General features: G+C 63.8%; 48 protein-coding genes and 1 tRNA gene (1 of these 49 running past the window's edge). 35 read left to right on the forward strand and 14 right to left on the reverse strand.

Going from position 1 to position 57671, the window contains the following annotated elements; all coding sequences use genetic code 11:
* Both KDG50_14845 and KDG50_14850 read left to right on the forward strand, forming a co-directional pair.
* A partial coding sequence (locus KDG50_14845) for an ATP-binding protein (protein MCB1866694.1) occupies positions 1–599 on the forward strand: 599 nt, incomplete at its 5' end.
* Positions 600–945: 346 nt separating this feature from the next.
* The gene (locus KDG50_14850) at positions 946–4854 is read left to right on the forward strand and encodes a M4 family metallopeptidase (GenBank protein ID MCB1866695.1); all 3909 of its coding nucleotides are present in this window, start codon (positions 946–948) and stop codon (positions 4852–4854) included.
* Between the two features lie 79 nt (positions 4855–4933).
* Here KDG50_14850 and KDG50_14855 read toward each other — a convergent pair whose 3' ends face one another.
* Complete coding sequence (locus tag KDG50_14855; GenBank protein MCB1866696.1) at positions 4934–5482, reverse strand: hypothetical protein; 549 nt, start codon at positions 5480–5482, stop codon at positions 4934–4936.
* Positions 5483–5697: 215 nt separating this feature from the next.
* On the opposite strand from KDG50_14855, the gene tadA reads away from it, so the two are divergent.
* The 6 genes from tadA to KDG50_14885 all read left to right on the forward strand — a co-directional run bounded on the left by tadA (position 5698) and on the right by KDG50_14885 (position 9969).
* Entirely contained in the window at positions 5698–6126 is a 429-nt protein-coding gene (gene tadA, locus KDG50_14860) for a tRNA adenosine(34) deaminase TadA (GenBank protein MCB1866697.1), read from the forward strand.
* A 13-nt stretch (positions 6127–6139) separates the two neighbouring features.
* Positions 6140–7096, forward strand: a complete 957-nt coding sequence (locus KDG50_14865; GenBank protein MCB1866698.1) for an MBL fold metallo-hydrolase — start codon at positions 6140–6142, stop codon at positions 7094–7096.
* Between the two features lie 304 nt (positions 7097–7400).
* Positions 7401–7493, forward strand: a tRNA-Ser gene (locus KDG50_14870).
* Between the two features lie 423 nt (positions 7494–7916).
* Positions 7917–8504 carry a C-type lectin domain-containing protein gene (locus KDG50_14875; protein MCB1866699.1) on the forward strand — a complete coding sequence of 196 codons (588 nt, stop codon included), beginning with the start codon at positions 7917–7919 and terminating at the stop codon, positions 8502–8504.
* Between the two features lie 185 nt (positions 8505–8689).
* On the forward strand, positions 8690–9340 hold the full coding sequence (gene uvrY / locus KDG50_14880; GenBank protein MCB1866700.1) for a UvrY/SirA/GacA family response regulator transcription factor: 651 nt from the start codon (positions 8690–8692) through the stop codon (positions 9338–9340).
* A complete protein-coding gene (locus tag KDG50_14885; protein ID MCB1866701.1) occupies positions 9337–9969 on the forward strand; it encodes a uracil-DNA glycosylase in 633 nt (210 codons plus the stop codon). The genes uvrY and KDG50_14885 overlap by 4 nt, the downstream gene beginning before the upstream one ends.
* Here the strand turns inward: KDG50_14885 and KDG50_14890 are convergent.
* From KDG50_14890 to dksA, 4 genes are read right to left on the reverse strand one after another with little or no spacing between them, the layout of a single operon-like run.
* Entirely contained in the window at positions 9943–10974 is a 1032-nt protein-coding gene (locus tag KDG50_14890) for a hydrolase (protein ID MCB1866702.1), read from the reverse strand. The two genes, KDG50_14885 and KDG50_14890, sit on opposite strands and share 27 nt — an antisense overlap.
* A complete protein-coding gene (locus tag KDG50_14895; GenBank protein ID MCB1866703.1) occupies positions 10971–12779 on the reverse strand; it encodes an ABC transporter ATP-binding protein in 1809 nt (602 codons plus the stop codon). The genes KDG50_14890 and KDG50_14895 overlap by 4 nt, the downstream gene beginning before the upstream one ends.
* 8 nt (positions 12780–12787) lie before the next feature.
* Positions 12788–13774 carry a tRNA glutamyl-Q(34) synthetase GluQRS gene (gene gluQRS, locus KDG50_14900; GenBank protein ID MCB1866704.1) on the reverse strand — a complete coding sequence of 329 codons (987 nt, stop codon included), beginning with the start codon at positions 13772–13774 and terminating at the stop codon, positions 12788–12790.
* Complete coding sequence (gene dksA, locus KDG50_14905) at positions 13746–14192, reverse strand: RNA polymerase-binding protein DksA (GenBank protein MCB1866705.1); 447 nt, start codon at positions 14190–14192, stop codon at positions 13746–13748. The genes gluQRS and dksA overlap by 29 nt, the downstream gene beginning before the upstream one ends.
* A gap of 207 nt (positions 14193–14399) precedes the next feature.
* Here dksA and KDG50_14910 point away from each other — a divergent pair, with 207 nt between their 5' ends.
* Positions 14400–15155, forward strand: coding sequence for an HAD family hydrolase (locus KDG50_14910; protein MCB1866706.1), 756 nt, complete (start codon positions 14400–14402; stop codon positions 15153–15155).
* An 8-nt stretch (positions 15156–15163) separates the two neighbouring features.
* Here the strand turns inward: KDG50_14910 and cysZ are convergent, their stop codons facing one another.
* Positions 15164–15922: a sulfate transporter CysZ gene (gene cysZ / locus KDG50_14915; protein MCB1866707.1), complete on the reverse strand. Its 759-nt coding sequence runs from the start codon at positions 15920–15922 to the stop codon at positions 15164–15166.
* An 83-nt stretch (positions 15923–16005) separates the two neighbouring features.
* Between cysZ and KDG50_14920 the strand changes: the two genes are divergently transcribed.
* From KDG50_14920 to KDG50_15010, 19 genes are all read left to right on the forward strand, one after another.
* Entirely contained in the window at positions 16006–17157 is a 1152-nt protein-coding gene (locus KDG50_14920) for a glycosyltransferase family 4 protein (GenBank protein ID MCB1866708.1), read from the forward strand.
* A gap of 247 nt (positions 17158–17404) precedes the next feature.
* On the forward strand, positions 17405–18559 hold the full coding sequence (locus KDG50_14925) for a hypothetical protein (GenBank protein MCB1866709.1): 1155 nt from the start codon (positions 17405–17407) through the stop codon (positions 18557–18559).
* Between the two features lie 90 nt (positions 18560–18649).
* Positions 18650–19255, forward strand: coding sequence for a polysaccharide export protein (locus KDG50_14930; GenBank protein ID MCB1866710.1), 606 nt, complete (start codon positions 18650–18652; stop codon positions 19253–19255).
* 18 nt (positions 19256–19273) lie between these two features.
* Entirely contained in the window at positions 19274–20851 is a 1578-nt protein-coding gene (locus KDG50_14935) for a chain-length determining protein (GenBank protein MCB1866711.1), read from the forward strand.
* Between the two features lie 4 nt (positions 20852–20855).
* Positions 20856–21860 (forward strand): XrtA-associated tyrosine autokinase, encoded by a 1005-nt coding sequence (locus KDG50_14940; protein ID MCB1866712.1) that lies wholly within the window; start codon positions 20856–20858, stop codon positions 21858–21860.
* Between the two features lie 54 nt (positions 21861–21914).
* Complete coding sequence (locus KDG50_14945) at positions 21915–23354, forward strand: TIGR03016 family PEP-CTERM system-associated outer membrane protein (GenBank protein ID MCB1866713.1); 1440 nt, start codon at positions 21915–21917, stop codon at positions 23352–23354.
* Between the two features lie 8 nt (positions 23355–23362).
* A complete protein-coding gene (locus tag KDG50_14950; protein MCB1866714.1) occupies positions 23363–24376 on the forward strand; it encodes an XrtA-associated ATPase in 1014 nt (337 codons plus the stop codon).
* A gap of 33 nt (positions 24377–24409) precedes the next feature.
* Positions 24410–25540: a UDP-N-acetylglucosamine 2-epimerase (non-hydrolyzing) gene (wecB, locus tag KDG50_14955; GenBank protein ID MCB1866715.1), complete on the forward strand. Its 1131-nt coding sequence runs from the start codon at positions 24410–24412 to the stop codon at positions 25538–25540.
* Positions 25541–25557: 17 nt separating this feature from the next.
* On the forward strand, positions 25558–26385 hold the full coding sequence (locus tag KDG50_14960) for a DUF3473 domain-containing protein (GenBank protein ID MCB1866716.1): 828 nt from the start codon (positions 25558–25560) through the stop codon (positions 26383–26385).
* Positions 26385–27425 (forward strand): FemAB family PEP-CTERM system-associated protein, encoded by a 1041-nt coding sequence (locus tag KDG50_14965; GenBank protein MCB1866717.1) that lies wholly within the window; start codon positions 26385–26387, stop codon positions 27423–27425. The genes KDG50_14960 and KDG50_14965 overlap by 1 nt, the downstream gene beginning before the upstream one ends.
* A 2-nt stretch (positions 27426–27427) precedes the next feature.
* Positions 27428–28636: a TIGR03087 family PEP-CTERM/XrtA system glycosyltransferase gene (locus tag KDG50_14970; protein ID MCB1866718.1), complete on the forward strand. Its 1209-nt coding sequence runs from the start codon at positions 27428–27430 to the stop codon at positions 28634–28636.
* The gene (gene xrtA / locus KDG50_14975; GenBank protein ID MCB1866719.1) at positions 28633–30174 is read left to right on the forward strand and encodes an exosortase A; all 1542 of its coding nucleotides are present in this window, start codon (positions 28633–28635) and stop codon (positions 30172–30174) included. The genes KDG50_14970 and xrtA overlap by 4 nt, the downstream gene beginning before the upstream one ends.
* Positions 30175–30212: 38 nt before the next feature.
* Entirely contained in the window at positions 30213–31304 is a 1092-nt protein-coding gene (locus tag KDG50_14980; GenBank protein ID MCB1866720.1) for a TIGR03088 family PEP-CTERM/XrtA system glycosyltransferase, read from the forward strand.
* A 4-nt stretch (positions 31305–31308) separates the two neighbouring features.
* On the forward strand, positions 31309–33204 hold the full coding sequence (locus tag KDG50_14985; protein MCB1866721.1) for an amidotransferase 1, exosortase A system-associated: 1896 nt from the start codon (positions 31309–31311) through the stop codon (positions 33202–33204).
* A gap of 2 nt (positions 33205–33206) precedes the next feature.
* Complete coding sequence (locus KDG50_14990) at positions 33207–34412, forward strand: glycosyltransferase family 4 protein (protein MCB1866722.1); 1206 nt, start codon at positions 33207–33209, stop codon at positions 34410–34412.
* A complete protein-coding gene (locus KDG50_14995) occupies positions 34409–35404 on the forward strand; it encodes a sulfotransferase (protein ID MCB1866723.1) in 996 nt (331 codons plus the stop codon). Before KDG50_14990 ends, KDG50_14995 begins: the two co-directional genes overlap by 4 nt.
* Positions 35401–36105 (forward strand): class I SAM-dependent methyltransferase, encoded by a 705-nt coding sequence (locus tag KDG50_15000; protein MCB1866724.1) that lies wholly within the window; start codon positions 35401–35403, stop codon positions 36103–36105. Before KDG50_14995 ends, KDG50_15000 begins: the two co-directional genes overlap by 4 nt.
* Positions 36105–37445, forward strand: a complete 1341-nt coding sequence (locus tag KDG50_15005) for a putative O-glycosylation ligase, exosortase A system-associated (protein ID MCB1866725.1) — start codon at positions 36105–36107, stop codon at positions 37443–37445. The genes KDG50_15000 and KDG50_15005 overlap by 1 nt, the downstream gene beginning before the upstream one ends.
* The gene (locus tag KDG50_15010; protein ID MCB1866726.1) at positions 37442–38380 is read left to right on the forward strand and encodes a polysaccharide deacetylase family protein; all 939 of its coding nucleotides are present in this window, start codon (positions 37442–37444) and stop codon (positions 38378–38380) included. Before KDG50_15005 ends, KDG50_15010 begins: the two co-directional genes overlap by 4 nt.
* 75 nt (positions 38381–38455) lie before the next feature.
* Here the strand turns inward: KDG50_15010 and KDG50_15015 are convergent, their stop codons facing one another.
* The gene (locus KDG50_15015) at positions 38456–39682 is read right to left on the reverse strand and encodes a magnesium transporter (GenBank protein MCB1866727.1); all 1227 of its coding nucleotides are present in this window, start codon (positions 39680–39682) and stop codon (positions 38456–38458) included.
* Between the two features lie 271 nt (positions 39683–39953).
* On the opposite strand from KDG50_15015, the gene KDG50_15020 reads away from it, so the two are divergent.
* The 5 genes from KDG50_15020 to KDG50_15040 all read left to right on the forward strand — a co-directional run bounded on the left by KDG50_15020 (position 39954) and on the right by KDG50_15040 (position 47308).
* A complete protein-coding gene (locus tag KDG50_15020) occupies positions 39954–41486 on the forward strand; it encodes a fumarate hydratase (GenBank protein MCB1866728.1) in 1533 nt (510 codons plus the stop codon).
* A gap of 422 nt (positions 41487–41908) precedes the next feature.
* A complete protein-coding gene (locus tag KDG50_15025; protein ID MCB1866729.1) occupies positions 41909–44254 on the forward strand; it encodes a hypothetical protein in 2346 nt (781 codons plus the stop codon).
* 15 nt (positions 44255–44269) lie between these two features.
* Positions 44270–45076 (forward strand): hypothetical protein, encoded by an 807-nt coding sequence (locus KDG50_15030; protein MCB1866730.1) that lies wholly within the window; start codon positions 44270–44272, stop codon positions 45074–45076.
* A gap of 18 nt (positions 45077–45094) precedes the next feature.
* Complete coding sequence (locus tag KDG50_15035; protein MCB1866731.1) at positions 45095–45295, forward strand: hypothetical protein; 201 nt, start codon at positions 45095–45097, stop codon at positions 45293–45295.
* Between the two features lie 18 nt (positions 45296–45313).
* On the forward strand, positions 45314–47308 hold the full coding sequence (locus KDG50_15040; protein ID MCB1866732.1) for a hypothetical protein: 1995 nt from the start codon (positions 45314–45316) through the stop codon (positions 47306–47308).
* Between the two features lie 181 nt (positions 47309–47489).
* On the opposite strand, the gene KDG50_15045 is transcribed toward KDG50_15040, so the two are convergent.
* The 5 genes from KDG50_15045 to KDG50_15065 all read right to left on the reverse strand — a co-directional run bounded on the left by KDG50_15045 (position 47490) and on the right by KDG50_15065 (position 53747).
* Positions 47490–48437 (reverse strand): class I SAM-dependent methyltransferase, encoded by a 948-nt coding sequence (locus tag KDG50_15045; GenBank protein MCB1866733.1) that lies wholly within the window; start codon positions 48435–48437, stop codon positions 47490–47492.
* Positions 48438–48537: 100 nt separating this feature from the next.
* A complete protein-coding gene (locus tag KDG50_15050) occupies positions 48538–50025 on the reverse strand; it encodes a RimK family protein (GenBank protein MCB1866734.1) in 1488 nt (495 codons plus the stop codon).
* Positions 50026–50029: 4 nt separating this feature from the next.
* Positions 50030–51178: a peptidase C39 family protein gene (locus tag KDG50_15055; GenBank protein MCB1866735.1), complete on the reverse strand. Its 1149-nt coding sequence runs from the start codon at positions 51176–51178 to the stop codon at positions 50030–50032.
* An 83-nt stretch (positions 51179–51261) separates the two neighbouring features.
* Positions 51262–51957 carry a response regulator gene (locus KDG50_15060; protein ID MCB1866736.1) on the reverse strand — a complete coding sequence of 232 codons (696 nt, stop codon included), beginning with the start codon at positions 51955–51957 and terminating at the stop codon, positions 51262–51264.
* Positions 51954–53747, reverse strand: coding sequence for a HAMP domain-containing protein (locus KDG50_15065; protein MCB1866737.1), 1794 nt, complete (start codon positions 53745–53747; stop codon positions 51954–51956). Before KDG50_15065 ends, KDG50_15060 begins: the two co-directional genes overlap by 4 nt.
* A 187-nt stretch (positions 53748–53934) precedes the next feature.
* On the opposite strand from KDG50_15065, the gene KDG50_15070 reads away from it, so the two are divergent.
* Positions 53935–54270: a hypothetical protein gene (locus tag KDG50_15070; GenBank protein MCB1866738.1), complete on the forward strand. Its 336-nt coding sequence runs from the start codon at positions 53935–53937 to the stop codon at positions 54268–54270.
* Between the two features lie 31 nt (positions 54271–54301).
* Positions 54302–56053, forward strand: a complete 1752-nt coding sequence (locus KDG50_15075; protein ID MCB1866739.1) for a peroxidase family protein — start codon at positions 54302–54304, stop codon at positions 56051–56053.
* Positions 56054–56116: 63 nt separating this feature from the next.
* Here KDG50_15075 and sucD read toward each other — a convergent pair whose 3' ends face one another.
* Both sucD and sucC read right to left on the reverse strand, forming a co-directional pair.
* Entirely contained in the window at positions 56117–57004 is an 888-nt protein-coding gene (sucD, locus tag KDG50_15080) for a succinate--CoA ligase subunit alpha (GenBank protein ID MCB1866740.1), read from the reverse strand.
* A protein-coding gene (gene sucC / locus KDG50_15085) for an ADP-forming succinate--CoA ligase subunit beta (protein ID MCB1866741.1) crosses the window boundary here: on the reverse strand, positions 57001–57671 show its 3' portion. 502 nt of this gene lie beyond the right edge of the window; the window shows 671 of its 1173 coding nt (coding positions 503–1173); the start codon falls outside the window, past its right edge; the stop codon is at positions 57001–57003. The genes sucD and sucC overlap by 4 nt, the downstream gene beginning before the upstream one ends.

Below are 57671 nucleotides of genomic sequence, written 5' to 3' on the forward strand. Positions count from 1 at the left end.
CGATCCTGGCCAACGCCGCGGCGCGTCCCGGCCCTGGTCTACCTCAACTGGTTAGTGAGCAGGTGGTGATTGCACGGCGTCAGGTCGACTACCATCTGGCGCGGGCGCGCGCCGCAGCTGCGGCAACTGTTCCCGGCGTGCGCAGTGATGTTCGCCCACTGGTCGATTCTATAGTGCGTGTCATGGACCGTCTGTATCAGGACAGGAAAATCTCTGTCACCATCGCCGACAATGAAATTGCGCCGGTGTTTCGCGGCGAACAACAGGATCTGCAGGAGATGCTCGGTAATGTGCTGGACAATGCCTGGAAGTGGGCGAACAGCCGTGTTGAAGTCTCTTTCCTTGTCGAGGGTGAGCGACTCGTTATACAGGTCGATGACGATGGGCCGGGGCTGGCCTCGGAACAGAGGCAGGCAGTACTGGCCCGAGGCGTTCGGGCTGATGAGCAGGTACCTGGAAGCGGGCTGGGGCTGGCTATCGTCGATGACCTTGCCCAGCTTTATGATGGTTCGATCGAACTGGGCGAATCACCGCTGGGTGGTTTGCGGGTACGGTTGACTCTGCCGGCGGCTCCTGTTGGACATGTATCGCATGGTTAGTCTCTGCAAGGTGAGTCAAACCGGTTTTCCGCTGCGGATACCTGCCGAATACCTGGAAGAATAGTTACGTGGTTATATTGGATTTGACTTCTGCTTCTTTGGGCAAGTCGGTAAAATATAGCCGTATTATTAAAGAAATTTCTGAGGATGGTATTTTTCATGGTATTCCCGTTTAGCAGGAAAATAAGCCATTGAATATAAAAGATAAAAACGGCTTATTTACAATCGAGTGGGAATAGACCCGCGCGTCGCCTAATGTGACACGCGGCAGGGATTTCGGACGGCTGCGTGTGAAAGATTCCGGTTACATTGTTTCGCTCGCCCGGCTGAACACGGAGTCGTGACGTTGAACGCATGGTGCTCCCGGATCCCGGTCCTCATTGCGGTGCTGCTCGGCGCTGCATCCGTACAGGCCGACGGCGTTTCGGTGACGCCCGCGCGACAGGTCTCGCCCGCGCCCGGCGTGAACTCCGGGCAGGTCGATGTTCCGGTCACGCCGCCGCCGTTTGCGGCCACACGTCGCGAGGACGGCGCCGTTCGCAGTTTCCGGATTGCGCGCGGTGTGAATCTGACTCCCGTGGAACTGCTGCAGCATTACCTGGCTGCACTTGGGCTGGGCGAGCACGACCGACTCGAGCCACTGCAATCGCGACCTGCATCCGGCCCGGTCGGACGTTGTGAAGTCCAGCATTTTCGGCAGACGCATCGCTCGATTGCGCTGCTGAACGGGCACTTTCATCTGCTTGTCTGCGGTGGCTCGGTCGCCGCTGGCATCGGCCGACTGGAAACCGGGCTGAACGTCGCGACGCGACCCAAGCTCGATGGCGCCGCAGCAATCATCAGTGCCCGTCGTGCACTGGCGCGCCAATGGCCACGAGCGGAGGTCTCGGCCCGGGGTGAGCCGGAGTTGGTCATTGACGTGTACCCGGGGCTGCGTGGCAGGCACGCGCGGCTGGTCTACCGCCTGCGCATGTCGGCTAAGACACCGCTGTTGTCATTGGAGGTGCTGATCGATGCCGGCACGGGCGCGATGGTCCGGCAGACGCGCCTTGACCGCCGCGCATGGCTGCCGATCGTGACGAGTGGCGCGACGGAATACGACGGCGTGCAGGGGTTTGCCGCCGAGCAGAACGAAAATCCGGCGAATCCGCAGATTCGCCTGCGTACCGCGGCCTCAGTACAGCTGCACACGCGCGATGCCAAGAGCCAGTCCACTCCGCTGAACTTCGACGAGATCATCATCAACAGCCCGACGACGGCGGACACCCTGAAGCTGCTTGGCAGCAGCGCGCACTGGGCGGCGCAGCAGGCGTGGCAGTTCTTCGCGAATCGCTATGGCTGGGTCGGGCCAGACGGGGTCGGCAACAAGGGGCTGAACGTCTATCTGAACCTGCAGTATCCGGCGCAGAACGGCGCTGGTGCCTTTGGGCCGACCGATGCGGGATGGTTCGGACCGGATCCGCTGGACCCCAACGACCCGCCGGACCAGTGGGAAATCATCGCAGTGGGCGCGGGCGGGACAAGCCCGGCGGGCAACGACTATGAGCCGTTGGTGCATCCGGAGATTCTCGCCCACGAGATGACCCACGCGATCCAGTACCACAGCGTCGGCGCATTGCAGGGTTTCGACTACGATCTGAGCGCGCCGGATGCCGGCGGCTTGTCGGAGTCGTTTGCGGACATCTTCGGTGTGCTGGCTGAGGCCGCGATTCGAAATGCACCGGTCGACTACTGGATCGGCAACCAGTGGAATCTGGATCAGCGTCGGCTGCTGCACGACCCGGCACAGTCCATCCCGGCACAGCCCACGCATTATCAGGATGCGGCCTGGAATGCACTGATGGCGAACCCGGATGCCACGATGCATCTGTTTGGCGGACCGCACAGCTACGCGTTCTATCGGTTTGCCGAAGGCGATCCGCCGTCGTTCGAAGGCGTTGGTCCCGACAAGGCCGGCGAAATCCACTTTCTGGCCATGACAAACCTGCTGTATCCGACGGCGAGTTATCTCGACGCCCTGGACGCCGAGCAGATCGTCGCCGAAATCCTGTTCGGGGAGCACACCGTCACGGTTGCTGCATTGCTCGACGCAGCGTTCGCTGCGGGTTATGGCCCCGGTTATCAGAACACCCTGGTTTATGCGCCGGCGAATCTCGCGACCCAGGTCGAACCATGGCCCGTGGAACTGTCCTGGGAAGCGCTCGGTGTCGAGGTGCAGTGGCAGGTGGAGATCAGTACGAACGCAAGCTTTGTCGGCGAGGTGGTGAGTCGCACTACCGTACCGTTGGCGTCCGGATCGTACCCGCAGACGGTGTCACTGGCGCCGGAACAGCGCCCGAATCTGCGTGCCGATACCGAATACTTCTGGCGCGTGCGGGGGCGGGCGATCGACAGCGAGGACTGGCAGGACTGGCGCGTGCCGGTGTCGTTCCGGACCGCGCCCAAGGCCGTCGAACCGATCGAGCCGTGGATCGAGCACAAGGACGAATACCATCCCTGGAACCTGAACTTCAGCTGGAAGCCGGTGAACGCTGCCGAAACCTACGAGCTGCAGGTTCAGGAGGGCCCGCACAGTCAGCCGCCCGACTGGCACAAGCCTCTGCTCGAGCCGCAACCGACCTCCGCGACCAGCATGGAACTCGACGTTCGGGTCGAGCGCGAACACACCTGGCGGATTCGGGCCATCGGTCCGGACGGGGAGCATGGCCAGAACGCGGGTGCCTGGACGGAAGTGCCGTTTGCCACCAGTCTGCCGCGCGTGATGCTTCTGGAGCCCTTGAATGCGGAACCGCGCTACCCGTGGCCGACCTTGTTGAAGTGGGACGAGGTCATCGGCGCCGACCATTATCTGCTCGATCTGACCGACTGCGACGGTGTGTTCAAGTCGGCGAACCCGAAAAGCCCGGTGCCCTGCGAAACCCTGAACCCGAACCTGAACTACGACCCGCTGAAGCTCGATGCGAACACCCTGCAATTTCCGCTCAATGTCCAGCCCGAATGGCTGCATGACAATGTGAGTTACTGGTGGCAGGTGCGCGTGGTCGGGCCACCGCCGTGGTTCGACGCGGGCGGACTGCCCGTTGAGGACGGCCATTGGCGCGTCGATGGCGCCGGCACGCTGCCGAAGAAGCTGCATCCCAAATTTTCGGCGGGTGATGCGGTGTGCGTTGATCTGGGTGCGTCAATTCCGTTCGAGTGGGCTGGCGTGCTGAATGCAGAGGGTTACGTGTTGCGTCTCACCGAGGCATGGGCAGAAGCCGGCGCGACATCCAACTCGAGTTTCACGATCGAGCACGGTCCCGAGGTGTTTGCACAAAGCTACACCGCGACACCGGCCAGCAAACAGACTGAACTCGTCAGTACCGCCGGGGCCGGCCCGATGCAGGGCCCGCTGCATCTGGGCTACTGGTGGCATGTCGAGTCGCTCGGCCCGGATGGCTATCGCGGACTGCCGGACAAGCTCGGCGCGTTCTATTTCATCGAGGCGGATACGCCGACGCCGAATCTGCTCGACGGGCATGCGTTCGCCGAAAACGACCCGGTCGTGCTGCCGTGGAAGAGCGACCATGCCCCGTTCGGGGAATTCGTGGTTTCGGTCTATCAGGGACTTGGGTGTATCGGTTCAAATCTGGTTGCGAAGAAAATGATTCCGGGTAGCTCGCCCGGCAAGAGCAGCGCGATTGCATCGGGCAACGGACTGTTTCCCGGGCAGACGTATTCGTGGTCGGTCGCCAACAATGCGTGGCTAAACAGCCAATGCCATCAGGGTCCAATGCACTCGCCCTGCGTTTCGTTCAAGGCACCGGCGCCGATCTGCGGAAACGGCAAGGTCGAAAGCGGCGAGCAATGCGACGACGGCAACCAGTTGCTCGGGGATGGCTGCTCGCCGAAGTGCGAAAAGGCGCTGGCTTGTGGGCAGACACATGCCTCGGCCGGTGGATTCAACGACGGCTTCGATGGTCTGGAACTCGATCTTGGTGGCAATCAGGGCTCGGTGTGGATCACGGTGGAAACCTTCCAGATTCCAGACCGGCTGACTTTCAAACACAATGGTCAGACCGTTGCGCAGGCCGACTGCATCGGCACCAATGGTGAATTGAAGGCGAAGATCGAGATCAGCGGCGGCAGCAGTTCGATGTTCATCGATGTCGAGCCCGGCTGTAATCCGGACGTGCCGTCAGCATCGACCAAGTGGGCCTACAGCGTCAGCTGCGTGGACGAAACCGCGTCCGTTCCGCAGGGCGGCGGCGAGTAGCGCGCTCGATGGGTTGATGACGAAGGCCCATTGGGGGCCTGTTCTATCCGGACCGGCAAATTCTCGTTGACGCCGTCACTCAGTCCGGTACGTCGTCGGACATCAGGGTGCCGACGTAGGGCGCATAGTTCAGCACGGCACCCTGTATCAGGCCCAGGCCATTGAATGCGGCGTACATGTCGGCCAGCCTGGCGAGATTATTCGGGTCCTGCTTCAGGGCTTCGAGTGATTGCAGCAGTGGAGTGATCTCGGCATCCGTCACGTAGGTGCGCAGCATGTCGATCGCAATCTGCACCTGCTCGACCTTCACGGTCCGGCCTGTTTCCCGCACCCGTGGACGTCCGAAATCCTCGTCCAGCGCGCGCTCACGAACCTTCGACACGAAGGCGTCGAATTCTTCCGGCGTTGGTTTGTTGACGAAGAACTCGATGAGCGGTTCGCGACTGATCGCGCTGACGAATGCCAGCGTGGAACCCTTCGCGACGGGCTTCGGGTCCACGGCGGACAACACGACCGTCAGCGCTTCATCCTTCAGACCCTTGCGGGAACGGATGTTGACGCAATCGTCCACGAGTTCGAATTCCCGGGTGCCGTGGATGAGGTGTTTCTGGACGAGTCTGGCGGTCATCGGCGCATGATACGGGAGTGTCTTTCTTGGTCAAGGCGATCGCTGGCGTCCTCCCGACCCTCGCGCGTGCGTGGCGTGATGCACCTTTTGTCGTCGGTTGGCCGTGGTGCACATTCCGCTTTATCCTCGCCGGTTGATTCATCCGCTGCGCGGAGCGCGAATTGTTGAACGCTGAGACTGCGGGGGGGGCATGGACCGAGGCCGACCGGGCCTGGATGAACCGCGCGCTGATTCTTGCCAGGCAGGCGGAGGCCGCCGGCGAGGTGCCGGTCGGCGCCGTGCTGGTGCGTGGCGACGAGCGCCTGGGCGAGGGCTGGAACCAGCCGATCCGGCGCTCGGATCCAACGGCGCATGCCGAAATCGTCGCGCTGCGCGGGGCAGGCGCCCTCACGGATAACTACCGGCTGCCGGGCACGACCCTGTACGTGACGCTCGAACCCTGCACCATGTGCGCGGGCGCGATCATCCACGCGCGGGTCGAGCGGCTCGTGTTTGCGGCGCAGGACCCGAAGACCGGCGCAGCCGGCGGCCGGTTCAACGTGCTGCCGGGCGACGGCCACAACCATCGCGTGGTCTGCGAATATGGATTATTGGCCGAGGCGTCTGCGGCCTTGCTTCAGACGTTTTTCAAAATGCGACGATAAGCCCATGATTACCATGAAGTTAAAAGCAACGATGCGGGCCTCGGTGCTGGCATTCTCGGCCCTGGCGGCCGTCGCCGCGGCCGCTGAATATGCGCCCGTGGATGTCGAGATGAGGCTGAAACAGGTCTCCAAGCACGTCTATTACGTGCAGGGCGCGGCTGGCATTGCCACCGACAACGCCGGCTTCATTTCGAACGCCGGGTTTGTGGTGACACCGGAGGGTGTCGCGGTCATCGACGCGCTTGGCACGCCATCACTGGCGGCCAAGATGCTGGGCCTCATTCGCGAGATCACCAGTGCGCCCATCCGCTATGCGATCGCGACGCACTACCATGCCGACCACATCCTGGGACTTCAGGTGTTCGAGGGCGCCGGCGCGGAAATTCTCGGTCCGACTGGTTCGCGCGAATATCTGGAAGGGCTCGGCAAGGAGCGCCTCGAAGAACGGCGGTTCTCGCTGGACCCGTGGGTCAACGACCAGACCCGGCTCGTGTGGCCCACGCGCTGGGTCGAATCCGAGTTGAAGCTGGAACTGGGCGGTATTCAACTCACCGTCACGCCGCAGGGTGCGGCCCATTCGAAGGGCGATCTGACCGTGTACGTCGAACCGGACCGGGTTCTGTTCGCGGGCGATCTGATCTTCGAAGGGCGTACGCCGTTTCTGGGCGATGCGAACAGTCGGCGCTGGCTCGAAAACCTCGAACAGATGCAGACCACGGGCGTCGCGGCGCTGGTGCCCGGTCACGGCCCGGCCGCAATGCGTCCGACCGAAGCCATTGGCGCGACGCGCGACTACCTCGCGTACCTGCGTGAGCAGATGGGCGCCGGAGTTGCCGAACTGCAAGGCTTCGATGACACATACAGCGGCGTGGACTGGTCGCGATTCGCGAACTGGCCGGCGTTCGAGGAAGCCAACCGCCGCAACGCCTATCAGGTATTCCTGTCGATGGAAGCCGAACTCTTCAAATAGCCGCTGGCGGTGAGTGGCGGGCGGCGACGCTGGTATACTTTCGCGGCTAGACCAAGCCCCTGAATTTGCGTCGACCGCATTGTGGATCGCAGGTGTGTCTTCGCCGGGAGGCAAGTCCAGGCGGGCATCGTGACCTGCACAACGGGTCCTTGGGGCGGTCGACAAAATCGCCGGGAGCGATTTTGAACGCGCGCAGCGCGGCCCGCAGGGCGAAATACTAAGGAGGTATTTCGTAATCCCACCCTTTGTGTGGTGGTCTGACTGACAGGGTTCGGCATGGCAGCCGATGTTTTCGACCGAATCAGGAGAGGTGCCAGAGTGGTCGAATGGGCTCGACTCGAAATCGAGTGACCCTCCAAAAGGGGGTCCGTGGGTTCGAATCCCACCCTCTCCGCCAAACATCCCCGTAACCTCCCAACTTCGAGGTATTGCGCCTGAAGGTGCCGAGCCCACCGGGGCGAGGGTGGGAGAGAACCCACGCGGGTTCGACAAAATCGCCGGGAGCGATTTTGAACGCGCGCAGCGCGGCCCGCAGGGCGGACTACAGGGGCGGACCGGGTAGTCCGTCCCTTGACGCCAGTCCAGACACCCCGGCTCCGGGTGCGCAGGTCGTGCACGTGGACGAGGGCCCGCCCAACTTGAACGCCCGGGTTTCCACGTGGTAAAACCCAACGATCTCAGAGGGTTTCCGCGTAACCCTGCTCCTTGCGAGTCGAAACCCGATAACGTTCGCCAGTTCGCGACAGGGCGCGGGCTTAAAAAAAGACACGGTCACGAGCCCACCCGGCACGCGGGTGGTTTCCACGAAGGGGGAAACGCAATGAAGAACTTCGCTACCGCGGCAATCGCGCTGCTTGCCATCTCGCTTTCGCAGCCGGCAAGCGCCGACTCGGCGATCGCGCAAGGGCCGGGCGGCAAGTGGTACCAACGCATCGACACCACGTTGAACTGGACCCAGGCCCGCGACGCTGCCGCGGCTCGCAGTCTTTTCGGGGTTGTCGGTCACCTTGCTACCCCGCTGACCGAAGCCGAGGCCAACGCGGCGAACTCTGTTCGCAGTGGCTCGTGCTGGATTGGCGGAAACGACTTGGCGGTTGAGGGCAACTGGGTCTGGGTTACTGGTGAATTGTTCTGGGTTGGCGGGGCTGGTGGATCGGCCCAGGACGGCCTGTATGAAAACTGGAACGGCGGCGAGCCGAATGACCAGGGAGGCGAGGACGCCTTGGAATGGACTGGCGGCGGGTTCGGTGGCTGGAACGATTTGAACGTGACGTCTACCCGCAGCTGCTACCTCGTCCAGTTCGACGTCGGTCCGCGGCCGGTACCGTTGTCGCCCCTGGCAGCCATCGCGGCAGCAGTCGGTATCGCCGGTTTCGCGGCGCGCCGCCTGATGCGCAAATCTGCCTGAATCCGGTCGGGTCCTCGCGCGCCGCCCGGCGGCGCGCGAGGACCCGTCTCATCTCCAGGTCTCCGCAGGCGTGACCACGCCTGCCGCCCGCGTATAATCCCAACTCGCGAGGGGTATCCGGCGGCGCTCGCAAAGGGTGAGACCAGCAGGCGCGCCGTCGCCCGTATCAATCGGGGAGGTAGGGAATGATCTCGGTTTTATTGGCCGATGATCACGATCTTGTGCGTGCCGGTATCCGCAGTCTGCTGGAAGGCACTGGCGAGGTCGAGGTCGTTGCGGAGTGTGCGACCGGCGAGGATGCCATCAGACTCGCCCGGCAGTTCAACCCCCAGATCGTGTTCATGGACATCCAGATGCCTGGCATCGGCGGCATCGAGGCGACCCGCAAACTTCAACGTTTTCTGCCGGAAGCAAAGGTCATCGTGCTCACGATGTATGACGGCGAACCGTATCCGAACCAAGTGCTGAACGCTGGCGCCGCCGGTTACATCACCAAGGGTTCCAGCGCCGACGAGATGCTCGCGGCAATGCGCATGGTCATGCGTGGCAAACGTTACATCGCCAACGAGATTGCGCAGAAGATGGCGCTCAATACCGTTGGCGGCAAGGAGCGCGGCGAGAACCCGTTCGAGCAGCTCTCGGCCCGCGAGATGCAGGTCATGCTGATGGTCGTCAACGGGCAGGGCATCCAGGAGATTTCCGATGCCCTGAACCTGAGTCCGAAAACCGTCAGCACCTATCGCTATCGCCTGTTCGAAAAGCTCGGCGTGAAAAACGATGTGGAACTCACGCGACTGGCGGTGCGGTATCGCGTGATCGGCGTGGACTCCGATTGATCGAGGCACCGGATCGTGACTGTGCCGGGTGCGCGCGCCTGGTCGGCTTTCGCGAGGAGATCCGCGAGCGCTTTGCGGACTACTTCGCCGCGCCGGTCCCGAGCTTCGGAGTCGACCGCGCGCGCTTGCTGGTCGTCGGGCTCGCTCCCGGCCTGCACGGCGCCAACCGCAGCGGCCGGCCGTTCACGGGTGACCACGCGGGCATTCTGCTGTACTCGACCCTGCATCAGTTTGGTTTCGCGACGCGCGCCGAATCCGTTGCGGCGGACGATGGTCTGCGGCTGCGCAACTGCCGCATCACCAATGCCGTGCGTTGCGTGCCGCCGCAGAACAAGCCGCTGCCGGTCGAGGTGAAGGCCTGTAATGCCTACCTGCTTGCGGAACTGGAATCGGTGCCGGCCGGTGGAGTCGTGCTGGCGCTCGGTGCGATTGCGCACGACGCCGTGCTGCGCGCGCTGGCACTGCGCAAGGCCGATTACCGGTTCGCGCATGGCGCGGAGCATGACCTGGCTGGCCGGCACACCCTGCTGGATTCGTATCACTGCTCACGTTACAACACGCAGACGCGCCGATTGACGTCGGACATGTTCGCGCAGGTGTTTTCACGCGCGCGCGAACTGCTGTCCTGAAGGTTCGGCGGCTGAACTTACGGTTTCACGAGCGAATTGCGCGGCGAGCCATTGCGGCACGCGCGATTCCAGCCAGTAGCGCGGGCTGAACGGGCTGCGCCCGCTGACAAATCCGACATGGCCGCCGTGTGTCGTGCGGTCAAATTCAATCCATGGTGTGAGTCCGGCCGCGGTCGGCATTACGTCGGGGTACACGAACGGATCGTCCGCGCTGTGCACGATCAGCGTCGGGCGCTGGACATGCCGCAGGAACCCGCGGCAGCTGGATTTCGCGTAATAGTCGGCAGCGGACGCAAAACCGTGCAGCGGCGCGGTGACTGCATCGTCGAATTCGCGAAAGCTGCGCAAGCTCGCAACCGCCGACATCGGCACCGGCGAATCGCCGCGACCGGCAAACTTGCGGCGCAGGTTCGCGCGCAGCGAGATCAATAGCCGCGCCTGATAAAGGCGTGAAAAACCATGTTCGAGACGATCCGCGCAGCGGCCGAGATCGAACGGCACCGACACCGCCACCGCCGCGGCGACCGGTGTCGTCGCGCCGCGTTCTCCGAGCCACTTCAGCAGCACGTTGCCGCCCAGCGAGAAGCCCACGACCGCCAACGCTCGTTGCGGATGGCGTCGTTGCAGCTCGGACACGAACCAGTCGAGGTCCGTGGTCTCACCGGAGTGGTAGTTGCGCCGCGCACGGTTCGGCTCGCCGGAACAGCCGCGAAAGTGCATCAGTACCGCCGTGAGGCGCGCGCGATGCAGCGCGGCGAGCATGCCGGCTGCGTACTTGGATTCCAGAGAACCTTCGAGTCCATGTAGGACGACGACGATCGGTGCGTCGGGACCCGTCTCGGCGGTCCAGGCGAGATCGAGGAAATCACCGTCGGGCAGCAAGACACGTTCGGGCCGAGTCTCGACGCGCGGCCGGCGGCGCAGCAGCGTCGGCCAGATGGTCTGCAGGTGGGCGTTGCGGCACCACCAGGCAGGGCGAAAACCGGTGGTTTCGGGTGCGTTCACTGTTGCCCGTAGAGCCGGGCGTACAGCCCGTCAGCGGTGATGAGCTCTTCATGTCGACCGCTTTCAATGATTCGACCGCCGTCGAACACCAGTGCGCGATCGGCATCACGTACTGCGCTCAGCCGGTGAGCGATGACCATCGTCGTGCGCCCGCGCAGAAAATCCGCCAGCGCGCGATGTACGCGCGCCTCGGTCGCCGTGTCGAGTGCCGAGGTCGCCTCATCCAGGATCACGACCTTTGGTTCGAGCAGCACCATGCGCGCGATGGCCAGACGCTGACGCTGGCCGCCCGAGAGGCGCACGCCGTTGCGACCCAGCCTTGCGTCCAGCCGCCTGTCGAGTCTGCGCACGTCATCGGCGAGCTGTGCAATATCGAGCGCATGCCAGAGCGCATCGTCTTCGGCGTCGACCCCCAGTCGCAGGTTGTCACGCACGCTGGCGTCGAACAGGGCGGGGTGCTGGAGCACGGCGAGCACATTGCGACGCACCACATCGAATCCGATGTCGTTGGTCGCAACGCCGCCATAGGTGATGCGGCCGCGATCCAGGGCATACAGCCCGAGCAACAGGTTCACGAAGGTGGTCTTGCCGCCGCCGCTCGAGCCGACCAGCGCGACCTTTTCGCCGGCGGCAATCTCGATCGAGACGTCATCCAGGACGGGCGGGCCATCGCCATAGGCGAAGCTTGCGTGTTCGAGTGCAACGCCGACGGTCGCGGCCTCGCGAAACGGATCGCGGCGATGCGCGTACTGCGGCTCCTGGCCGAGACGCAGCAGCTCATTGATGCGCCCCAGCGCGGCGTTTGCACTCGCGAATGCGTACTGAATGCCGAGCACCTCCTGCACCGGCGCCATCATGAACCAGAGGTACGCGAACACCGCGAGCATCTCGCCGATGGACAGGTTCGAGAACACGACCATCGCCATGCTCACGGCGCGAAACAGATCAAAGCCGAACAGAAACGCAGTGAACGACAGTCGCGAGGCGGCGTCGCTCTGCCAGGCGAACGCCGCGGCATCCTCCCGGATGCGACGCGCGGCAAGGATTGTGCGGTCGATGAAATGATGTTCGCGGTTGTATGCGCGGATCTGCGCGATTGCCTCCAGCGTTTCGGCCACCGCGGACTGGAACGCCTCGAACGCGGCATTCTCGCGGCGCTTGAGCGTCTTCACGCGTCGTGCAAGCGCCGTGGTCAGATACACCACGGGCGGATTCAGAAACAGGATCAGCAGTCCCAGCTGCCAGTGCATGACGAGAAGCACCGCACCGGCGCCGACGATTGACAGCACGGCGATCAGAAACTTGCCGAGTCCCACGCCGGCGAACTGATCGATTGCCTCCAGATCGGTCACCAGGTGCGAGGCGACCCGCCCGGCACCGAGGGTCTCGTAGTCGCGCATCGAGACGTGCTCGAGTCGCCGCAGCAGCCGTGCGCGCAGGCGAAAGATCGCGTCCTTGGCGATCAGCGAGAACTCGCGTGACTGCCATACCCCAAGCGCCAGGGTCGCGATGCGCAGCAGCAGCGTCGCCAGCAGCACGGCGACGATGTACAGCGTCGGCCCGTGCCAGCCGGCCGGCGTCGCCTGTGCGATGGCATGCACGATCGGCCCCGGTCGATCGAGCAGCACCTCGTCGACCAGCAGCGGCATCAGCAGCGGCACCGGGATCGCCACCAGTGCCGCGCCCAGCGCGATGAGATGGCCGCGGATCAGCGCCGGCCGATGTTCCAGCGCAAGCTGCCAGAGCGCGCGCCAGGTGATCGCATCCTGAACCGGGGTCGCCTTTGCAGGTCTGGCCTCATCCATGGCCGAAATCATGGCGAGCCACGCCAGCGCTCGGCAACCGGCAGATAGCGGCGGCGCGGAATGCGTGTCGGGTCGAACCGGGCGATGGCCCAGGCGAGGAGTTCGTCCGCACGTTCCGGACGTTGTTCCGGCAGCGGCTGGCCGAGGAACTCGAGCCCCGCGAGCAGCGCCGACACCGGTTCCGCGTCGGCGATCGGGCGGTCCGCATCGCGCTTGCCGAGCTTGCGTCCCCCAGCCGTGGTCGCAACCGGTATGTGCGCGTACTCGGGCACCGCAAGGCCCAGGCGCCGCGCGAGCCAGATCTGGCGCGGTGTGGAATCGAGCAGGTCGGCGCCACGCACGACTTCGGTGATGCCCTGGCGGGCATCGTCGACGGTCACCGCAAGCTGGTAGGCGATCACGCCATCGGCCCGATGAATCACGAAATCGCCGGTGCGATCCAGCCGGGTCCGGATCGGCCCCTGGAACCGGTCGGTGAACTCGATCGGCGTAGCGTCCACACGCGCCCGGACCGAGCGTGCCGCCCGGCCGGCGGGCAGGCCGTTGCGGCAGGTCCCCGGATAGCGAGCACCTGCGGGGCCGGCATCGCCGCCCGCGGCGAGGTCCGCGCGCGAGCAGGCGCAGGGAAAGGCGTCACCGCTGGCGAGGAGCTGCGCCAGGGCCTCGCGATAGGGACTGAGGTCCGCGCTCTGCTGGCGCACCGGTCCGTCCCAGCGCAGGCCCAGCCGTTCGAGTGCGGCGAGCTGGCGGTCGGTCGCGCCCGGCACGCAGCGGGCGGTGTCGAGGTCCTCGATGCGCAGCTGCCATTCGCCGCCGGCCGCGCGCGCAGACAGGAAGCTCGCGAGCGCCGCGAGGAGTGAACCAAAATGCAGATCGCCCGTCGGCGATGGGGCAAAGCGTCCGCGAACGGGTCGCGGTGGCGCCGAGGGCTTGCGCTCGGCGGCGGGCGCCGCCGTGGGGGCGTGCTCAGCCGCGTTGACGCTCGCGGATTTCATCGAGCGTCTTGCACTCGATGCACTGGGTCGCGGTGGGGCGGGCCTCGAGCCGTTTCAGGCCGATCTCGACGCCGCAGGTCTCGCAGAAGCCGTAGTCGCCGGTATCCAGGTCGCCTAGGGCTTCGTCGATCTTGCGGATCAGCTTGCGCTCGCGGTCGCGGGTGCGCAGTTCCAGGCTGAACTCGGATTCTTGCGTGGCGCGGTCGTTCGGATCGGGGAAGTTCGCCGCGTCGTCCTTCATGTGGTCGACGGTGCGGTCGACCTCCTGCATGAGTTGCTGTTTCCACGCCATGAGGATTTCGCGGAAATGCGCCTGCATGCCCTCGCTCATGTAGGACTCGCCGCGCTTCATCTTGTACGGCTTGAAGCCAAACAGCGGCGAATCGTTCGAATTGGCGGCGGCATTGCTAGCGGGCATCGTTCGCGCTCTCCATCGGGACGGGCCCTTCTGGCCCTTGGGCGTTGAAGCCGCGCGAATCTATACCAATGCTCCGGCCGGGGCAAGCCGGGAGGTCATGGACTGGGCAATCGACGCCGGCGTGGGTACCATCGGCCGCCGCCCGCCACTGCGCCGAGGCGACCACGCACTGCCATGTCCTCGGACCACGACCGGAAACCTGCATTCATGCACTTTGAGGCCTTTCTGTTTGACGTCGACGGCACCCTTGCCGATACCGAGCGTGACGGCCATCGCGTCGCGTTCAACCGCGCGTTTGCGGACGCGGGTCTGGACTGGGACTGGGACGCAGCCCTGTATGGCGAGCTGCTCGCGGTGACCGGCGGCAAGGAACGGATTCGCCATTACCTCGAGCGCTTTCATCCGGATTTCGAGGCTGACGGTCCGCTGGATGCGTTCATCGCGGGCCTGCACCGCGCGAAAACGGCCCACTACACCCGGCTGCTCGCCGATCCCGGAATTCCCCTGCGTCCCGGCGTGTTGCGAATCCTGGAGACCGCACGCGCGAGCGGGATCAGGCTCAGCATCGCGACGACCACCACGCCGGACAATGTCATGGCGCTGCTTGAGCACTCGATCGCGCCCGACGCGGCGGACTGGTTCGAGGTCATCGCCGCCGGCGACATCGTGCCGGAAAAAAAACCCGCGCCGGATATCTATCGTTACGCACTCGATCAGATGGGTCTGACGGCCGATTGCGCGCTTGCGTTCGAGGATTCGGAAAACGGCGTGCGTTCCGCGCGCGGGGCGGGGCTCGCAACCATCGTGACGGTCAACGATTACACCCGCGATCAGGATTTCCACGGTGCAGTGGCGGTGCTCGACGGTTTCGGCGAACCGCAGGCGCCGTGCCGGGCGATCGCCGGCGCGGCGCCGGCTGGCGGCGTCGTCGACCTGGATTTTCTGCAATCGCTCGCGCGCTGATTCCAGGTTCAGTCCCCGCTGGCCTGCGTGCGCGACCACAGAACCGTTGCGCCCGCGACCGCCGCCGGCATTGCGAGGAAATTGAGCACCGGCAGCAGCGTCAGCACGCTCGCGCTGGCGCCGAAGGCCGCGGTCGCGGCACGGCGCTTGGCACGCCACCGGCGCTGGGCATCGAAGTCCAGTCCGGTGTTCGTGAGCGGATAGTCCAGGTACTCCATCGCGAGATACCAGGCGGAAAACGCAAACCACAGAAACGGCGCCGCGACGTTCAGCCCGGGAATCAGGAACAACAGCCCCAGCGGTACGGCGCGCAGCACGAACCAGGCCAGTTTGCGGGCCTCGCGCGTGACGTCGTCCGACATCGAACGCACTATCGAAACGACGCCTTTTTTGCCCTGTGCGGGCGTTCGGCCCAGGCGCAAGGCGATCCGGTCGGCGAGCAGCCCGTTGAACGGTGCGGCCAGCAGGTTCGCGACGGGCGTGAAGACGACGAACACGACCAGCAACGCGGCGAATACGACGACCGGCCAGACGATCCAGTGCAGGAACTTCAGCCAGTCCGGCAGCAGCCCTTCGAGCCAGCCCGAGATCGCGGGCGCACCCAGCCCCAGCACGGCCGCGAACAGTGCGGCGTTGATCACGAACGGCAGTATCACGAAACGCCGCAAGCCCGGCGCGAACAGCAGCCGCAGCCCCTGCGCAAGGCTCGCAAGACCGGCGCCGGCCCCCACGTGAATCTCCCGCGCGCTTTCGGAGGCGTCTTTCATCGGTGCATGGTACGGGCTCGCGGCGTTGTTACGCCCGCATACCGTATGCTCGCGGCGATGATCCCTGAGTCACTCTGCATCTGATGCACGTCCTGTTGGTCCACGGCTGGTGGGAGGACGACCATCCCGGTGGGGTCGTTCGCGTGATCGAGACGCTGGCGCACACGCTGCGGGCGGCGGGCTTGGAGGTCACGATCCTCACGGGCGACGGAGTGCGGACGCATCCGGAACTCGTCACCGAGCGGCCCGTTGCGCGCTACCGCATGCGGCTGCCTGCTGCGTTCGGACGGGGACCGCGCTGGCGCAACTGGCTGGGCTGGCGGCTGCGTGCACCTGCGGTGCGCAGGGCGCTCGCCGCGTTCGTGGCCGATCGCGGGATCGATCTGGTTCATCTGCACTACGTCCTCGCGTATCAGGACACGTTTCGCCGTCTGCGTCAGACCGGTGGGCCTCCCTACCTCGTGACCGTGCATGGCACGGACGTCGCGAGGCTCGGCCAGATCGGTCCAGCGGAACGCCGGGCGGTGCTGCGCGTACTCGCTGGCGCGGCGGCTGTTACGGCCGTTTCCGAGACCCTGGCCACGCAGGTCCGCGAGTTCGGACCACAGGCACGCGCGGTGCTGAATGCACTCGAGGCCGACGTGCTTGCGCGGGCCGCGCGTTGGGTCGGCACCGGTGTGCCGGCACAACCGTACGCACTGTGCCTGGGCAGGCTGCGTCGCGAGAAGGGGTTCGATCTGGCGATCGAGGCGTGGCGACGGCTTGCCGCCCGGTCGGACCTGCCGCGGTTGGTGATCGCCGGGAGCGGGCCGGAGTCCGCGGCGCTCGCCGACCAATGTGCCGAAGCGGGGCTGGGTGAAACGGTTCACTTCGAGGGCTGGCTGGATCGGGCGGCGGCGCTCGAGCGCATGAGCGGCGCGGCGCTCGTGATCGTGCCGTCGCGACGCGAAGGTATGGGGCTGGTGCCCGTGGAGGCCGCGGCCCTGGGTCGGCCTGTGCTCATGAGCCGGATTGCGGTGTTCGGGGAACTCGCGCGCGAGGGTGTGGATGCCTGGATGTTTACACCCGACGACGCCGACGACCTCGCTGCACAGGTCGCCCGCCTGCTGGATTCTCCCGCACGCGCGCAGGCGATGGCCGTTGGTTGGCGCGATGCCGTCATCGAACGTCATTCGCAGCAGCGGCAGGTCGCGGCCTACATCGACCTCTATCGGCAGGCCCTAACCGGTTGTTGAAAAAGGCCCGTCCATGGCCTTTTCAACGTCGCAACCGAAAAGCGTGGTTTTCGGTGGCTCACGAAAATCAAACACTTGTGTGTTTGATTTTCGGACGAGACATCCCTGTCTCGCGATAGCAGGCTGTTGAAATGAGAATTTCAACAGCCTGCTCAGCGAACGATAACGGTTGGGCCTGAGCTGAAACCCGGCATGTGTACAATGCGCGGGCCTTTTCGCAGCCACCCGTCCGGGTTCTTTGCCGCCCATGCTGTTTCGACCCGTCGTGCGCGATCTGTTGCGAGTACGCACGCGGGACCGCGGTGCGCGTGTGCATCTGGACGCCGCGATGCGCTGGCTGGAAAGTGCCCGTGCGGCGGTCGGCGGACGCGGCATCTCGCGCAGCTACACCCTGCGTTACAAGCGCGCCCATCATCGGCGCGGCTGGCTCGCGGCCTACCCGGAAACGGTTGGCTACATCATCCCGACCTACTACGACTACGCACGGTTATCCGGCGAATCCGGTTTCGCGACCGCCGCGCGCGAATTGGCGCACTGGGAGGCGGACGAACAGCTCGATTCCGGCGCCGTCACCGCCGGAGTAATCGGCTCCACGCGCGAACCGGCAGTGTTCAACACCGGTCAGGTCTTGTTTGGCTGGGCCGCGGCCGTGCAAGAGGGCTCCGACGAACGCCTGCGTCTGGCCGCCGAACGCGCCGGGGCGTTCCTCCTGGGGGCACAGGACGCCGACGGCGCGTTCCGGCGCCACGGTTCGACGCGCGCACGGGCTGGCGTGAACGTCTACGACGCACGGACGGCTTGGGGGTTGATCGAGGCCGGCAAGGTATGCGGGCGCGAAGATTTTCTCGATGCCGCGGTGCGCAACCTGGACTTCGTGCTGACACGGCAGCGACCGAACGGCTGGTTCGCCGAGTGTTGTCTGGACGACGACCAGGCCCCGTTGCTGCACACCATCGCCTACACGATCGAGGGGCTGCTCGGCGGTGGGTTGGCCCTGGGTCAGGAACGTTTCGTGGCCGCCGCACGGCGGGCGGCCGACGCCCTGGTCGGTCTGCAGCGGCCGGACGGCAGCCTCGCAGGTCGCTTCGACGAGCGCTGGCAGTCGCGCGAGACCTGGAGCTGCCTGACCGGAGATGCCCAAATGGCGATCTGCTGGTGGCGGCTGGCGGCACAAACCGGGGAGCCCGGTTTTCGCGACGCGGCGCGGCGCATGAACGCCTTTCTGCGGGGCACGCAGGACCTCGGCGGTACCGACGCCGGCGTGCGTGGCGGGATCAAGGGTGCGCAGCCGATCTGGGGCGATTACGGGGCCTTCGAGTATCTGAACTGGGCCGCGAAGTTCTTCGCCGACGCCCAGATGCTTGAACTCGCAGACAGCGCCCCGGTCCCATCCGCAGGCTGAACGGCGTGCGAATCCGGACCCGCGCGTTTATCCCGGACGCCAAGTCACCGTAAAATACCGGATTCGATCACTCAGAGCGGGGAAGAGGGCGTGCGTTACATCCTGGTGCCTGTTGTGCTGGCGGCCCTGCTGTCCGCCTGCGCTGGCCCACTCGAAAATGCCGAGGGACTGCCCGGGGTGCCCGTCAGCTCGCCGGATTACATCATCGGGCCCGGCGACACCATCCAGATTTTCGTCTGGCGCAATCCGGAAGTGTCGATCACCATTCCGGTCCGGCCCGACGGCAAGGTCTCCACGCCGCTCGTCGAGGACCTGCAGGCCGCCGGCCTGTCGCCGACGCAGCTGGCCCGACAGGTCGAAGAGGCGCTGTCGGCCTATATCCGCGAACCGCGCGTGACCGTCATCGTGCAGTCGTTCGCGGGTACGTTCGAGACGCAGGTCCGTGTGGTGGGAGAGGCCCTGCGACCAACGTCGATTTCGTATCGTCAGGGGCTGACGCTGCTCGACGCGATGATCACGGTTGGCGGTCTCACCGATTTTGCCGCCGGCAACCGGGCGAGCATTGTCCGGGTGGTCGACGGCGAGCAACGTCAGTATCGTGCGCGCCTGGACGACCTGCTGCGTGATGGCGATATCAGCGCGAACGTCGCGCTGCTGCCCGGCGACATCCTGATCATCCCCGAAAGCTGGTACTGACGGAGCGACCACCCGCCCATGCAAGAGATCATTGCACAGCTCGGGGCCTATCTGCGCGGGATCTGGCGCCATCGCTGGACGGTGATCGCCATCGCGCTGATCGGTTCGCTGTCGGGCTGGGCGGTGATCGCGCGTCTGCCTGACCAGTACGAGGCCACGGCGCGCGTTTTCGTCGATACCCAGTCCGTGCTCAAGCCGCTGCTGAGCGGGCTGGCCGTCGACACCAATCCACAGCGCAAGGTGTATCTGATCACACGCACCCTGCTCAGCCGGCCGAATCTCGAAAAGATCGCGCGGATGTCCGATCTGGACATCAACGTCACGACGCCCGAGAGCATGGAGACCCTGCTCGACGATCTGAGCGAGAGCGTCAAGCTCGCCGGCACCGGGCGCGAAAATCTCTACACGCTGTCGTTCACCGACTCCGACCCGCGCCAGGCGAAGCTGGTCGTGCAGTCGCTGCTGACCCTGTTTGTCGAGTCGAATCTCGGTGAGTCGCGTGAGGACACCGACAACGCGCAGCGTTTCATCGATCAGGAGATCAAGGAATACGAGCGGCGTCTGGTCGAGGCCGAAGAGCGACAGAAGGAGTTCAAGCGCAAGAACTTCGGCATGCTGCCTTCGCAGGGCGGCGGTTTCTACCAGCGGCTTGGACAGGCGCGTGGCCAGCTCGAAGACGCCAAGCTGGATCTGAAGATCAGCCAGGACATGGTCGCCGAAGTACAGCGTCAGCTCGACGGCGAAGAGCCGGTATTTGGTCTGGCGCGACCGCGCGCGAAGGTCAACGACCCGCGCGTGCAGCGGCTCGATTCGCGCATCGAGGCGCTCGAAAACAGAATCGACGAGATGTTGCTGCGCTATACCGAGGAATATCCGGATATCGTCGCCGCTCGCGAAACCATCAAGACCCTTGAGGGCGAGCGCGAGAAGCTCGTGGCCGAGATCACGGGCACCGGTGGTGCGCTGCCTTCCGCCGAGGAACTCGACAACAACCCGGTGTATCAACAGCTCAGAATATCGTTCGCGAATGCACAGGCCGAGGTGGCCGCCAAGCGTGCGCGCGTGGAGGAACTCGAACGCCGTGCGGACGAGCTCGCGCAGCTCGTCAACGATCTGCCGCAGATCGAGGCAGAGCTGACTCAGCTCGATCGGGACTACGAGCTGAACAAACGCAACTACGATGCGCTGCTCGCGCGCCGCGAGTCGGCCCGACTGGCCGAGAAGGCCGAGACCACGACCGACGGCATTCGCTTCCGCGTCATCGATCCGCCGCGGGTGCCGCTGGACCCATCGGCCCCGAACCGTCTGCTGCTGCTGTCGGCGACCTTTGTGGCGAGCGTGGCGTTCGGTGTGCTGCTGGCGTTCGTGCGCTCGCAGATCCGCGCGGTGTTCGACAACCGCCGCGAACTCGAGAAGATCGCCGGTATTCCGGTGCTGGGCGATGTCACCGTGGTGTGGACGCGTCCGCAGCGTGCGCGCCGTCGGCTCGCATCGTGGGCCTATGCGGCATCCTGGGCGATGCTGCTGATCCTCTACGGCGGGGTCATGGCGCTGCATGTCATGTACCCGAATCCGCTCAAGAACCTGATCGGTTGACGCGATGAGTACGATCGAAAAGGCCCTGGACAAGTTTGGTGACGACAGTGTCCGCTCTGCGAATGCACCCGAGAATGCACACGCGGTAACAGGCGCTGATTTTGGCTTTGGCGCCGGTGGGGCGGCCCCCCGCGTCGACGAGGTGCCGGTCATGGAACGGCACGAGGACCCGCTGCTCCAGTCCGACGCGGTTCACGTCAACCTGGAAGAGCTGCAGATCGAGGGCATGCTCACGCCCTCGGGTGGACGCACCATCACGGCCGAACAGTATCGACTGATCAAGCGTCCGCTTTTGCTGAACGCTTTCGGCCCGAACGCGATCGACAGCCCGAACCGTAACGTCATCATGGTGTCGAGCGCGCTGCCGAGCGAGGGCAAGACGTTCACCTCCATCAATCTGGCGATTTCGATCGCGATGGAACTCGATCGCACCGTATTGCTGGTTGATGCCGACGTCGCCAAGCCGGATCTGTCCAGGCGCCTGGGCATCGACCAGGCGCTGGGCCTGATCGATGTGGTGACCGGAGACGTGAAACTGCCTGACGTCATTCTCCGCACCGATGTTCCGAAGCTCGCGGCACTACCGGTCGGCACGCGCAACCGCAATTCCAACGAACTGCTGGCCAGCCAGCAGATGAAGCAGACGGTCATGGACCTGTCGCGGCGCTACCCGGATCGCGTGGTGCTGTTCGACTCGCCGCCGCTGCTGGCGACCAGCGAGGCCGTGGTGCTGGCCCAGCTGGTTGGTCAGATCGTGCTTGTTGTGGCCGCCGAGCGCACACCGCAGCAGGCCGTCAAGGACGCGCTTGGCATGCTCCCGAATACCGACAATGTGGGCCTGATCCTCAATCGCGCGCGGCCGCGCAATGGCTCGCTGTACTACGGTGGCGGTTACGGGTACGGCTATGGCTACGGAGACGGCGGCTATGGCTACGGCGGCTATGGTGGCTACGGGTATGGCGGCTACGGTGGCTACGGGTCGTACGGCGGTTACGGCAAGACGAAATAGCTCCGCCGCGGCGCCGACGCTGGCGCATACCTCCGGCCCCAGACTCGCCTGACCTTGACCCGTTCTTTCGCAAGCTGCACCACGGCGCTGGCCATGGCGCTTTCCGTCACGCCGGTAGCTGCCGCCGAATGGCGGCTGGCGAGCGGGGTCGATGCGCGAACGGTCTATTCCGACAATGCGACGCTGTCGGCCGATGAGCAGGAGTCGGACCTGTTCAGCTCGGTCGCGCCACGCCTGTCGCTGACCGGCACCGGGCGACACCTGCGACTGCGACTGGACTATCAGCCGCAGTATGTGTTTTCGCTGGCGGATTCAGAGAGCTCGCGGCTCGATCAGCAGGTGAATCTGATCGGCGACGCCGACTTTTTTGACCGGCGCCTGAGTTTCGACGGCCGGGTCCAGTACGGTCAGCGACAGCGCTCGAATCGGTCTGCCGGTGGACTCGATGCATTCGACCGGACCGACAACCGGACCAACAGCCTGAATGTGGCGTTCAACGCGCGCTGGCAGTCGCGACTGTCGCGCTTTGCGAATTTCACGGCCCTGGCGGGGGTCACGCAGGTCTCCTACGACGTCGCGGATGCATCGGATACCACCGGGCTGCGTTTCGAGGCGGGCCTGGACAGTGGCAACTACTTCAATCGCCTGCGCTGGGATACCCGTTTCCGCTTCCGGGAGTTCACTCGAAGCAGTGGAAGCGCGGATTCCTACGCGGACGGCAGTGCCGGGCTGAGATTTCGACTGAATCGGCGCTGGTCGGCCTCCCTGCGGGCCGGTCTGGAGAACAACCAGTACGACACGAACCGCGGCGATGCCGCAAGCATCAACTGGTCGGCCGGCCTGAACTGGACACCCAGCAAGCGTACCTCCGCGCAGTTCACATTGGGCAAGCGTTTTTTTGGCACGACGTACGCAGCCACGGTCAGCCATCAGTCGCGCCGAACGCGGTTGACGTTCTCCTACAATGAAGAGATCTCACAGCGTCAGCTCGTGGAACTTGAGCTTCTGGAGTTTCAGTCGCTCGACGACGTGCTGGCCGCGGAACTCGGTCAGACCCTGATCCTGACCCTGCCGGACGGAACCGTACTGGCCGGCGTGCCCCGGCTCGGCGACGAGAACTTCGTCCGGCGCCGGTTTTCGCTCGACGCCGGCCTGTCACTGCGCCGATCGGCACTCGGATTGCAGCTGCACTACGAGACCCGCGAGTACGAACGCTCGGGCAGCTCCGAGGACGTTCTGTCGGCCAGCGCCCGGTGGAGCTATACTGTCGAGCAGAATCTCGGCCTGCGCACGGTGGCGACCGCACGCTGGCTCAGCGATTCAACCTCAAGTGGATCGGAACGCTTCGCGTCCCTGCTGGCCGCGCTCGACTACCGGCTTGGTTCACGAACGCGGTTGACGCTGGAGGCCCAGCATCGCCGAAACGATTCCGACGTTTCGGACAGCGGTTATGCCGAAAATCGCGTCTCGCTCGGGGTCGGCGTTTCGTTCTGAACGGACCGATGTACGAAAACTTCTACCACCTCGAACGCCGTCCCTTTCTGCTCAACGCGGACCCGGCGTTTTTCTATCGAAGCCACGCGCACAAGCGTGCGATTGCGTACCTGCGGTACGGCCTGAACCAGGGGCAGGGGCTCATCGTCATCACCGGCGAGATCGGCACCGGCAAGACCATGCTGGTGCGGGCGATGGCCGGCGCGCTGACCGACTCCAACATCGTTGCCGCCGAGATCGTGAGCCCGAGTGTCGATCCGGAGGATCTGCTCAGACTGATCGCCCGCGGGTTCGGTCTCGACCCCGAGCGTCGCTCCAAGGCGGAACTGCTCGGCCAGCTCGAGGCGTTCTTTCGGGACCAGGCCAAGGCCGGTCGCAGGGCGCTGCTCGTGGTCGACGAGGCACAGAATCTGCCGCGTGCCTCGATTGAAGAACTGCGAATGCTGGCGAACTTCGAACGTGACGGCCGCCCGCTGTTGCAGAGCATTCTGCTCGGCCAGAAGGAACTGCTGAACGCCTCGCTGGTTGGCGAAGACATGGAGCAGGTCCGTCAGCGCGTCGTCGCCGCCTATCATTTGACCCCGCTCGATCCGCAGGAGACCGGCGAGTACGTCCGTCACCGGCTCGCGCTGGCGGGCTGGAAGGACGATCCACAGATCGACGCCGCCGTCTACGACCGCGTGCACGAACATACCGGCGGCATTCCGCGGCGGATCAATACCGTGTTCGATCGGCTGTTTCTATTCGGCTCGATCGAGGAACTGCATCACTTCGATCTCGCCGCCGTCGACGCCGTGATCGCGGAACTTGCGCAGGAACTCGCGCCGACCGCGGAGCCGGCCGAGCCCGGCGCCGCGACGATCGATTTCGCCGGCATGCGGCTGGATCATCGCCTCGCGGCGATCGAGCAGAAGGTCGACGCGCTGGCCGGCCAGCTCGGCAAGGGGCTCGAAGAGATCCGCGCGGCGATCCGCCGGATCGAACGCCAGGTCGTCGACCGCGGAAAGGAAGTTCGCGGCTGAGCCAGCCCGTGGACGGCGCCCCGTCACGCCCCAATGTCCAAGATCGAACACGTCTGCGTCGTCGGCGCGCGGCCCAACTTCATGAAGGCCGCGCCGCTGGTGCGCGCGTTCGCGGCCTCCGGTCACAAGCTGGCGCTGATCCATACCGGCCAGCACTATGACACCGAGATGGACCGCGCGTTCTTCGATCAGCTTGATCTGCCCGCGCCGGATGTCAATCTCAACGTCGGTTCCGCGAGCCATGCGCGCCAGACCGCGGAGGTCATGCTGCGCATCGAGCCGGAGTTGCTGCGTCTGAAGCCGCGCTGGCTGCTGGTGGTCGGCGATGTGAACTCGACGCTCGCCGCGGCCCTGGTCGCGGTGAAACTCGGCATCGCCGTCGCGCACGTCGAGGCCGGTCTGCGCAGCGGTGATCGCACCATGCCCGAGGAAATCAACCGCATCCTGACCGACCAGCTCTCCGAGCGCCTGTTCGTGACCGAACCGGACGGCGTGGACAACCTGGTACGCGAGGGCATCGCGTCGGAACGTATCGCGCTGGTCGGCAACGTGATGATCGATACGCTGCATCACAGCCTGCTGCGTGCGGTTCCGGCCACGACGACCCTCGCTGGCCACGGTGGCGGCGATCTCGCAGCGGGGTATGGACTGCTGACCCTGCACCGGCCGTCGAATGTCGACGACCCAGTGGCACTCGCACGACTGATCGATGTGCTTTGCGAGATCAGCCGACAGCTGCCACTGGTGTGGCCGGTGCATCCGCGCACGCGCGGTCGGCTCGCCGAGCCGGCCATTCAGGCGCGGCTTGCCGCAGCCCAGATCATCCAGCTTGCCCCGCAGGGCTATCTGGAGATGCTCGGGCTCATGCGCGAAGCGCGCGTGGTGCTGACCGACTCCGGCGGCATCCAGGAAGAGACCACGGCGCTGGGCGTGCCCTGCATCACACTGCGCAATTCGACGGAACGCCCGGTCACCATGACCGAGGGCACCAACCAGCTCACGGGTACCGATCCGGAGCGCGTGCGTGCAGCGTTCGCGAAGGTCATGGACGGTCGCGCTCCACGCGGGCGCGTCCCGCAACTGTGGGATGGCCATGCCGCGCAGCGGATTGCAGAGGCACTGCTTTCCAGGGAAGGTACGGCACATCAGGTTGCGCGCGCGTGAGCGATCCGGTCAATGCGATGAGCGTGGATGTCGAGGACTGGTACCAGGTCTCGGCGTTCGAGAAGCATATTGAGCGTGCGGACTGGCCACGACTCGAATCCAGAGTGCGCGCGAATGTCGAGCGCATCCTCGAACTGTTCGAGCAGCACGGGGTTCGCGCGACCTTCTTCGTCCTGGGCTGGATCGCCGAGCGCGAGCCGGGCCTGGTCGCGGCGATCGCGGCAGCCGGCCACGAGATCGCCAGCCACGGCTGGCAGCATGTGCGCGTCATTCACCAGGATCCGGACGCGTTCCGCGCGGATGCCAGGGATACGCGTGCACTGTTGCAGGATCAGTCCGGGCAGCCCGTGGACGGCTATCGTGCGGCGAGTTACTCGATCGGCCGTGACAACCTGTGGGCGCTGGACGTGCTCGGCGAACTGGGCCACCGCTACAGCTCGTCGATCTATCCGATTCGTCACGATCTGTACGGCATGCCCGAGGCGCCGCGGTTCCGGTTTCATCCGAACGGCACGCAACTCGTCGAGGTGCCGGTCACGACCGTGGAATTCGCGGGCCGGCGCATGCCCTGCGGCGGCGGCGGATTCTTTCGACTGTATCCGTATGCGTTCTCGCGCTGGGCACTGCGCCGGGTGAATCGCGTCGATGGCGAGAGCGCGGTGTTCTATTTTCATCCCTGGGAGATCGATCCGGCCCAGCCGCGTCCGACCGCGCGCTTGCCCGCGCGTACCCGCCTGCGTCATTACCTGAATCTCGGACGCATGCAGGCGCGGCTCGCGCAGCTCTGCGGTGATTTTCGCTGGGATCGCATGGATCGCGTTTTTCTGCCGCCCGCCGGCGCCTGATGGGCGAGGCGGTCACCGTCCGGCGCCTCGACGACGCCGGCTGCGTGCAATGGGATGCCTACTGTGCGCGTGCCGGGCAGGCGGGGTTTTTTCACCGCAGCGGCTGGCGCGCGATCATGGATGGCGTGTTCGGTCACCGCGCGCACTACCTGTATGCCGAACGCGCGGGTGTGATCACCGGCATTCTGCCGCTCGCGCATGTGCGCTCGCGGCTGTTCGCAAACGCCCTGGTATCCGTGCCGTTCCTGGTCCATGCCGGTGTCGTGGCCGATGATGTCGAGTCGCGAACAGCGCTGGAACGCGCCGCGATCGATCTCGCGCATGATCTCGGCGTCGACTACCTGGAGCTTCGCGAGCGCGAGCCGGTCGAGTGCGACTGGCCGCGACGCGAGGGGCTGTATGCCTGGTTCGCGCGCGAGATCGCAGCGGACGACGAAACCAACCTCATGGCGATCCCGCGCAAGCAGCGCGCGATGGTTCGCAAGGGCATCGGCAACGGACTGGTCGATGTGATCGATTCCGATCCGGCACGCCTGTATCGCTGCTACTCGGAATCCCTGCGCAACCTCGGCACGCCGATGTTCTCGCGGCACTATTTTCCGGCCCTGCTCGAAACCTTCGGTGGGCAGGCCGAGGTTCTGACGGTTGAACACCGGGGCCGCGCGCTCGCCGCCGTGCTGAGCTTCTATCATCGCGACAGCGTGCTGCCGTACTACGGCGGTGGCGTTGCGGCGGCGCGCGAACTGAAGGCCGCGGATTTCATGTACTGGCGGCTGCTCTCGCGCGCGGCCGAGCGCGGAGTGCGTGAGTTCGACTATGGTCGCAGCAAGCTCGGCAGCGGTTCGTACAGCTTCAAGAAGAACTGGGGTTTCGAACCGCGCCCGCTGGCCTATCGCTACCAGCTCGTGCGTGCGCGCGAACTGCCGGACACCAATCCGAACAACCCGCGCTACCGCAGGTTCATCGCTGCGTGGAAACACCTGCCGCTGGCCGTCGCGAATCGTGTCGGCCCGGTCATCGTGCGCCAGACGACCGGCTGATCATGGCCCGCCCGCGCCTGTTGTTCGTCAGCCACCGGCTGCCGTATCCGCCGAATAAGGGCGACAAGATTCGCTCCTATCACATCCTGCGCCACCTCGCGCGTCGGTACGATATCCATCTGGCGAGTTTCATTGACGATCCGGATGACCGGGTTCACCTGCGCGCGCTTGAACCGCTTTGTGTTGCCCAGCGCATCGAGGTCACCGACCGGCGGCGGTTTGCTGCCCGTGCCGGCGGGGCGCTGCTGCGCGGGCGGCCGCTGTCGGTCGCCGCGCTCGGCTCCGCGGCGATGCGGCGCTGGATCACCGGCGAGCTCGCGCGACATCGCTTCGATTGGGTCTATGCGTATTCCTCGGCATCGGCCGCGCTGGTGCCGCCGCTCGACGGGCCGCGGCTGCTGGTCGATTTTGTCGACGTGGATTCGGAGAAATGGGCGGCGCTCGCCGCTCATCACCGGGGCCCGCGCGGCTGGGTCTATCGGCGCGAGGCCGAGCGGCTGCTTGCGTTCGACCGTGCGCAGGCCGCGCGCGCGCGTTGGAGCGTATTCGTTTCGCCCGCGGAGGCCGCCGTGTTTCGCGAACTCGTCCCGCAGGCGGCCGCCCACACCGTCGCTGTTGGCAACGGGGTGGACCTCGAGGCGCTGGACCCGTCACGTGAGTACGAGAATCCGTATACGCCCGGCGGCAAAGTGCTGGTGTTTGCCGGCGCCATGGACTATGCGCCGAACGTCGATGCCGTGCGCTGGTTCGCGCACGAAGTGTGGCCGGCGATCCGGCGTGAGCGTGCCGATGCGCGGTTCGTCATCGTCGGTGCGCGACCGGGCGCCGGCGTGCGAGCCCTGGGCGGTGTTCCGGGCGTGCAGGTGACCGGCGCGGTGCCCGATGTTCGACCTTACCTCGCGCATGCGCACGCGGCGGTCGCGAGTCTGCGGATCGCACGCGGGATCCAGAACAAGGTGCTCGAGGCGCTGGCGATGGGACTGCCCGTGATCGCCACGCCGGCGGCCATGGAGGGGCTGGAGTTTGCCGCCGACAGCCCCGCGCGGGCCTTCGTTGCCGCCGATGCGCAAGGGTTGTCTGTGGTCGCGCTGCGTGCGCTGGGGGCCGCTCCGGCGCCGGCCGAACTGCGCGCCGAGGTTGCGCGGCGGTACACCTGGGATGCGCAGTTCGCCGCCCTTGATGAACTTCTGAGTGAGGCTTGCGAAACGTGAGTTTTTCGATTCCAGCCGATGCCGGCATTTCCGCGCGGCGCAGCGCCTGGCTTGCGCTTGCCGTTGGAATCATCGCCGTCGCGGTGCTGACTTGGTCGACCTGGGCCGACATCATCGCGACCTGGGACTCGTCCGGCACCTACGCGCATGGCTATCTGATCGTGCCGATCAGCGTCTGGCTGGTCTGGCGCGAGCGCGTGGCGCTTGCACAGCTCGCGCTTGCCCCGTACTGGCCGGCGCTGATCGCGTTGCTGCTCACGTTGACGGCTTGGATCGCCGCGCGCCTGGTCGGCGTCAATGTCGTCGAGCAATATGCCGCCGTGGCGCTGCTGCCGCTGCTGGTGTTGACGGCCGGCGGTATGGCGCTCGGCCGGCGGATCCTGTTTCCGCTCGCGTTCCTGCTGCTTGCCGTGCCGGTCGGCGAGGGGCTGGTGTCGCCGCTGATGGAGTACACCGCTGATTTCACCGTCGGCGCGCTGCGTCTGTTCGGAATACCGGTGTTTCGCGACGGCCTGATGTTCGAGCTTCCGACCGGCAACTGGTCGGTGGTCAAGGCATGCAGTGGTGTGCGCTATCTGATTGCCTCGGTGACGCTCGGCCTGCTGTATGCCTATCTGAATTATCGTTCGCTCGGCCGACGTTTTGCCTTCGTGATTCTGTCGATCGCGCTGCCGATCGTTGCGAACGGTGTGCGTGCGGTGCTGATCGTGCTGATCGGACATCTCAGCAACATGAAGCTCGCCGTCGGCGTGGACCATCTGATCTATGGCTGGATCTTTTTTGGTCTGGTCATGCTGCTGATGTTCTGGATCGGCTCGTTCTGGCATGAGCCTGTCGACGACGGGCAGCCGCCTGCGGTGAACGATGCTGTAAATGCATCGACGCGCTCGGTCGCGGTCGCCGCGGCGGTGGTCGTGAGTGTGATCGCCGTCGGTCTGGCCACGGCGGCGCAACCCTTGCTGCGCGCGCGCTCGGCCGAGGTCGCCAGTGTCGCGCCGGTATTGCCGGCAAAGCTTGGCGACTGGACGCGTGTTGACGATGGGCGCGTGCCATGGCCGCTGGGATTCCAGAATCCGGATGCGGTCGTGCATGCGCGTTATGCAAACGGCGACGATCACGTCGGCGTGCTGGCCGTCTGGTATGCGCACCAGCGCGAGCGCGCGGAACTGATCAACGACAATAACGATCTTGTGGATCGAACCGATCGAGTGTGGCAGCGGCGCAGTTATCCGAACCTGCCGGTGAAAGATGTCGTCGACGTCGCGTTGCGGCGCAGTGCCGTCCACGCGGCGGGCTCGGCAGCGCGGTTCATGGTCTGGCACTGGTATCGGTTTGCCGGAGCGGATTTCAACAACGACTACCGGACCAAGATTGCCGAGGCCCTTGCGATGCTCGCCGGGCGTGGCGATGCCGGTGCGCTCGTTGCCTTGTACACGCCGACCGGGTTCGACACCGCACCGGCCGATGCGCGGCTGGAACGATTCCTGCGACACAGTGCCGGCGAACTGCTTCCGGCCATCGATGGCCGCGTGCCTTGAGTGTGCCGCTGGTCGTGCATGTCGTGCATCGCTTTGCGATGGGCGGTCTCGAGAACGGCGTCGTGAATCTCGTCAATTCACTGGCCGACGGGCGCTTCCGTCACGCGCTGATCGCGCTGACCGAGGCCGGGCCCTTCCGCGAACGCCTCCAGGGCGATGTGGAAATCGTCGAGATGCATCGCAAGCCCGGCAACGATCCGCGACTCGTGCTGCGACTGCATCGCGAGTTCCGCCGTCTGCGGCCGGCGATTGTTCACACCCGAAACATCGGCACGCTGGATGCGGTCTGGGCGGCCTGGGCCGCCGGGGTGCCCGTGCGCGTGCACGGCGAGCACGGCTGGGACGTGGATGATCCGCGCGGAACCAATGCGCGACACCGCCTGCTGCGGCGTGTCGCGCGACCGTTCATCACGCATTTCGTACCGCTGTCGCGGTTTCAGGAACGCTATCTTGCCGAGCAGATCGGCGTGCCCGAACGGCGCATGACGCGCATCATCAACGGCGTCAATTGTGAACACTTCGCGCCGGGGCCGGCGGACACGAGTGTGTTGCCGGGCGGACTTGTCGAATCGGACTCAATTGTTTTCGGCACGGTTGGTCGTATGCACGGCGTCAAGGCGCAGACGCATCTGGCCGACGCCTTCGCCATGGCCGGCGAACTTGCGCCACCGGATCTCGCGAAGCGAATGCGGCTTGTCATGGTCGGCGACGGCCCGCTGCGCGGCATCGCGCAGAGTCGGCTCGATGCGGCCGGTCTCGGCGCGCGCAGCTGGTTGCCCGGCGCGCGTGACGATGTCGTCGAACTGATGCATACGTTAGACGTGTTTGTTTTACCGTCGCTGACCGAGGGAATCTCCAACACGATCCTCGAGGCCATGGCCTGTGGTCGGCCCGTGATCGCGACCGCGGTTGGCGGCAATGCGGAACTCGTGGATGATGGGGTGACCGGCAAGCTGGTTCCGGCAGATGACGTACCGGCGCTGGCCGCCGCCATGCTCGAGTATGCCGGCGACCAGGCCCTGCGGGAACGACAGGGGCGGGCGGCGCGTGATCGTGCGACATCGCAGTTCGCGCTGTCCGGCATGATCGAGCGCTACGGCGCGTTGTACGCGCGCCTGCTGGGGCGCTGAACCGATGTGCGGCATCGCCGGGATGTTCGACCGTCGACAGCGGCGAGACTTTGACGCCGGGCTGCTCGCGCGCATGAACGATACGCTCACCCATCGCGGACCGGATGACGGCGGTCTGCATCTGGAGCCCGGCGTGGCGCTGGCGCATCGACGGCTGTCGATCATCGATCTCGCCGGAGGTCATCAACCGTTTGCGACCGCGGACGGTCAGATCATCGTCGTGTTCAACGGCGAGATCTACAACTTCATGGAGCTGCGCGATGAGCTGATCACGCGCGGCCACAGTTTCCGCTCACGTTCGGATACGGAAGTCATTCTGTATGCCTGGGCGGAGTGGGGGCCGGCCTGTGTCGAACGTTTTCGTGGCATGTTCGCGTTCGCGCTGTGGGATCGTCGCCAGCGCCTGCTGTTTCTCGCGCGCGACCGTCTCGGCATCAAGCCGCTGTACTGGACGGAACTTGCCGATGGCCGTGTGCTGTTCGGCTCGGAACTGAAAGCGCTTCTCGCGCATCCGGAACTGCCACGCCAGATCGATCCGCTCGCGGTCGAGGAGTATCTCGCGCTTGGCTATGTCCCGGAACCGCGTTCGATTTATCAGGGTGTGCACAAGCTCGAACCCGGCCATCGCATGCTGGTGCGAGAGGGCGTGACACCGCTCGCCAGCGAGTCATTCTGGTATGTTCGATTCGATGCGCGCGAGACGGCCTCCGAACCGGAGCTTCACGAAGAACTCGTCGAACGACTGGCGGAGGCCGTGCGCGTGCGTCTGGTCGCCGACGTGCCGCTTGGTGCGTTTCTTTCCGGCGGCGTGGACTCCAGCGCCGTCGTCGCACTCATGGCGCGGGCTCGCGGCGACGATCCGGTGCAAACCTGTTCGATTGCCTTCAATGTCGCGGGCTTTGACGAAACCCGCTTCGCCAGACAGGTCGCCGAGCGCTACCACACCGATCATCATGTCGAAACGGTCGACTCCGACGACTTCGATCTGCTTGATCAACTCGCCGGGCTGTATGACGAGCCCTATGCGGACAGCTCCGCGATCCCGACCTACCGGGTGTGCGAGCTCGCCCGCCGGCATGTCACGGTCGCGCTGTCCGGCGACGGTGGCGACGAACTGTTCGCGGGTTACCGACGTTATCGCTGGCATATGTTCGAAGAGCGATTTCGCCGCGTGGTTCCAGCCGCATTGCGCGGGCCGCTGTTCGGTCTGGCCGCGCGCATCTATCCGAAGATGGACTGGGCGCCGCGGCCGTTGCGTGCAAAGGCCACCTTGCAGGGCATCGCGCGCGAGTCGCTCGCCGGTTATCTGCATGGCGTGTCGGTGATTCCCGACGCCCTGCGCGAAACCCTGTATTCGGCGTCGCTGCGAGCGGCGCTGGACGGCTATCGCGCGATCGAGGTGTTTCGGCGGCACGCGCAGGCCGCTGATACTGACGACCCGCTATCGCTCATCCAGTACGTCGATCTCAAGACCTATCTGCCGGGCGACATCCTGACCAAGGTCGATCGCGCATCCATGGCACATGCCCTGGAGGTGCGGGTGCCGGTGCTCGACCATCCGTTCGTCGAGTGGACGGCGACCCTGCCATCGGCGCTGAAGCTGCATGCCGGCAAGGGCAAGTGGCTGTTCAAACGCGCGCTCGAGCCGCTGTTGCCCAACGACGTGCTGTACCGGCCAAAGCAGGGCTTCGCGGTGCCGCTCGCGCGCTGGTTTCGCGGGCCCCTGCGCGAACGACTGCGTGCGGCGCTCGCGCCCGAGCGCGTCGCGGCGGCGGGATTCTTCGATCCGATCGCCGTGCAGCGCATCGTCGATCAGCATGTCTCGGGCCTGCGAGATCATGCCGCGGTGCTGTGGTCGCTTCTGATGTTTGACGCGTTCCTGCGTCGCGAAGGGCTGTAAGCGTGACCAACCGGCTGCGCACGCTGACGTTCTCCACCCTGTTTCCGAACGCGGAGCGGCCAGAGCACGGAATTTTTGTCGCGACCCGGCTGGCGCATCTGCTTGCGAGTGGCGCGGTCGACACCCGCATTGTCGCGCCCGTGCCGTGGTTTCCGTTTCGCGGCCGGCGGTTCGGCGAGTGGTCTCGGCATGCGCGGGTACCCGCGCAGGAAACCTGGCAGGGTGTTCCCGTTGTGCACCCGCGCTATGCCCTGCCACCGAAGATCGGCATGACGGTCGCGCCCGCACTGCTCGCCGCGGCAACGCTGCCGGCGATTCGCCGTATCATTCGCAATGGCTTTGATTTCGAATTGATCGATGCGCACTACTACTATCCGGACGGCGTCGCGGCTGCGTGGCTTGGCCGTCGGCTCGGCAAGCCGGTCGTGATCACGGCGCGCGGCACGGATCTGAACCTGATTCCGCGCCACCGCATCGCGCGCGCGCAGATTCGCTGGGCCGAGCGCAACGCTGCGGCTTCGATTACCGTCTGCGAAGCGCTGCGCGACCGACTGATCGAACTCGGTGGGCGTGCGCAGCACATTCACACGCTGAGCAATGGTGTCGATCTGCAGCGGTTCCGGCCGCTGGATCGCGATGCGTTGCGCACGGCGCTGGGCTTCACGGGTACCACCTTGTTGTCGGTCGGGCATCTGATCGAGCGCAAGGGTGTGCACCTGACGATCGATGCCCTCGCACAGCTGCCGGATGTACGTCTGGTGTTGGTCGGCGACGGGCCGGAACGCGAACGACTCGTGGCCCAGGCCGCGCGCATGGGCGTGGCCGATCGGGTGCGCTTCGAGGGTGCCCAGCCCCAATCGCGTCTGGTCGATTACTACAACGCCGCGGATGCGCTGGTGCTCGCCTCCAGCCGCGAAGGTATGGCGAATGTATTGCTCGAATCCATGGCCTGCGGCACACCCGTGCTGGCGAGTCGGGTTTGGGGCACGCCCGAGGTCGTGGCCGACCCGGCTGCCGGCCGGATGCTGGACGAGCGCAGCGCGCGCGGCATCGTCAACGCCGTCTACGCACTGCTTGCCGCGCCACCGTCACGCGCCGGCACACGGGCGTGGGCCGAGCGGTTTGACTGGGACACGACCACGACCGGGCAGATCGATCTGTTCTCGGCGATTCGCGCGCAACGCACGTGGCAGCGGACGTCAGCATGAACTTTGCACCGACCTTCATGTTTGGGTTCGAGCGCAGCGGCACCACGCTGCTGGGGATGATGGTCGGCGCGCATCCGCAGATCGCGGTGCCGATGGCCGTGACGGGCCTGTGGTTTCGGTATGCACGGCGTCTTTCCGAATACAACGGATTGGCATCGGATGCGGATTGCGCGCGCCTGGTGGACGACCTGCTTGCCGAGGAGCGGATCGCGTTATGGAACGCGAAACTCGATCGCAATGCCCTGCTCGACGGGCTGGCCGTCGGCAGTTTCGGTGCGATTGTCGAGCGCTTCCACGCACAGTATGCCCGGGCACATGGCAAGAGGCTCTGGGCGAACCTTGAGATTCAGACGCTTGATGACATGGACGAGGTGCAACGCTGGTTTCCGGACGCGCGCTTCGTGCACATCGTTCGCGATGGCCGTGATGTGGCGCTTTCCCATCGCACCATGCCATATGGTGCGGCCAATCTTGGGGATTGTGCGCAGTCGTGGCTGGCCCGCGTGGGCACCAATCTGAAAATGGGGGCCATGCTGCCCGCCGATCGCTATCTTGTGTTGCGCTACGAAGACCTGGTGACCGATTCGAACGCCGTGCTGGCTCGCCTGTGCGCATTCCTTGGTGTCGAGTACTCGGACGCGATGCTCGACTATCCGCGGCATGTCGATTCGAAGGTTCCGGCCGCAAAACGCTGGTTGTGGCCGACGCTCGATCAACCGCCGCGTAGCGATGGCGTGGGCCGCTGGCGCGGGGACCTCAGTGCGGCGGAGCAGGGCGCATTCGAGTCCATCGCGGGTGGACTGCTCGAACGGCTGGATTACGAAACGGTCCGGATCGGGCGTGGACGCTGGCGCGCGCAGGGCCTCGAACTCTGGTACTTCCTCGATCGCGGCGGTCGCTGGCGCAGGTTGCGATCCCGGCTGGGGCTCGCGCGCGCGAGCCGGCTCGAGCGCGACTGGAAGCGCCGTCAGACCGGCGGTGATCCATCGTGACGGCGACCCAGCGCGACGTACAGCGTGAGGGCTTCACGCGAGCGATCGAGTCCGGCGACTATGCAGATGACTTTCGCCATGCGCCCAAGCATGTGGGGTTTGCGGCGCGGGTGCTCGCGCCGCTGCTGGCCGAACGCTCCGGGCGGGTGCTTGAGGTCGGATGCGGTAACGGTGCATGGCTGCGCGAGGTCGCAGCGATCGCCGGTGCGTCTTGGCAACTGCATGGCTTCGACCTCACGCCGGCGATGATCGGTTCCGCCCGACGGGTGCTGCGCGATGCGGGAGTGCCCGCCGAGCTCAAGCTTGGCGATGCGCTTGATCCTGCGGCCTATGCGTTCCCGTCGCGCACCGAATCCGGGTTCGATCTGGTATATGCCTACGATCTGGTGCAGCAGCTCCCGCGCGCCGAGCAGTTCGCTGTTTGCCTGCGAATGTACGAACATGTTGCGCCGGGCGGTAGTTTGGTGGTGTTCGATCATGAGCGCTGGTCCGGCTACGGGCTGCGTATGGGATTTCGCAAGCTGGTCACGCGCAGTGGTCTGTACGAGTGGGTGCCGCGCTACTTCTGCAACGCGCGATATCCGTCGCTGCGCGAGCTGGCTCGTCGGCTCGGGCACGCCGGTTCGCGCACGCAGATCATCACGGATTGCGCGGTCGAAAAGCGCGCGCTGGTCGCCTGTCGTCCGGCCAAGGTGGTCTGATGGGGTTGCGCGACATTGTCCTCACGGCGGTGGTATTCGGACTGCTGCCCGTCATTCTGCGCAGGCCGTGGATCGGTGTGCTGACCTGGGCCTGGCTCGGACTGATGAATCCCCACCGGATGGCGTGGGGTTTTGCGTATTCCATGCCATTCTCGCAGATCGTCGCACTGACCACGCTCGGGGCGCTGCTGTTTTCGAGCGAGAAAAAGTCGTTCCCGCGCAATGGCGTGATCGTGATCTGGGTCATCTTCATACTCTGGATGTGCATCACCACGGTGTTTGCGCTGGTTCCGGACAACGCATGGCCGGAATGGTCGCGCACCATGAAGATTCAGCTGTTTGCGTTCATCACACTGCTGCTGATCAACACACGGGAACGGCTGCACCTGTATGTAATTGTTGTAACGTTTTCGATCGCGTTCTTCGGCATCAAAGGTGGCGTGTTCGTGCTGGGCACCGGCGGCAACTACATGGTCATGGGGCCGGAGGGCAGTTTCATCTCCGGCAACAACTCCATTGCGCTGGCGCTGATCATGGTGTTGCCGCTGATGCGCTACATTCAGCTCCAGGTGAAACAGCGCTGGATGATCCATGCGCTTAGTGTGGGCATGGGGCTTTCAGCCCTGTCGATCCTCGCTTCGTACTCACGTGGCGCGATTGTGGCGTTGGCCGTGATGGGCATGTTTCTCATCGCAAAGACTCGAAAGAAGGCCTGGTTGGTGCTCGCTCTGGCGCTCGCGATTCCGCTTACCCTGGCGTTTCTGCCCGAGAAATGGTATTCGCGTGTCGAGACCATCGAGAACTACGAGGAGGACGTCTCGCTGCAGGGACGCTTCAACGCATGGTGGTTTGCGTTCCATCTCGCCAATGATCGACCGCTGGTGGGCGGTGGATTCCGGGCGTTCGACCGTGCGCTGTTCTATCAGTACGCGCCGGATCCGAGAAACTACCGCGATGCGCACAGCATCTACTTTGAGATGCTGGGCGAGCATGGATATGTAGGATTGTTCCTGTTCCTGCTGCTCGGGTCTGTCGGGCTGTACAACGGAACTGCGATCATTCGAAAAACAAGGGATCGACCGGATCTCGCGTGGGCACGCGATCTCGCGCGCATGACCCAGGTTGCGGGCATCGGCTATGCGGCGGGTGGCGTGTTTCTCGGTCTCGCGTACTTCGATCTCTATTATGCGCTGCTGGCGATTCTGGTCATCACGCGGTCCATTGTGGAGCGGACGCAGGAGCCGGCCGGGGTGAACGAAACGCAGGCCTTGCCCAGGCGGAACATCTTCGCCCGCGCGGGCTCGGACGGTGGCAGCAAACTGCGGCGGTCAAGTCCATGAGTCGATGCCGCTCGCCGTTGCTGATCATCCTGAGTTTTCACCGGGTACTCCCGGAACCGGATCCGTATTGCAGCGACTTCGTCACCTGCTCGAACTTCGAGCGCCAGATGGCCCTGCTTGCACGGCTGTTCGACGTGGTGCCGCTGGCCGATGGTGTGAACGCCATGGCGAATGATGATTCTTCCCGACTGCGAGTCGCCCTGACCATCGACGATGGATACAGCGACGCGGCCGAACACGCCGCCCCGATCCTCGCGGACTTCGGCCTGCCGGCGACGGTGTTCGTTGCCAGCGGTTTCGTCGGTGGCGGCGTGATGTGGAACGATTGCATTGTTGAGACACTGCGGGCGGTTGTGGGGAGGCAGCTTGATCTGCGTCCGGTCGGATTCGGTGTCGAGCCCATTGGTTCGCTGGCCGAACGCATCGACCTCAAGTTCCGACTGATCCGTGCCTGGAAACACCTGCCTGCGACCGAACGGGACGAACTGGTGGGCCGGCTTGTGTCCATCGCAGGCGTGAGGTGGCCCAAGGGGCTCATGATGGACGCCGGTCAACTGGCGCAGTTGCACGGGCATGGCGTCGAGGTTGGTGCGCATACCGTGAACCACCCGATTCTGCGGGTTCTTGACGACGCTGCCGCGAGCAGGGAAATCGTGAAATCCAGGGCGGAACTGGAAGGGTTGATCGGGCAGCGGGTGCGGTCGTTTGCGTATCCGAACGGCAAGGCCGGCAGCGATTACGGCGCGCGCGATGCGCGGCTGGTCGCTGAAGCGGGCTTTGAGTGTGCCGTCACCACGGAGTATGGCGCGAGTGGTCCCGGGAGTGACCGCTTTCAGCTGCCGCGCATGTCGGTGTGGCGTGGCTCCCGCCTGGGTCTTCTCGCGCAGTTCGCGCGCTCGGTGTGGATCGATCGGGAAGCCGTGCCGGCGGCGTGAATACGGTGCGAACGAGCGCGCAGCGGGCGGACTGCGGGATGCCGGTTGGCGCCGGCATCCCGCCCGCAGGTCTGTTTACAGCAGAATGATTGTTGCGATGCCGAGCAGCAGACTCAGGCTTGCGACGTCCGTCGCGGTTGTCACGAAGATGCTTGATGCCGTTGCGGGGTCGGTGCCCAACCTGCGCAGCACTACGGGGACCAGCGCGCCGAACACGCCGCTGATCACGCAGCTGCCGATCATCGCCAGGAACACGATGATGGATAGCGTCAGCGCGCGTTCATCGCCCTGCATGTTCGCAAAGATGAACATGCCGATCGCAGCCGTGACACCAACCAGCCCGCCGTTTAGCAGCCCCAGCCAGGCCTCCTTGCTGATCAGTTTCGCAATGCCACCGCCCTTGAGTTCGCCCAGCGTGAGGCCGCGCAGGGTGACTGCGAGCGACTGGCAGCCCGTGTTGCCGGCCTGACCCGCGAGCACGGGCAGGAACGCCGCGAGCACGACGATCTTGTCGATCGTGTCCTGGAAGATGCCGACCACGGCGCCCGCCAGGAAGGCCGTGAACAGGTTCAGCTGCAACCACGGATGGCGCAGTTTGAAACAGCGACCCCAGATCGTGTTGATGCGTTCTTCTTTGTCGACACCGACCATGCTGCCGGCCTGGGCGCTGATCTCGACGGTCTGCGCCTTGAACAGCGTCTCGCCACGCACGACGCCGAGCAGATGACCCGCCTCGTCGACGACCGGGTAATCAGGGTAATGCCGGTCGAGCACGACCTTCATGGCATCCACCAGCGGCATTTCCGGGCGCAGCGAGAACGGCTTGCGGATCATGATGTCTTCGAGCTTCGCATCGGGTGAGGCCAGCAGCATGTCGCGCATCACCAGCGCGCCGAGCAGTCGACCCTCGGTGTCGACGACATAGCCGTAGCTGAAGAAACCCTTGTTCAGCATGCCGCGCATTTCGCTGACCGCGTCGGCCACGGTCATGTCGGGGGAAAACTGCGCGATCGCCGGCGCCATGAGCCGGCCGACGCTGCTTTCGGGAAAGGCGCTCTCCAGCCACTCGCGTTCGACGAAGCCGACGGGAAGGGCAGCGACGATTGCCTCGCGCCGCTTGCGCGCGAAGTTGTCCAGAATTGCCTGCGTGCGTTCGGCGGGCTGTCCGCTCAGTACCTTGACGACGACGGGATCAGGCAGGGCCTCGAGCAGGCCGGCGGCCTCGTATGGATCGTGGGCGTCGAGCTTGAAGGAATACGAAACGGAATCGTCGGGAATTTCGGTCTGGGCGGCTACGCTCATGATGTCCCCTGTGTGAGTCTGGCCGGAGTTTGAGTTGGCGGAATGGCGCCGGTCGCGACCGCTGTGCTCTGCGCTGCGGTGCGCCGGTCCTTTGCGGGCGATTCTTGCACAAAAGGCGTGACGGGGTATCGCGTTTCGGTTGACGCGGGGACGCGAGGCGCGTCGGAATCGATGATGCCGCGTGCAATCGGCCGCGGGCAGGCTATGATTTTGGCATTGCACAAGACCACCGGACCTCCCGCCCCGTGAACCTGCCAGACAGACCGCCAGCATGACCACCACGATCCGCGAAGACGACTTGATCCAGAGCGTCGCCGACGCCCTGCAGTTCATTTCCTACTACCACCCGCGCGACTTCATCCAGGCCATCGGCCGGGCCTGGGCCGCGGAACAGTCCCCGGCCGCAAAGGACGCGCTGGCACAGATTCTGCTGAACTCGCGGATGTGCGCGGCCGGCCACCGGCCGATCTGCCAGGACACCGGCATCGTGGTCGTGTTTCTCAAGGTCGGCATGAACCTGCGCTTCGAGGGCCGTCGCTCGCTGGCCGAGATGATCAACGAGGGCGTGCGGCGCGGCTACACCCACCCCGACAACACGCTGCGCGCCTCGGTGGTCAGCCCCGCGTTCGGCCGGCGGGCGAACACCCGCGACAACACCCCGGCGATCATCCACACCGAACTCGTGCCGGGCGATCATCTTGAAGTCGCGCTCGCGGCGAAGGGCGGGGGCTCCGAGAACAAGTCGAAGTTCGTGGTGCTGAACCCGTCGGACTCCATTGCGGACTGGGTCGAGAAGACCGTCCCGACGATGGGGGCGGGCTGGTGTCCGCCCGGCATGCTCGGCATCGGCATCGGTGGTACCGCGGAGAAGGCCATGGTGCTCGCGAAGGAGGCGCTGATGGAGCCGATCGACATGCACGAGCTGATGGCGCGCGGGCCGAGTACGCTGGTCGAGGAACTGCGTCTGGAGATCTTCGAGCGCGTGAACCGGCTCGGGATCGGTGCGCAGGGGCTCGGCGGGCTCACGACCGTCGTGGACGTGAAGATTCGTGAATATCCGACACACGCCGCGAGCCTGCCGGTCGGGATGATCCCGAACTGTGCGGCGACACGGCATGTGGAATTCACGCTGGACGGAAGCGGACCGGCCCTGCTCACACCGCCGAGTCTGGATGACTGGCCCGACGTCGGCTGGGCGCCGAGCGACGATGCACGGCGCGTGAATCTCGATACCGTCACGCGCGAGGACGTACAGGGCTGGCGGCCCGGTGAACGCCTGCTGCTGTCCGGCAAGCTCCTGACCGGCCGTGATGCCGCGCACAAGCGCATCAAGGAGCTGCTCGACAGCGGTCAGGGCCTGCCCGAGGGCGTGGACTTCACCAACCGTTTTATCTATTACGTTGGCCCTGTCGACCCGGTGCGCGATGAAGTCGTCGGGCCCGCCGGACCGACCACGGCAACGCGCATGGACAAGTTCACAGACATGATGCTCGGCCGAACCGGTCTGATTGGCATGGTCGGCAAGGCCGAACGCGGCCCGGCGGCGGTAGAGTCCATTCGCGAGCACGGCGCCGTTTACCTGATGGCGGTTGGCGGTGCCGCGTTTCTCGTCTCGCAGGCGATCCGCGCGGCGCGCACCGTTGCGTTCGCCGACCTCGGCATGGAAGCGATCTACGAATTCGAGGTGAAGGACATGCCGGTGACCGTCGCGGTCGACAGTCGTGGTATTTCAGTACACGTCACCGGCCCGAAAGAATGGCGGCACCGTATCGAGGTCATGACCGGCACGAGCGCGGCTGGCTGAGTCCAGGTCAACGCGGAGTGCGCTTGAACCCACGCTACGGCTTGGGTGGCACAAGCCAGGGACTCTCCAACGGGCTTTTTTCAGACTTCGGTTGCGTCTGCTTGATTGTAGCTGGTTAAATCGGCCTGAAAAGTGATCCCGGTAACGTTGGGTCGAGCTGGAGTCGCCGCCGAGAGTGGTTCGAACTAAATGCAGCCATTAACATGCTGTTGAAATTCCCATTTCAACAGCCTGATATCGCGAGACATGGACGTCTCGCTCGAAAATTGAACACGCAAGTATTTGATTTTCGTGAGCAACCAAAAACCGCGCTTTTCGGTTGCGATGTTGAAAAGGCCATGGATGGGCCTTTTTCAACAATCTGTTAAGTCTCGCTCGCTCGGTTACTTGATTGGTTAACAAGGCAATGATGGAGATTCATGATGCGTGTTGCGCCTGCGATGATTTCAACAGTGCTCAAGGACAGGAAAGATGTCATCAACTTGAATGGAATCGCGATCGACAAAAATGACAATCTGTATGTCACAGACGGGGTGTCCAGAATCCTCAAAGTGAGTCGCAACGGCAACGTCAGTCGATTCGCGGGGACGGGTGTGATCGGTTATACCGGCAACGGAGGGGCTGCTCATGATGCCCAAATTGGCGCCCCGCTGGGAATCGCTTTTGACAGCGCCGGTAGCGTGTACTTTTCCGACCTGACCCTGAATAACGTTCGCAAAGTCGAACTACTAAACAGCAGGATTTCAACCTATGTGGGCACGGGTGTGCAGGATGAGGTAGAGCAGTTCTATGGCAGTTTCGCCGGCGACGATGAAAAAGGCGATAAAGCCAGGCTGAACTTCCCGATGAGCATCGCCTTTGACAGCAACGACAATCTTTATATAGCGGACACCTGCAATCACAGGATACGAAAGCTGGATGGAAAGACCGGGAAAGTCAGCACCTATGCTGGAAAACATACCGCCGGTTCTCGTGGCGACGGCGGGCCGGCGACAAAGGCGGAATTGTTTCACCCGGCCTGCATTGCCATTGATAGTCAGGACAATCTGTTTATTGCGGACACCGGTAATCACTGCATCCGGAAGGTAGACGCGAAAGGTAACATCAGTCGTGTCGCAGGACTGGAAATGGCGGACGACACGCCCACTTGGGGCTTTTCTGGAGATGGTGGGCTCGCCACTGCGGCCAAGCTCAAAACACCCTGGGGTATCGCCTTAGACAGAGACGACACGCTCTACATTGCAGACACAGGGAACTACCGCGTTCGCATGATTGACCGTGAGGGCAAGATCAGCACAATCGCTGGAAATGGCAAGAGTGAAAATACCGGAGACAGTGGGCAAGCCGATAAAGCGTCGCTGGGCCGACCAAGTCGTATTGCACTGGACAGTCGCGGAAACCTGTATATCGCCGACACACTGCACAACGTCATTCGAAAAGTAGAGCTTCCAACGTACGCCATACCGTCCAGATATGGATTTCAGAAATCACCGTTTACTGTAATGGCCGTCGTTACGAGCCGCGTTATAAGAAGCTCCTTTGTTCGCGGCGAGTTGAAGAGGCGTAATGTGATAGCAACTGGAAATATCGTGTCCTGCATGACGACGCACGAGACGGAAAACAACGCAGGCTGGGAATTGTCAATCATTCCGGATGGATCGACCAACAACGCGGATGACGATTGCTTGGTGGTGTTTTCGCTAAAAGGCGCCGATGGAAACAGTTGTGAGGTTCGAGCGCCAATCGATAGCCGGTACATTGACAAGCCTTGGCAAAGTGGGGCGTGGGAAATACGGACGGCCGGTGATGTTTTTAAGGAGCTTTCCCACAATGTAACCGCCGTCAGGGATGGAAATGGCGTGTGCAAACTGTATCTCAATGGAAACCTGGTGGGTCAATCGGCCACCAATGGGCCAATTGATGTAAAAACTAACAACCAGCTCAATATCGGCAAACTGTTTCCAGGCCCTATTTCAGAAGAGTACGGCGGAGTAGTCCGGAAGGTGGCGATATGGGACACCGCGTTGGATGCAAAAACGGTAATAAATCATACAAACCATATTCTCTATCCTGAAAATAAAGAATCTGTCTTCAACAGCCAAAATTGCATCGGATTTTGGGAGTTAAATGGCACTGGCACGGACACCTGTGAGGACTTGTCACATTGGAAGAACCATGTTCCGAAAGATCAGAAAATCGTTTCGGAGAGTCTTCCGATGGTTCTACCGTTATATACGCAATACCAGCATACCGATCAGTGGTGCTGGTCAGGTGTTTCCACCTCGATAGACAATTTCTACAACCCGTTGTCCACCGTGACTCAATGCGGGTTGGCGACGGATTTGATGAGGGATCCAGTCAGGAAAAAGAGAATCCCGAAAAAAAGCCAAAATCCGGACAAAGAGTATGAATTGGAGGAGGGGGGGTCCTGTTGCGATCCCAAGGCCGAATGCGGGTTCTGGTACTACCTGGATGAGGCATTGAGTAAGCTTGGAATCTTGTCCAAATGCCAACCATCCCTGTCTTTCGATGGATTCAAGGAACAGATTCAACGGTGGCGACCCGTAGGCATAAGAATAGAATACAAGAATAAATCAGGGCACTTTCTTGTGCTGATCGGCTTTTTTTCAAAATCCAATGACATGGTCGTCTTGGATGATCCTTTTTTTGGGATCAGTCTGATGAGTTATAAGGACCTAACGGGAAAAGACTACAAATACCAGAATGGTGTCGTTACGGATTATTACCTCACACAGCCACACGCCTAACCGCGGAGAATCCACATGGCACTGAAAAATTCAACCGCACCGGCACAAAGTTTTGTGGTTTTGCAGGAAAGCCTGGCAGGGGCTCGGCTGGATGCCAATGACCCTTCGGCGCTTACTCCACATAAGGTGTACTACATTGGTAGTGATGACCTGCTCTCGGGGAAAGGTTTGGGGGCGGCTCAACTTTCCGCGTGGAGATACGTTTTTCGCGGAGAAGACAATCAGACTCACGTCGCTGAAATAGGCGTAGATGAAGACAACGCTACACATAGCTTTCACCTGATTAACCGGGGCAGCCATGTGGACAACTTCGTCGCGCTTTATGAGCAAATACATGAACATGACGCGGTAGTAGAAAAGGACTACGAGGTCAATCTATTGCGCGCGCCGGCCTGCTATGTCATCGCGGTGTGGTTCAAGGGGGTTGGCCACGATCATGACTTGTTCGTGCCCCTCGCACCGGTGCACAGTAACTTTGAAGCGGGCAGGCACTACGAAGCAATGGAATTCATGGGCCTTCTGGAAAAGACCGCTAGGGAAATGGCAGGCGGCGCGCCGGAGCCAAGACGAGATGATCTGACGAAAATCGAAGGAATCGGTCCGAAAATTTCCGCGCTGTTACAAACAGCGGGAGTAAGCTCTTATGCCGATCTTTCAAACGCGGATCCATCGCGGCTGCGCGATGTCCTATTGGGCGGTGGCGCGGCCTTCAATGTGGCCGATCCGGCGACATGGGCTGAGCAGGCTGCATTGGCGGCGGCTGGAAGGTGGGATGAGCTGCGCGAACTACAAGATAAATTGGTCGCTGGCAGACGGCGTTAGTTGGGATAAAACGCGGCAATGTGGCAAGGCGCTCGGATCGATCCGGTACGCGACGAGGTCGTTGGCGCGGCCCGGCTGACCACCGCCGTTCGGTTAGAGGTCATAGACCTGTCCGTGACGATTGACGTCGACAGCCGAGAGACTGTCGTTTACGTCGCCGACCCCGCGGATTCGTGGCACCGCGTCGCGGTCATGATTGGCGCGAGCGCGGCTGGCTGATCGAGTCGGGCAGGGGAGATGGTCAGCACAGCGCGTAGTCACCTCCTGATTGGGCTCGGTTTGCCCGCAATTCTTGCCGCCATCTGCATGGCGAGCTTCCAGTCGTTCACGGTTGACGATGCCTATATTTCCTTTCGTTACGCGCGCAACCTCGCCGACGGGCACGGCCTGGTCTATAACACCGGCGAGTATGTCGAGGGTTACACCAATCTGCTGTGGACGTTGCTGCTGGCGCTGGCCATCAAGATCGGTATTGACGTTGAATTGTTTTCCAAACTGTTGGGCGCGGCATTTGCGTTTGTCGCACTCTATTTCACCTACCAGTTGGCCGTTCGCATCAAGCCGCTGGAACGAGCGCCAGTTGTCGCGACCTGGATAGTCGCCGGAAGCCTGGTTTTTACCGGCTATGCGGTTCAGGGTATCGAGTCGGCGATGTTCGCCGGTCTGATTCTGGCCGGCACACACCGCTTCTTTGAGGAGCAGGAGCAGGAATTATCGGTTGTCGGTTCAGCGCTGATTTTTGCAGCGGCCGGCCTCACTCGCCCGGAAGCCCCCATGTTTTTGGGCTTGCTGATGCTTGGCATGACCGGCAAAGGCGTTCTAGGGGGTGCGCGCATGGCCGTGCTGTCGAAACCGGATCTGCGTCTCAAGGTCCTCACGATTGCGCTGTGTCTCATTGCGGGACTGGTGCCGTGGACGCTCCACCTTGGTGAAACATCGAGCGCCGGGGCGCTGTTGCCGGGCGTCGTCCTGGTGGGTCTGTGCGTGATAACGGCAGTTCTATTGCCCGCGGCGATGTTTGGCCGGCGAAACCTGTTGCGTGGCGGGGTGTTCCTGGTTCCGTTGTTGGCCCAGGCAATCTGGCGCTCCAACTATTACGGCGAGTGGTTGCCGAACACGCTGCATGCGAAGACCGGCGACATCACACAACAATTCAATGCTGGTCTTGATTATGTAAGCAACTTCTTCGTCCATGAGGGGTTGTTGGCGCTGTCGGCGCTATTCGGCTTGGTTGTTGCATTCACCGAAAACAATCGACGGCTCCTTGCGCTTGCACTTTTGACGGTATACCCATGCGCATATTTCGTGCTGGTTGGCGGCGACTGGATGCCATTGTTTCGCTTTTTTGTCCCGGTGTTGCCGCTTCTGGCATTGCTGAGCGATGCGGCACTTCGGGGGTTGCTTGACTCCCGAGTTCCAGCTCTGCTTTATGGCGCAGTTTCGTTTGTCCTGGTCGTTGCGTTACAGATGATCGGTCAGTATCAGAGCGACGCGGCGGTGTTCCGGACTGCCGAGGCGGAATGGGATCTTCATGCGCAGCGCACGGCAAAATGGTTTGAAGCACAGGAGAATGCGTTCGGCCGGGATCGTGTGGAAGGCACTATTGCCCTCGGGGATATTGGCGAGGTTGGCTACCGTACCAACTATCCGGTGTTGGACCTTCTGGGGCTCGTCACCAGGGATATCGCCGAGCTTCCCGGTGGATACACGCGCAAGATCGGCGCCGGGTATGCGAACTACTTTTTCAGCAAAAAGCCCCGTTACGTCATCATCATTTCAAATCGGAACAGTTGCAGCAGCCCCAGCGTGCCGGGCTCCGCCGTGCTCTACCATGATGCGAGATTCCTGGCGCAGTACACCGAGTCCGGCAGGGTCTGGGCAGGCGGCGATTATTTTTGGTGCATCTATCAGGACAGGGAAAAAGTCATCGATGTCGCGGACAAGTCCTTCACCGATGCAAAATTGCAAGAACTGGATAGCCGATTTCAAACCTATAACAATGTGGATCTGCCCGGCGGGGATATAGACGTTCTGAGTTTCAGGGATGTCTGGCAGATACAGGCCCGTTGCCGACAGGCTTGCCTCGACAATGCTGGCTGTCGCGCCTATACGCACACAAAGCCGCATGCTTCGCTTGGCCAGGGCAATGGCCTTTGCTGGCTGAAGGGATCGGTCGGCCGAAGGATTGGACACGCAAACCTCGTCTCCGGTGAACGGCTTGCGGAACCGTGATCATGCCTCCGTAGGCGAAGGATGGTGTTGCCAATTGGCGCGATGCTGATGGAGAGCGGAACCGTTGTTTCGTCGCATGCGCGGCGTTCGTTCGTCAGACCTCCGCTACACGTTCCACGCGAACCGTCGCAGCCGCAATCGAGTCGACGGATCTTCAGGTTCAGTTTGCTGACTCTGCGCCCTATTGCCTTCCCTTCATCCGGCGATATAGGTTTAATAAGGTCCGCGTAACGAGCCCTTTGCTCCGGTTTCCTGCCATGCCCCATGTGCTCTGCGGCGCCGAAATTTGCTCCGGACGCCTCGCGAGATTAACGGTGTTTAGGGTCTCTTCCGGAAAATGCGGAGAACGACTTGTGCCGCATATGGCAGCTAGCATCAGACGATTCTTGTACGAAATATGGTATGGGTGATGTATTTCAAGAATAGATGTGAAATCGACATCCGCCAGCATGTTGGTCAAGGACGAAAAAGTCGGCCAGAATGAAAAATTATTGTGCAGCGAGGCCCATTTCTGTTTGTGCTTTTCGACATCGGTAGCGTTTGGGGCATGTTCCATTCTGTGGGCGCCAGAGTACTGTCGGCCGTTGTGGTAAATCTCTTCAATGTTGTCATCTTCAGTGGAAATATGTGTGTCAAAAATGACCACTCGATCACACATGCGTTGTAGATTTTGCACGAATCCGAAGAGTTTGCTGGAGTCGATGTGATAAAGCAGGCCCAAGCAGAGAATTACGTCAAACTTACCGTACCTTTCTGTTGACACATTGAGAACATCATCGAGATAAAAAGAAATGTTCCCAAGAGAGAGCATTTCTTTGGCCAGTTCCCCTTTGCGCAGATTTGCCATGCGTCCCTCGATCGACGTTACTTTGCAACCATGCCTGGCAAATTCGATCCCGACACCGCCCTCAAGGGACCCTAGATCCAGAACTGTTAGGTCGGCGGGAGATGCGTTACAAATGTCGAACGTAGCTTGAAGAATCTTCTTCAGCCTGAACGGAAAGTTTTCATTCCGGGTAGGAAGCGTGTAAACGCCATCGCCGAGATAGACATCATGGGCGGTCCAAGGTCCGTGCTCGGAAATGAGTTCTTCGTTCTTCTGTGCAAAGTCACTGAGAATGTTTTTCATGGCTCATTTGTCGATGGTCGCCGCCAAACCAGATCGTCAGCCAAGAGCGTGTTGCCGGCGATCTTGCGGGGTTCGGTGCAAAGCGTCGCCTGCCGACACGTCAATGCGGCAGGGTGCGCAAGTCAAGCCTGCGCACAAACTCGCGCATGATGACGTTGTACAACTCACCCTTGAGGATGCCGTCCTCGACACTGGACTCGATGCTGGGGTTGTCGTTGACCTCGATGACATACACGCCGTCGGCGGTTTCCTTGACGTCCACGCCGTAAAGCCCGTCGCCAATGAGGTTCGCGGCGCTCAGCGCAGCGGCGACGACCGTGGGTGGTGCATCGCCGACCTGCCATGCCTTGTAGCCGCCCTGCTGCACGGCGCCGTCGTCGCGATGCTTGATGATCTGCCAGTGCCGTTTGGACATGAAGTACTGGCAGACATACAGCGGCGTGCGGTTCAGGATGCCGACGCGCCAGTCGAACTCGGTGTACAGCCATTCCTGGGCGAGGATCAGGTCCGAGCGCTGGAACAACTGGTCGGTGATGGCCTTCAGTTCCGCGGCATTTGACGCCTTGAACACGCCCGCGGAAAATGCGCTGTCCGGCAGCTTCAGAACGACTGGATAACCGAAGCCCGACTCGACTTGACGCACCACGCGTGCGCCATCGCTCTTGTAGAGAATGCGCGAGCGCGGCCGCGGAACCCCGTTGGCCGACAGCAGCTCGTCGAGGAACACCTTGTTGGTGCAGCGCAGGATCGAGGTCGGGTCATCGATTACCACCATGTCTTCCGATTCCGCCTTGCGTGCGAAGCGGTAGGTGTAGTGATCGATACGCGTGGTGTCGCGGATGAACAGCGCGTCGTATTCGGCCAGTCGACCATAATCGCGCGGCTCGATGAGTTCCACGTCCAGACCCTGCTGGCGCCCGGCGCGGATGAAGTGCTTCATCGTGCCCTTGTCGGTCGGAGGCATTGGGTCTTTCGGGTTGTGCAGGATCGCCATGTCGTAGCGATAGCTGGCGCGCGGGCGTGCCTTGTCGCGGCGCCGGCGCAGGAATTTCTGCAATGCATGATCGAACGCCGCGCGCTGCGGGGCGCTGAGCTTGTGCACGGCAATCGCCCGTACGCTCTGAATCTGCCAGCCGGGCGAACGGCGGAACTCCACTTGCAGCAGTGGCGCGGGCAGGGCTTCGAACAGCTGCCGTGCGAGGTCCTCGAGTTCGCTTTGCGGGCACTGGCCGAAGAACACGTCGAGCGTGAAGCGATCGGCGTCCTTGCCGCGGTGTGCGCGGCCGACCGCACGTTCAACGAGTTCGTCGAGGTCATCCAGTTCCAGGTCGTAGATGCGCCGGTTGGTCAACGTCAGCATGGTCGCGACCGACGGCAGCACGCGGTGGCCACGTGCCTCGGCCAGCAGCGAGGTGTAGTAGCCGATGCCCTGATAGCGCATGTTGCGGCTCAGATTGATGATCTGGATATCGGTGCTCGCCGCGAGTTCGGTCGAGGTCAGATAGTCCTTTGCTGACATGCAGTTGATTCCGGCCGGCGGGTCCGGCCAATCCGAGTGTCGTTCAATGACGACGATCGGGCGTGCCATCGGTTCAGTTCTCCTTCACGGATGGGTAAATGATCACGGCGGCCTGTTGATCGGCACGGCCGTAGCGCAGCATGCGGGCGAATTCTTCGATCGGAATCGGCAGGTTGACCGAATCGCTCACGCTGCGGTTGCGTTCGTAGTCGACATATGGATCGTGGATGCTGACGTGTCGATCGCCAAAGCCGGTGACGACGACCCAGTGCGGGAAGCGCTCTTCATACAGACGCCAGGACGAAATCAGCAGCAGTACCATCGCGCCGCGGTCGATGGCATCGCGGATGTCGCCGATGCCGATGTGCATGTAGCGAATCGGCACGCCGGCCTGTGCGAGTTCGTTTTCCATGTCCGTCTGCACGATGCGCATGACTTCCTTTTTGTCGTCGTTGCGCACGGAGTCCACGAACAGGGTGCCGGGTGAGCGAATCCAGACCTCGACGCCGAAGCCGCGATGCACGGCCGCGAGCGCCAGCCCCATCGGGCCGCAGCCGCCATGGCCGGTCGTCATGAAAATGGTCGTTGCCTCGCGCCACAGTCGAAGCTCGAGCATGCGGTCGAGTTCGAGATCGGGGTCCAGCGCGGACATTGCCATCATCAACGCCGCCGGTCCGCAGGTGAAATCCAGGGTCTGCTCGTAGTACGGCACGCCGAGCGCGCGTGGGGCGTCCGGCGGGTGCAGCACCTTCTGGAAACGCAGCGCGGTGGCGTGATCCTCGTAGTAGTCGGGCAGGTCGTCGAAATGCGTGTAGCCGTGGGCGCGATAAAGTCCAATCGCGCGGTCATTTTTCGGGTGCACTTCCAGACGCATTTCCACCGCGCCACGACCCATCGCCGCGGCCTCGGCGGCCTCGATCAGGCGCGCGCCTGCGCCATGACCGCGCCAGTCGGGATCGGTGGCGATGGAATACAGCCGCGCGAGCGAGGTCGCACTGCGGTAGAGCACCGTGGCGTAGCCGGCGATGACGCCATCCAGGCGGGCCACCAGGGTGTCCGCATGGGCGCGCGTCAGCAGGTAGCGCAGGCTGCGGCGCGACAGGCGATCGAGCGCGAAGCTGGCGTTCTCGATCTCGACGATGCGGTCGAGGTCGTCGACCCCCGCCTTGGCGATCTCGACCTGTGGCTGCGGCGCGCGCCGGGGCGTAGTGGATGCTTGGATGATCACCGCAAAAGCATACCGGGCCGCTTGGACTTGCGCATCAGCCGCATTGGCCGCGCAGTGGTTCGGGCCGGGGCCGGCGATCAGGTTTCGATGCGGTAGCCGACGCCGTAGACCGAGCCGATCAGCGGCGCAGCGGGGCGGATCGCGTCGAGCTTGCGGCGCAGGTTCTTGATGTGACTGTCGACGGTGCGGTCGGCAACGACGCGGTGGTCATCGTAGATTCGATCGAGCAGCTGTGCGCGACTCAGCACCCGGCCCGGGATCTCGGCGAGCGCCTCGAGCAGGCGAAATTCCACGCGCGTGAGGTCGAGCTTTTCACCGTCCAGGCTGGCGCTGAATCGCTCGCGGTCGATGCCGAGTCCGTCGATTACCGCAACGCGGTCCGGGGCGCCCGGCGTTGCGGCGCGACGGAGCACGGCCTTCACGCGCGCGACGACCTCGCGCGGGCTGTAGGGTTTGCAGATGTAATCGTCCGCGCCGAGTTCCAGCCCCAGCAGCCGGTCGATCTCCTCGACGCGTGCGGTGACCATGATGATCGGTACGCTGCTGAACGCGCGAATCTCGCGGCAGATCGTCAGCCCGTCGACACCGGGCAGCATGAGGTCGAGCAGGATCAGCGCGGGCGGGCTGGTCCGCGCGCGTTCGATCACGCCGCTGCCGGTGTGCATCTGCTCGCAGCGGAAGCCGGCCATGACCAGGTATTCGTCGAGTATCTGGGCGAGCTTGTGCTCGTCTTCGACGATCAGGATGCGTGCCGTGGACCCATTCGCGGTCATTGGGCGGAATCCGGTCGGTGGACCGCGCCGGCGCGTGGTAGCTCGATGATGATCTCGACGCCACCGAGCGCCGAGGCCGCGGCGCGGATCGTACCGCCGTGCGCGAAGACGATGTTGCGCGCGATCGCGAGTCCGAGGCCGGATCCGCCGTGCGCGCGCGAACGCGAACGCTCGACGCGGTAGAGCCGGTCGAACAGTCGCGGCAATGCGTCGGTGGGAACCCCGGGCGCGGAGTCGCGAAACGCGATGCGCGCGAAACCCGGGAATGCCTGTAGTTCGATCTCCAGCCGGCCACCGGCATCGGTATAGCGGGCGCTGTTCTCAAGCAGATTCGTGAACAGCTGGTCGAGCCGCGTGGCGTCGCCCTCGATTGTGACGGCCGGCCAGTGTTCGCCGTCCGCATGCAGCGTGATTTCGGCCTGCGCGAGGCGCTCGTCGAAGCGATCCAGCGCGTCGGCGAGCAGCGCGGCGAGGTCGACCGGCTGCATCCGGTAGTCGACCGCGCCGAGGTCGGACATGGAAAGCTGATAGAGGTCGCCGACCAGTCGCGACAGCCGATGGACCTCGTCGAGCAGCGTCTGCACGGCGCCGGCATCGTTGGTGCGCACGCCGTCCTGGACGGCCTCGAGCTGGGCGCGCAGCACCGCCAGCGGCGTGCGCAGCTCGTGCGCGATGTCGGCAACCCACTGCTGGCGGGTGTATTCGGTCTCGCGCAGCGTCGCGGCGAGGCGGTTGAAATCCATTGCCAGGCGCGCGAGTTCGTCACCGCCGCGCGTGTCCAGTTCCACGTCGTAGTGACCGCCGGCGAGCCGGCGTGCGCCCGTGGACACCGGCGCGAGACGGCGCAGCAGATGATCGGCCAGCAGGGTCGCGATCAGGCTCGTGGCCAGGAATGCCAACGCGGCGATGATCCACAGGTTGCGCCGCTGGGTCGACTCGTATTCCTCCGCGAGTTCGTCGTCGAGCGAGTCGAACGGATGCAGCACCAACCAGCCAACGGTCTTGCCGGCGAGCGCGATGGCCTGCTCGACTGCACGGGTGTCCGCGGGGCGATCCGGGCCGAGCAGTCGTTGGCGATCCGCGTCCAGCAACTGCAGGCGGGCGCTGAGACCGCGCGCGTCCGGGTGGTCACTGACCTGTGGCGGCGGGACGGGCGGCGGGGCCCAGTCCGGGGCGGGGGCGTCGTCCGGACGCCATTGCACCTTCAATAGGCCAGGGTCGGCCGGCGCTGCGTTTCGCAATCCGGTGTCGCCGGGGCCGGATGGTCGCGGATCGCGCCAGTCCGGTCGTCCGCGCGGCGGCGGGCGGTGCGGCGGGAACCCGCCGGGCGGCGGGCCGCCGTCGTGGTCGAGGAACCGCGGCCGGGGCGGATGATCGAGTCGAAAGCGCCGCGACGGCTCACTTGCGTCAGGGAGTTCGCCGGACTGGGGATGCGGGGGCTGAGGGTCCGGTCTGGACGGTCCGGGGTAGGGTGGCGGTCCGCCGCCGGGCCAGGGCGGGGCATGCGGTACGCGCAGTTCCAGCCGGTCGGTGCGGCCGCTGCCCAGGGCCTCCAGCACGCCGTGCCAGATATGCGGGCGCCGCACCACGATCAGCCAGCCGTCGCCGGCCGCATACAGCCGCGCGAGTTCCTCGGCCACGACGGGCAGGTGGCGCGACTCCTGCTGAAACAGAAACGCCTCGAAGTCACGCCGCAGGTTCCACTGCGCGAGCAGTGCGACCAGCACGATGATCAGTGCGTTGGACAGCAGAATGCCGCCGAACAGCTTCTTGCGCAGGGACAGTTGCATGGCCACGCGACAAGCCTAGCGCGAAGTTGCCAAGTCGATCACATCAGTGCGAAAAGCTCCACGCTGTCTGCATATTTGGGCCGCGGACTCCGCGATTTCTGCGCGATTTCATCATCGCTGCGCCCCAATCGCGGCGTAGCGTGTGCAGCGTGGCCGGCGTGGGCCGGCAGCGACGGAGGAAACCGACATGCAGATTGCCACAAGCCTGCTTGCGCTGGCGGCGGCCATGGCGTCCGCCCACGGGCCGAATGTGCCCGGAGCTTGCGCCGCCGAAGCGGAACGCACAACATGGTTCCAGCGACATGATCGTGATCAGAACGGGGGGCTGACCATCGGCGAATTCGCCGCGTTCTGGGCTGAACGCCGGCGCCGGACCATGGTGCGGGATTTCCAGTGGTTCGACACCGACGGCGATGGCGCGCTGACCGCTGCGGAGTTCGATGCGCCACCGCCGCCCGGCCCGCAGGCCGGGCCCCCGGCGTCCAGGGCGCATCCGCCGCCGCGCTGCCCACGGCCGTTCTGATCCGCGCATCGTCCAATACGGAGCACACGATATGATCGTTACCCGAATTCTCAAACACTCGACCCTGCTGGCCGCACTGGGGCTGTCCATCGCGGCCTCGGCCCAGATCGTCCCCGAAGGCGCCGATATGCTGCGCGAGGCCGACGGCAATGCGCCCAACCCCGGTGTGTCGCCGGTGTTGCGCATCCAGCGCATGCCGGCGGCGCCCGCCGACCTCAACCTGCGCTCGGCGATCCGGTCGATCGACGGCAGCGGCAATCATCCAATGGATCCGACCATCGGTGCCGCCGGCACGCCGTTGCACCGGTTCGCCGCCAGCGACTACGGCGACGGCATCTCCACGCTGGCCGGCAGTTCGCGGCTCGGCGCGCGCGAGATCAGCAACATCGTCGCCGCCCAGGATTCGAGCCGCGTCAACGCGCGCGGCGCCAGCGATTTCCTCTGGCAATGGGGCCAGTTCCTGGATCACGACCTCGATCTGACCGATGGTACGGACCCGCCCGAGTCGGCCGACATCAGCGTGCCCGTGGGCGACCCGTTTTTCGATCCGGACGCCACGGGCAGCGCGACGATCCCGTTCAACCGTTCGCTCTACGCGGCGGAGTCCGGTGTGGATGCGGATACACCGCGTATTCAGGTCAACGAGATCACCGGCTGGATCGATGCGTCCAACGTGTACGGATCGGACGATGCGCGCGCGCGTGCGCTGCGCACGCTGGACGGCACCGGGCGGCTGAAGACCAGCGCGGGCAACCTGCTGCCGTTCAATGTCGACGGACTCTCCAACGCCGGCGGTACCAGCGACGCGCTGTTTGTGGCCGGCGATGTGCGTGCGAACGAGCAGGTCGGGCTTACGGTCATGCACACCCTGTTTGTGCGCGAACACAACCGTCAGGCCGACCGGATTCGCGCTGGCAACCGGTTCCTGAACGACGAGGCCATCTATCAGCGCGCGCGGCGCATGGTCGGCGCCTTGATGCAATCGATTACCTACAACGAGTTCCTGCCGCTGTTGCTCGGGCCCGACGCGCTCGGACCGTATGAAGGCTATGTCATGGAGGTTGACGGCGCGATTCGCAATGAATTCTCGACGGCCGCCTATCGGTTCGGACATAGCGCGCTGAGTCCACAGATCCTGCGCCTGGATGCGCGCGGGCGCGAGATTGCCGAGGGTCATCTGCCGTTGCGCGACGCGTTCTTCTCACCATCGCGACTGACCGACGAGGGCGGCATCGAACCGCTGCTGCGCGGACTCGCCATGCAGCGCTGTCAGGAAATCGATCCGTTCGTCGTCGACGACGTGCGCAACTTCCTGTTCGGCGCGCCTGGCGCGGGCGGTTTCGATCTGGCGTCGCTGAACATCCAGCGCGGTCGCGACCACGGTCTGCCTACCTACAACGACATGCGCGAGGCCATGGGGCTGGCGCGCAAGGCAAGCTTCGACGAGATCAGTGACGATCCGCGGGTGCGTGCGCGCCTGGCCGAGGCCTATGCGAGTGTCGACGAGGTCGATCTGTGGGTTGGCGGTCTGGCCGAGACCCACGTCGAAGGTGCGATGGTCGGTGAGCTGGTGCGCACGATCCTCAGCGCACAGTTCGAGGCCCTGCGCATGGGCGACCGGTTCTGGTACGAACGTGTGCTGACGCGGATGGAACTCGACGAGGTTCGATCCACCACGCTCGCGGATGTGATTCGCAACAACACCGCAATCCGCGGCGAACTGCGGGACGACGTGTTCCTTGTGCCAGTTCGCAATCCGCCAGGCCCGCCACCGCGGCCGTAGATTTTTTCCGTTTGCAGTTTCCGCGGCGCGCTTGAGTCAGTCGGCGCGCCGCGGTCGTGTTACTCAGGCGCTTTTGCGCCGTGCTGCGATGACCTGCTGAACGGTTTCGCCGATGCGGGCGGGGTTGTCCACCACGTGCACGCCCAATTCACGCAGCCTCGCCATCTTGGCGGGTGCGGTATCGGCTTCGCCGGAGACGATCGCGCCTGCGTGACCCATGCGTCGGCCGGGCGGGGCGGACACGCCGGCGATGTAGGCGATCAGCGGCTTGTGCATGTGCGCCTGCGCCCACTTTGCGGCATCGACTTCCTGCGGTCCGCCGATCTCGCCGATCATGACGACGGCTTCGGTCTGCGGGTCTTCCTCGAACAGCCGCAGGATGGTGATGAAGTCGCAGCCATTGACCGGGTCGCCGCCGATGCTGACGCTCGTTGACTGGCCGAGTCCCAGAACGTTCATCTGTTCCACGGCTTCATAGTTCAGCGTGCCGGAACGCGAGACGATGCCAACGCTGCCCGGATTGTAGATGTTCGCCGGCATGATGCCGACCTTGCACTCGCCCGGAGTGATGACGCCCGCCGTATTCGGCCCGACGATGACCGCATCGCGTCCAACCAGGTAGCGTTTCACGCGCACCATGTCCTGCACGGGGATGCCGTCGGAGATTACGACGATGACCTTGATGCCGGCGTCGATTGCTTCCATGACCGCATCGGCCGCGAACGGCGGCGGCACGAACACGCCGGATACGTTCGCGCCGGTCGCCGTAACGGCCTGGGCGACGGTGTCGAACAGCGGCAGACCCAGATGAGTTCCACCCCCCTTGCCGGGCGTCACGCCGCCAACCATCGGCGTGCCGGTCTTCATCGCTTCCTGCGCATGGAAGCTGGCGTGCTGGCCGGTGAGACCCTGAAAGATCACCTTCGAATTTTTTCCGATCAGGATGCTCATGCTGCGGCCCCCCCGAGTGCGGCGACGGCCTTTGCGGAGGCGTCGTCGAGATTTGCGGCCTCGATATAGCTGAGACCTGATTGCGCAAGGATCTTGCGTCCTTCCTCCACATTCGTGCCGGCGAGGCGGATCACGATCGGCACGCCGATGTGCTGTTCCTGCATGGCCTTGACGATGCCGTTGGCAACCCAGTCGCAGCGATTGATGCCGGCGAAGATGTTCAGCAGCACGACCTTGACGTTGGGGTCTTCAAGCACGATGCGGAATGCGTTCGCGATCTTCTCGGGCGAGGCGCCGCCGCCGACGTCGAGAAAGTTCGCGGGTCGACCGCCATACAGCGTGATGGCATCCATGCTGGCCATGGCCAGTCCGGCACCGTTGACGATGCAGCCGACGTTGCCGTCGAGCGCGATGTAGCTGAGTCCATGGCCGGAGGCGTCGACTTCCTTGGGGTCTTCCTCGTCGAAGTCACGCAGGTCCGCGATCTCGGGCAGACGGAACATCGCGTTGTCGTCGAAGCTGAACTTCGCATCCAGCGCCATCAGTGTGTCACCGTCGACGATCGCGAGCGGGTTGATCTCGGCGAGCAGGGCGTCCTTTTCGCGAAAACAGCGGTACAGGCCGCGCATCATGCGCACGGCCTGGTTCATGAGTTTGCCGGTGAGCC

The organism is Chromatiales bacterium, assembly GCA_020445605.1.
In the GTDB taxonomy this organism is placed as follows: Bacteria; Pseudomonadota; Gammaproteobacteria; order JAGRGH01; family JAGRGH01; genus JAGRGH01.

Excerpts from the sequence above, each read along its gene's own strand:
- KDG50_14935 (MCB1866711.1), top strand. The coding sequence starts at position 19,274 with ATGCAAGAGATCATTGCACAGCTCGGGGCCTATCTGCGCGGGATCTGG.
- KDG50_15010 (MCB1866726.1), top strand. The coding sequence starts at position 37,442 with ATGAGTCGATGCCGCTCGCCGTTGCTGATCATCCTGAGTTTTCACCGG.
- KDG50_14970 (MCB1866718.1), top strand. The coding sequence starts at position 27,428 with ATGGCCCGCCCGCGCCTGTTGTTCGTCAGCCACCGGCTGCCGTATCCG.
- KDG50_15035 (MCB1866731.1), top strand. The coding sequence starts at position 45,095 with ATGTGGCAAGGCGCTCGGATCGATCCGGTACGCGACGAGGTCGTTGGC.
- cysZ (MCB1866707.1), bottom strand. The coding sequence starts at position 15,922 with ATGAAAGACGCCTCCGAAAGCGCGCGGGAGATTCACGTGGGGGCCGGC.
- dksA (MCB1866705.1), bottom strand. The coding sequence starts at position 14,192 with ATGCCCGCTAGCAATGCCGCCGCCAATTCGAACGATTCGCCGCTGTTT.
- KDG50_14960 (MCB1866716.1), top strand. The coding sequence starts at position 25,558 with ATGAGCGTGGATGTCGAGGACTGGTACCAGGTCTCGGCGTTCGAGAAG.
- KDG50_15040 (MCB1866732.1), top strand. The coding sequence starts at position 45,314 with ATGGTCAGCACAGCGCGTAGTCACCTCCTGATTGGGCTCGGTTTGCCC.
- KDG50_14875 (MCB1866699.1), top strand. The coding sequence starts at position 7,917 with ATGAAGAACTTCGCTACCGCGGCAATCGCGCTGCTTGCCATCTCGCTT.
- KDG50_15020 (MCB1866728.1), top strand. The coding sequence starts at position 39,954 with ATGACCACCACGATCCGCGAAGACGACTTGATCCAGAGCGTCGCCGAC.
- KDG50_15060 (MCB1866736.1), bottom strand. The coding sequence starts at position 51,957 with ATGACCGCGAATGGGTCCACGGCACGCATCCTGATCGTCGAAGACGAG.
- tadA (MCB1866697.1), top strand. The coding sequence starts at position 5,698 with ATGAACCGCGCGCTGATTCTTGCCAGGCAGGCGGAGGCCGCCGGCGAG.
- KDG50_15065 (MCB1866737.1), bottom strand. The coding sequence starts at position 53,747 with ATGCAACTGTCCCTGCGCAAGAAGCTGTTCGGCGGCATTCTGCTGTCC.
- KDG50_14965 (MCB1866717.1), top strand. The coding sequence starts at position 26,385 with ATGGGCGAGGCGGTCACCGTCCGGCGCCTCGACGACGCCGGCTGCGTG.
- KDG50_14980 (MCB1866720.1), top strand. The coding sequence starts at position 30,213 with ATGGGCGGTCTCGAGAACGGCGTCGTGAATCTCGTCAATTCACTGGCC.
- KDG50_15005 (MCB1866725.1), top strand. The coding sequence starts at position 36,105 with ATGGGGTTGCGCGACATTGTCCTCACGGCGGTGGTATTCGGACTGCTG.
- KDG50_14985 (MCB1866721.1), top strand. The coding sequence starts at position 31,309 with ATGTGCGGCATCGCCGGGATGTTCGACCGTCGACAGCGGCGAGACTTT.
- KDG50_14995 (MCB1866723.1), top strand. The coding sequence starts at position 34,409 with ATGAACTTTGCACCGACCTTCATGTTTGGGTTCGAGCGCAGCGGCACC.
- KDG50_15045 (MCB1866733.1), bottom strand. The coding sequence starts at position 48,437 with ATGAAAAACATTCTCAGTGACTTTGCACAGAAGAACGAAGAACTCATT.
- KDG50_15015 (MCB1866727.1), bottom strand. The coding sequence starts at position 39,682 with ATGAGCGTAGCCGCCCAGACCGAAATTCCCGACGATTCCGTTTCGTAT.
- KDG50_14925 (MCB1866709.1), top strand. The coding sequence starts at position 17,405 with ATGCTGTTTCGACCCGTCGTGCGCGATCTGTTGCGAGTACGCACGCGG.
- sucD (MCB1866740.1), bottom strand. The coding sequence starts at position 57,004 with ATGAGCATCCTGATCGGAAAAAATTCGAAGGTGATCTTTCAGGGTCTC.
- KDG50_14950 (MCB1866714.1), top strand. The coding sequence starts at position 23,363 with ATGTACGAAAACTTCTACCACCTCGAACGCCGTCCCTTTCTGCTCAAC.
- KDG50_14920 (MCB1866708.1), top strand. The coding sequence starts at position 16,006 with ATGCACGTCCTGTTGGTCCACGGCTGGTGGGAGGACGACCATCCCGGT.
- KDG50_15025 (MCB1866729.1), top strand. The coding sequence starts at position 41,909 with ATGCGTGTTGCGCCTGCGATGATTTCAACAGTGCTCAAGGACAGGAAA.
- KDG50_15075 (MCB1866739.1), top strand. The coding sequence starts at position 54,302 with ATGATCGTTACCCGAATTCTCAAACACTCGACCCTGCTGGCCGCACTG.
- gluQRS (MCB1866704.1), bottom strand. The coding sequence starts at position 13,774 with ATGAAATCCGCGAGCGTCAACGCGGCTGAGCACGCCCCCACGGCGGCG.
- KDG50_14895 (MCB1866703.1), bottom strand. The coding sequence starts at position 12,779 with ATGGATGAGGCCAGACCTGCAAAGGCGACCCCGGTTCAGGATGCGATC.
- KDG50_14940 (MCB1866712.1), top strand. The coding sequence starts at position 20,856 with ATGAGTACGATCGAAAAGGCCCTGGACAAGTTTGGTGACGACAGTGTC.
- KDG50_14910 (MCB1866706.1), top strand. The coding sequence starts at position 14,400 with ATGCACTTTGAGGCCTTTCTGTTTGACGTCGACGGCACCCTTGCCGAT.
- KDG50_14855 (MCB1866696.1), bottom strand. The coding sequence starts at position 5,482 with ATGACCGCCAGACTCGTCCAGAAACACCTCATCCACGGCACCCGGGAA.
- KDG50_15070 (MCB1866738.1), top strand. The coding sequence starts at position 53,935 with ATGCAGATTGCCACAAGCCTGCTTGCGCTGGCGGCGGCCATGGCGTCC.
- uvrY (MCB1866700.1), top strand. The coding sequence starts at position 8,690 with ATGATCTCGGTTTTATTGGCCGATGATCACGATCTTGTGCGTGCCGGT.
- KDG50_15030 (MCB1866730.1), top strand. The coding sequence starts at position 44,270 with ATGGCACTGAAAAATTCAACCGCACCGGCACAAAGTTTTGTGGTTTTG.
- wecB (MCB1866715.1), top strand. The coding sequence starts at position 24,410 with ATGTCCAAGATCGAACACGTCTGCGTCGTCGGCGCGCGGCCCAACTTC.
- KDG50_15050 (MCB1866734.1), bottom strand. The coding sequence starts at position 50,025 with ATGGCACGCCCGATCGTCGTCATTGAACGACACTCGGATTGGCCGGAC.
- KDG50_14865 (MCB1866698.1), top strand. The coding sequence starts at position 6,140 with ATGAAGTTAAAAGCAACGATGCGGGCCTCGGTGCTGGCATTCTCGGCC.